46 protein-coding genes and 3 tRNA genes (2 of these 49 only partly in view) are annotated in these 57,671 nt (G+C 59.8%); 41 read left to right on the top strand and 8 right to left on the bottom strand.

Translation table 11 applies throughout. From position 1 onward, the window contains the following. From PG898_RS06560 to PG898_RS06535, 6 genes are all read right to left on the bottom strand, one after another. Positions 1-589, bottom strand: partial view of a peptidase gene (locus PG898_RS06560; protein ID WP_270823941.1) — the 5' portion only. The gene continues 113 nt to the left of window position 1, outside the view; the window shows 589 of its 702 coding nt (coding positions 1-589); it begins with the start codon at positions 587-589; its stop codon lies beyond the left edge, outside the window. A 31-nt stretch (positions 590-620) separates the two neighbouring features. Next, positions 621-1,421 (bottom strand): transglutaminase family protein, encoded by an 801-nt coding sequence (locus PG898_RS06555; RefSeq protein ID WP_270823942.1) that lies wholly within the window; start codon positions 1,419-1,421, stop codon positions 621-623. Then, positions 1,418-2,344 (bottom strand): alpha-E domain-containing protein, encoded by a 927-nt coding sequence (locus tag PG898_RS06550; RefSeq protein WP_270823943.1) that lies wholly within the window; start codon positions 2,342-2,344, stop codon positions 1,418-1,420. The genes PG898_RS06555 and PG898_RS06550 overlap by 4 nt, the downstream gene beginning before the upstream one ends. Continuing rightward, entirely contained in the window at positions 2,338-3,774 is a 1,437-nt protein-coding gene (locus PG898_RS06545) for a circularly permuted type 2 ATP-grasp protein (RefSeq protein ID WP_268432940.1), read from the bottom strand. The genes PG898_RS06550 and PG898_RS06545 overlap by 7 nt, the downstream gene beginning before the upstream one ends. 311 nt (positions 3,775-4,085) lie before the next feature. Next, positions 4,086-4,161 (bottom strand) — tRNA-Asn (locus PG898_RS06540). Positions 4,162-4,163: 2 nt separating this feature from the next. Next, positions 4,164-4,239: transfer RNA gene (locus tag PG898_RS06535), tRNA-Asn, on the bottom strand. 556 nt (positions 4,240-4,795) lie between these two features. On the opposite strand from PG898_RS06535, the gene dauA reads away from it, so the two are divergent. Together dauA and PG898_RS06525 are read left to right on the top strand one after the other, a co-directional pair. Then, on the top strand, positions 4,796-6,532 hold the full coding sequence (gene dauA / locus PG898_RS06530) for a C4-dicarboxylic acid transporter DauA (protein ID WP_270823944.1): 1,737 nt from the start codon (positions 4,796-4,798) through the stop codon (positions 6,530-6,532). Between the two features lie 181 nt (positions 6,533-6,713). Beyond that, a tRNA-Ser gene (locus tag PG898_RS06525) sits at positions 6,714-6,801 on the top strand. A 441-nt stretch (positions 6,802-7,242) separates the two neighbouring features. Here PG898_RS06525 and PG898_RS06520 read toward each other — a convergent pair. Next, a complete protein-coding gene (locus tag PG898_RS06520) occupies positions 7,243-8,457 on the bottom strand; it encodes a hypothetical protein (protein ID WP_270823945.1) in 1,215 nt (404 codons plus the stop codon). Positions 8,458-9,128: 671 nt separating this feature from the next. Here PG898_RS06520 and hcp1 point away from each other — a divergent pair. The 39 genes from hcp1 to PG898_RS06325 all read left to right on the top strand — a co-directional run bounded on the left by hcp1 (position 9,129) and on the right by PG898_RS06325 (position 56,951). Further along, positions 9,129-9,647 carry a type VI secretion system effector Hcp1 gene (hcp1, locus tag PG898_RS06515; protein WP_025326621.1) on the top strand — a complete coding sequence of 173 codons (519 nt, stop codon included), beginning with the start codon at positions 9,129-9,131 and terminating at the stop codon, positions 9,645-9,647. A 58-nt stretch (positions 9,648-9,705) separates the two neighbouring features. Continuing rightward, complete coding sequence (locus tag PG898_RS06510; RefSeq protein ID WP_218408783.1) at positions 9,706-9,924, top strand: hypothetical protein; 219 nt, start codon at positions 9,706-9,708, stop codon at positions 9,922-9,924. Between the two features lie 241 nt (positions 9,925-10,165). Next, positions 10,166-12,397 (top strand): type VI secretion system effector VgrG, encoded by a 2,232-nt coding sequence (gene vgrG, locus PG898_RS06505; protein WP_270823946.1) that lies wholly within the window; start codon positions 10,166-10,168, stop codon positions 12,395-12,397. A 1-nt stretch (position 12,398) separates the two neighbouring features. After that, a complete protein-coding gene (locus PG898_RS06500) occupies positions 12,399-13,718 on the top strand; it encodes a type VI secretion system polymorphic nuclease effector (protein ID WP_270823947.1) in 1,320 nt (439 codons plus the stop codon). Positions 13,719-13,727: 9 nt separating this feature from the next. Further along, a complete protein-coding gene (locus PG898_RS06495; protein ID WP_270823948.1) occupies positions 13,728-14,717 on the top strand; it encodes a PoNi-like cognate immunity protein in 990 nt (329 codons plus the stop codon). A gap of 82 nt (positions 14,718-14,799) precedes the next feature. Next, a complete protein-coding gene (locus tag PG898_RS06490) occupies positions 14,800-15,387 on the top strand; it encodes a DUF6630 family protein (RefSeq protein WP_270823949.1) in 588 nt (195 codons plus the stop codon). A 126-nt stretch (positions 15,388-15,513) separates the two neighbouring features. Beyond that, positions 15,514-16,899, top strand: a complete 1,386-nt coding sequence (locus PG898_RS06485) for an SEL1-like repeat protein (RefSeq protein ID WP_270823950.1) — start codon at positions 15,514-15,516, stop codon at positions 16,897-16,899. Positions 16,900-17,599: 700 nt separating this feature from the next. Beyond that, the gene (tssB, locus tag PG898_RS06480; RefSeq protein WP_218408778.1) at positions 17,600-18,103 is read left to right on the top strand and encodes a type VI secretion system contractile sheath small subunit; all 504 of its coding nucleotides are present in this window, start codon (positions 17,600-17,602) and stop codon (positions 18,101-18,103) included. Between the two features lie 35 nt (positions 18,104-18,138). Next, positions 18,139-19,617, top strand: coding sequence for a type VI secretion system contractile sheath large subunit (gene tssC / locus PG898_RS06475; protein ID WP_218408777.1), 1,479 nt, complete (start codon positions 18,139-18,141; stop codon positions 19,615-19,617). Between the two features lie 6 nt (positions 19,618-19,623). Beyond that, positions 19,624-20,055, top strand: a complete 432-nt coding sequence (gene tssE, locus PG898_RS06470; protein WP_218408776.1) for a type VI secretion system baseplate subunit TssE — start codon at positions 19,624-19,626, stop codon at positions 20,053-20,055. Between the two features lie 3 nt (positions 20,056-20,058). Further along, positions 20,059-21,825 (top strand): type VI secretion system baseplate subunit TssF, encoded by a 1,767-nt coding sequence (tssF, locus tag PG898_RS06465; protein WP_270823951.1) that lies wholly within the window; start codon positions 20,059-20,061, stop codon positions 21,823-21,825. Next, complete coding sequence (tssG, locus tag PG898_RS06460) at positions 21,789-22,787, top strand: type VI secretion system baseplate subunit TssG (RefSeq protein ID WP_270823952.1); 999 nt, start codon at positions 21,789-21,791, stop codon at positions 22,785-22,787. The genes tssF and tssG overlap by 37 nt, the downstream gene beginning before the upstream one ends. Positions 22,788-22,843: 56 nt before the next feature. Then, positions 22,844-24,094: a type VI secretion system-associated FHA domain protein TagH gene (tagH, locus tag PG898_RS06455; protein ID WP_270823953.1), complete on the top strand. Its 1,251-nt coding sequence runs from the start codon at positions 22,844-22,846 to the stop codon at positions 24,092-24,094. Continuing rightward, complete coding sequence (tssJ, locus tag PG898_RS06450) at positions 24,094-24,606, top strand: type VI secretion system lipoprotein TssJ (protein WP_045790051.1); 513 nt, start codon at positions 24,094-24,096, stop codon at positions 24,604-24,606. Before tagH ends, tssJ begins: the two co-directional genes overlap by 1 nt. 2 nt (positions 24,607-24,608) lie before the next feature. Continuing rightward, entirely contained in the window at positions 24,609-25,943 is a 1,335-nt protein-coding gene (tssK, locus tag PG898_RS06445) for a type VI secretion system baseplate subunit TssK (protein ID WP_017411064.1), read from the top strand. Positions 25,944-25,965: 22 nt separating this feature from the next. Continuing rightward, positions 25,966-26,745, top strand: coding sequence for a type IVB secretion system protein IcmH/DotU (gene icmH, locus PG898_RS06440; protein WP_010634228.1), 780 nt, complete (start codon positions 25,966-25,968; stop codon positions 26,743-26,745). 20 nt (positions 26,746-26,765) lie between these two features. Next, positions 26,766-29,408, top strand: a complete 2,643-nt coding sequence (gene tssH / locus PG898_RS06435; RefSeq protein ID WP_270823954.1) for a type VI secretion system ATPase TssH — start codon at positions 26,766-26,768, stop codon at positions 29,406-29,408. A 2-nt stretch (positions 29,409-29,410) separates the two neighbouring features. Further along, positions 29,411-30,949: a sigma-54-dependent transcriptional regulator VasH gene (gene vasH, locus PG898_RS06430; protein ID WP_270823956.1), complete on the top strand. Its 1,539-nt coding sequence runs from the start codon at positions 29,411-29,413 to the stop codon at positions 30,947-30,949. Further along, complete coding sequence (gene vasI / locus PG898_RS06425; protein WP_270823957.1) at positions 30,949-31,554, top strand: type VI secretion system-associated protein VasI; 606 nt, start codon at positions 30,949-30,951, stop codon at positions 31,552-31,554. The genes vasH and vasI overlap by 1 nt, the downstream gene beginning before the upstream one ends. An 8-nt stretch (positions 31,555-31,562) precedes the next feature. Continuing rightward, positions 31,563-33,002 (top strand): type VI secretion system protein TssA, encoded by a 1,440-nt coding sequence (gene tssA / locus PG898_RS06420; RefSeq protein WP_270823958.1) that lies wholly within the window; start codon positions 31,563-31,565, stop codon positions 33,000-33,002. A 41-nt stretch (positions 33,003-33,043) separates the two neighbouring features. After that, the gene (gene tssM, locus PG898_RS06415; protein WP_270823959.1) at positions 33,044-36,529 is read left to right on the top strand and encodes a type VI secretion system membrane subunit TssM; all 3,486 of its coding nucleotides are present in this window, start codon (positions 33,044-33,046) and stop codon (positions 36,527-36,529) included. Between the two features lie 46 nt (positions 36,530-36,575). After that, positions 36,576-38,006: a VasL domain-containing protein gene (locus PG898_RS06410; protein WP_270823960.1), complete on the top strand. Its 1,431-nt coding sequence runs from the start codon at positions 36,576-36,578 to the stop codon at positions 38,004-38,006. A gap of 257 nt (positions 38,007-38,263) precedes the next feature. Then, entirely contained in the window at positions 38,264-38,551 is a 288-nt protein-coding gene (locus PG898_RS06405; RefSeq protein WP_005300007.1) for a type VI secretion system PAAR protein, read from the top strand. Between the two features lie 10 nt (positions 38,552-38,561). Further along, a complete protein-coding gene (tssI, locus tag PG898_RS06400) occupies positions 38,562-40,607 on the top strand; it encodes a type VI secretion system Vgr family protein (RefSeq protein WP_270823961.1) in 2,046 nt (681 codons plus the stop codon). Positions 40,608-40,616: 9 nt separating this feature from the next. After that, a complete protein-coding gene (locus tag PG898_RS06395; protein ID WP_270823962.1) occupies positions 40,617-43,025 on the top strand; it encodes a hypothetical protein in 2,409 nt (802 codons plus the stop codon). Further along, the gene (locus PG898_RS06390) at positions 43,022-43,486 is read left to right on the top strand and encodes a hypothetical protein (protein WP_270823963.1); all 465 of its coding nucleotides are present in this window, start codon (positions 43,022-43,024) and stop codon (positions 43,484-43,486) included. The genes PG898_RS06395 and PG898_RS06390 overlap by 4 nt, the downstream gene beginning before the upstream one ends. Before the next feature lie 175 nt (positions 43,487-43,661). Next, positions 43,662-44,618, top strand: a complete 957-nt coding sequence (locus tag PG898_RS06385; RefSeq protein ID WP_270823964.1) for a glycoside hydrolase family 24 protein — start codon at positions 43,662-43,664, stop codon at positions 44,616-44,618. Beyond that, positions 44,608-45,030 carry a hypothetical protein gene (locus PG898_RS06380; RefSeq protein ID WP_270823965.1) on the top strand — a complete coding sequence of 141 codons (423 nt, stop codon included), beginning with the start codon at positions 44,608-44,610 and terminating at the stop codon, positions 45,028-45,030. The genes PG898_RS06385 and PG898_RS06380 overlap by 11 nt, the downstream gene beginning before the upstream one ends. Positions 45,031-45,684: 654 nt before the next feature. Further along, a complete protein-coding gene (gene hybO, locus PG898_RS06375; protein WP_270823966.1) occupies positions 45,685-46,818 on the top strand; it encodes a hydrogenase 2 small subunit in 1,134 nt (377 codons plus the stop codon). 2 nt (positions 46,819-46,820) lie between these two features. Continuing rightward, positions 46,821-47,870 (top strand): hydrogenase 2 operon protein HybA, encoded by a 1,050-nt coding sequence (gene hybA / locus PG898_RS06370; protein WP_270823967.1) that lies wholly within the window; start codon positions 46,821-46,823, stop codon positions 47,868-47,870. Beyond that, the gene (gene hybB, locus PG898_RS06365) at positions 47,863-49,050 is read left to right on the top strand and encodes a Ni/Fe-hydrogenase cytochrome b subunit (protein ID WP_270823969.1); all 1,188 of its coding nucleotides are present in this window, start codon (positions 47,863-47,865) and stop codon (positions 49,048-49,050) included. The genes hybA and hybB overlap by 8 nt, the downstream gene beginning before the upstream one ends. Beyond that, the gene (gene hybC / locus PG898_RS06360) at positions 49,047-50,750 is read left to right on the top strand and encodes a hydrogenase 2 large subunit (RefSeq protein ID WP_270823970.1); all 1,704 of its coding nucleotides are present in this window, start codon (positions 49,047-49,049) and stop codon (positions 50,748-50,750) included. The genes hybB and hybC overlap by 4 nt, the downstream gene beginning before the upstream one ends. Further along, complete coding sequence (locus PG898_RS06355) at positions 50,750-51,280, top strand: HyaD/HybD family hydrogenase maturation endopeptidase (protein WP_270823971.1); 531 nt, start codon at positions 50,750-50,752, stop codon at positions 51,278-51,280. Before hybC ends, PG898_RS06355 begins: the two co-directional genes overlap by 1 nt. Next, on the top strand, positions 51,262-51,780 hold the full coding sequence (gene hybE / locus PG898_RS06350) for a hydrogenase-2 assembly chaperone (protein WP_270823972.1): 519 nt from the start codon (positions 51,262-51,264) through the stop codon (positions 51,778-51,780). Before PG898_RS06355 ends, hybE begins: the two co-directional genes overlap by 19 nt. Positions 51,781-51,894: 114 nt before the next feature. After that, a complete protein-coding gene (locus tag PG898_RS06345) occupies positions 51,895-53,511 on the top strand; it encodes an ABC transporter substrate-binding protein (RefSeq protein WP_043133600.1) in 1,617 nt (538 codons plus the stop codon). Further along, positions 53,496-54,506: an ABC transporter permease gene (locus PG898_RS06340; protein ID WP_043133602.1), complete on the top strand. Its 1,011-nt coding sequence runs from the start codon at positions 53,496-53,498 to the stop codon at positions 54,504-54,506. Before PG898_RS06345 ends, PG898_RS06340 begins: the two co-directional genes overlap by 16 nt. Next, the gene (locus tag PG898_RS06335; protein WP_043133605.1) at positions 54,496-55,314 is read left to right on the top strand and encodes an ABC transporter permease; all 819 of its coding nucleotides are present in this window, start codon (positions 54,496-54,498) and stop codon (positions 55,312-55,314) included. The genes PG898_RS06340 and PG898_RS06335 overlap by 11 nt, the downstream gene beginning before the upstream one ends. 103 nt (positions 55,315-55,417) lie before the next feature. Further along, positions 55,418-56,209: an ATP-binding cassette domain-containing protein gene (locus PG898_RS06330; RefSeq protein ID WP_043133607.1), complete on the top strand. Its 792-nt coding sequence runs from the start codon at positions 55,418-55,420 to the stop codon at positions 56,207-56,209. A gap of 100 nt (positions 56,210-56,309) precedes the next feature. Then, positions 56,310-56,951 carry an ATP-binding cassette domain-containing protein gene (locus PG898_RS06325; protein WP_043133608.1) on the top strand — a complete coding sequence of 214 codons (642 nt, stop codon included), beginning with the start codon at positions 56,310-56,312 and terminating at the stop codon, positions 56,949-56,951. Positions 56,952-57,333: 382 nt separating this feature from the next. Here the strand turns inward: PG898_RS06325 and hypB are convergent, their stop codons facing one another. Then, on the bottom strand, positions 57,334-57,671 hold the final stretch of the coding sequence (gene hypB / locus PG898_RS06320; protein ID WP_270823973.1) for a hydrogenase nickel incorporation protein HypB. 517 nt of this gene lie beyond the right edge of the window; only the last 338 of its 855 coding nucleotides appear in the window; the start codon falls outside the window, past its right edge; it ends in the stop codon at positions 57,334-57,336.

Here is a 57,671-nt window from a genome sequence, read left to right as displayed (position 1 = left end):
CCGAGAAGCTCCCCTCGGAATAGACCAGGGCATCCAGGGGCAAGCCCACCGAAAGGTTGCTGCGCAGGGTCGAGTCGATGGAGATGAGGGCGCACTGCAGGGCGGTCTGAAGCGGCGTCTCATGGTGGATGATGCGGTCGATGATGGGCTTGCCGTACTTGCTCTCACCAATCTGGAAGTAGGGGGTGTCGACGCTTGCCTCGATGAAGTTGCCCTCCGGATAGATGTGGAACAGGCGATGGCGCTCCCCCCGGATCTGGCCCCCCAGCAGGATGTTGCAGCCGAAGTTGACATGGCCCTGCTGCTGGCCCCCATCCCGGCTGATGACGGTGCGTATGGTCTGGCCGATGAGGGCCGCGACCTCGTAGAGGCTGGGGAGGGCAAGGAGCTCCTGCCCTTCCGTCAGCAGGCTGATGACACTCTGGGTAGTGGCCAGATTGCCGGCGCTTTGCAGCACAATCACCCTGTCCTCCTGGGTGAAGAGGTGCAGCTTGCGGAAGGTGGCGATGTGGTCCACCCCCGCATTGGTGCGTGAGTCTGAGGCGAAGACGATGCCATCTTGCAGGCACATGGCGACGCAATAGGTCATGGCCGCCCTCCCGCCAGCCCTTCCCGGGCCCTCATTGCTGCTGCCCATCCAGGCGGGTGACCCGCGCCTGGCTCTGCAACTGCTCGCAGCCACCGCCGTAGCGCACCCCGCGCACCGGGCAGGCATCCAGGTAATCCATGCCGACCGCGAGCTTGAGGTGCTCGTTGGCGGAGCAGGTGAGGTTGGTGACATCGAAGGTGTGCCAGCGCTCCTCGATCCACACCTCGGCCCAGGCGTGCATCGCCACGTGGCTGCTGTCCTGGCTGTAGAGGTAACCGCTCACGTACCGCGCCGGCAGACCGGCTTGGCGGCAGCAGGTGAGGAACACATGGGTGTGGTCCTGACAGACGCCGCTGCCCGAGGCGAGAGCCTCGTCGGCACTGAAGGTGGCGTCCGTGCTGCCGGGCTGGTAGGGCATCAGCACCAAGATGCGCTCCATCAGGCTCTGCAAGTCAGCCAGGGCGGGCTCTTCTGGCAGACAGTCCTGGGCAAGATCCCGCAGGGCCGGGGTCGGACTGGTGAGGGCGGTGGGCCTCAGGTAGCTCAGGGGGGAGATGAGAGAGCACTCCTCATCTTCCTGGGCATCGTCGCAGATCTCCACCTCGCCATGGGCGCGGATCAGGATCCCCTCGTGAGGGGACTCCAGGCTCAGCACGTGCAGTATGTTGCCGTAACCGTCCGTGGTGCAGGTGGCCTCCCCGGGCAGCTCCAGCTGCCAGGAGAGGATCTGCTGGCGGGCGGTGCTGTGGGGGGTCAGGCGCAGGTACTGGGTGCTGCGGCGCACCACGTCGGCATAGTGGTAGCGGGTCTGGTGATCGATGATGAGTCTCATAATACCTCCAGGTAGGCGGCGTGGATGCTCTGGCCGATGGCGCCGATGTCGCCGAGGAAATTGCTCAGATACGCCTGCATGCCGAGGGCAAAGACATCGTCGATGGTGCCATAGGTCAGATGGGCGTTGAGTATGGTGGTGAGACGCCGGGGCGTCTGCCCGGCGTTGCCCTCGATCTGGGCCAGGATCAGCTCCATCTCGTCGAGGCAGGCGCGCAGGGAGCGCGGCACTTCGTTGCGCAGGATCAGCAGCTCGGCGATGGAGGCGTGGGAGAGCGTCTTGTAGAGGGTCTGGTGCGCCTCGTAGGCCCCCACCGAGCGCAGCAGGGCGTTCCAGCGGTAGAACTCGCGCACGCTGTCCTCGTCCTCCCGGATCACCTGATACTTCACGGTCAGGATGCGCGCCGTGTTGTCGGCCCGCTCGATGAAGGTGCCAAGGCGCAGGAACCAGAGTACGTCCCCCCGCATGATGGTGCCGTAGGTGGCGCCGCGAAACTGGTGGGAACGCTCCTTGATCCAGTCGAAGAACTCCTGGGCCTGGCCGCTGGAGAGCCCCGCCTTGCGGCGCCTGCGGATCTCTATCCAGGCGGCGTTGATGCTCTCCCACACCTCTCCCGGGATCTTGCCGCGCACCCCGTGGGCGTTGTCCCTGGCCATGCGCAGGCAGCTGAAAATGCTGCTCGGGTTCTCCTCGTCGAAGCAGAAAAATTGCAGCAGGTTCTCCATGTTCACCTGGCCGTAGCGGGCCAGGAAGGGCTCGTGGGTGCCGCTGATGGTGAGGGGGGCCAGCAGCTCGCTGTGATCGGCGTCGATGGAGGGCATCAGCGACATGGTCTGGGTGACGTCCAGCATGCGGGCCGTGTTCTCCGCCCGCTCCAGGTGGCGGGACATCCAGTAGAGTTCGCTTGCGGTGCGGCTCAGCATGGGTTGCCCTCCATGACCCAGGTGTCCTTGGTGCCGCCGCCCTGGGAGGAGTTGACCACCAGGGAGCCTTCGGTGAGGGCGACCCGGGTCAGGCCGCCCGGCACCAGGCGCAGCTCCTGTCCGGTGAGGACGAAGGGACGCAGGTCTATGTGGCGGGGGGCGATGCCCGCCTCGACGAAGGTGGGGCAGGTGGACAGAGAGAGCGTCGGCTGGGCGATGTAGTTGTCCGGCCTGGCCTTGAGCAGCTCGCGAAAACGGGCCAGCTCCTCGCGGCTGGCGCAGGGGCCGATCAGCATGCCGTAGCCGCCGGCGCCATGGACCTCCTTGACCACCAGTTCCTCCAGGTGCGCCAGCACATAGGCCAGGGCCTCGGGTTCCCGGCACTGCCAGGTGGGGACGTTGTTGAGGATGGGCTCCTCTCCCAGGTAGAAGCGGATCATCTCCGGCACATAGGGATAGATGGACTTGTCATCGGCCACCCCGGTGCCGATGGCATTGGCCAGCACCACGCCGCCAGCGCGATAGACAGAGAGCAGGCCGGGCACACCGATGAGGGAGTCCGGGTTGAAGGCCAGGGGATCCAGGTAGTCGTCGTCGATACGGCGATAGATGACATCCACCCTTTTCAGTCCAGTAGTAGTGCGCATCAGCACCTGACCATCCTTGACCACCAGATCCGCGCTCTCCACCAGCTCCACCCCCATCTGCTGGGCGAGGAAGCTGTGCTCGAAGTAGGCACTGTTGAAGCGGCCCGGGGTCATCACCACCACGCAGGGGTTGTCCACCGGGCTGCTCTCGCGCAGGGTCTGCAACAAGAGCGCCGGGTAGCGCTCCACCGGCGCTATAGGCTGGTTGTGAAACAGCTCAGGGAAGAGGCGCATCATCATCTTGCGGTTTTCCAGCATGTAGGAGACCCCGGAGGGAGTGCGCAGGTTGTCCTCCAGCACGTAGTAGTCGCCGTCGCTGTTGCGGATGATGTCGACCCCTGTGATGTGGACATAGGTATTGCGGTGCAGGTCGACCCCCTGCATGCAGGGCTGGTACTGGGCATTGGTGAGGATCTGGGCGGCCGGGATCACTCCCGCCTTCAGGATGCGCTGATCGTGATAGATGTCGTGCAGGAAGGCGTTGAGGGCGGTGACGCGCTGGCGGATCCCCTTGTCCAGATGCTGCCACTCCCGGGCGGGGATGATGCGGGGAATACTGTCAAACGGGATGAGGCGCTCGGCGCCGTCCCCATCCCCATAGACGTTGAAGGTGATGCCGACCCGGTGAAACAGCAGGTCGGCCTCCTCACGCTTGCGCTCTATGCTCTTCTCGTCGGTTTGGTGCAGCCACGCCAGGTAGGCGTGGTAGTGATCGCGAAACTGGTTGTCGGCGAGCAACATCTCGTCGTAGCAACCGGGTCCGGGCGGCTTGATGGGTAGCATAGGCAACTCCTTGTGACGTCCCTGACGTCAGGAATTGCAAGGGGTGTGCCAGTCAATTGAGTCGCTATGAAGGCCGGTGTCAGTAATTTTCTGCTGATAAATCATATGGATGATTATTCTGTCAGCATGGGGAAAAGGGCGCCGCACCAGACTGGTACCCCATAGAGGGTAGCCCTGCGCCATCTTGTGGCAGTGCCTCCAGGCGCGATGAGGAGAGACCGGCAAGGAGGGGAGGCAATGCTGCTTCGCCTTGCCCCGTGTTGGGGCAGTAGAAACGAAAAAGCCCAGTCCTGAGACTGGGCTTTAGAAGATGGCTCCCTCGACAGGACTTGAACCTGTGACATACGGATTAACAGTCCGCCGTTCTACCGACTGAACTACGAGGGAATTGGCTCCTCCTACTGGACTTGAACCAGTGACATACGGATTAACAGTCCGCCGTTCTACCGACTGAACTAAGGAGGAATTGCCTGTCTCGTCGAGACGCAGCGGATATTAATGATCCCCTGGACGGGTGTCAACCCGCCGCTCCACGGAAAAATGGCTTTTCGGCCCGTTTGCCCAAAACTTGGTCGCTGTGGACTATTTTCAGCACAATCAGCAGCTTGAGATGCCCCTGCCTGCGGTTGTGGTTGATCAGGCCGTGAGAGGGGGCACCCGGATTGCCTTGCTGGGGCGCGGCAATGGATGGTCCGACATTGATGGTGATGGGTGAGAAAATCGGTGAGGTACCGCCTGTCGATGGTGTTGCATCTGTGATGATAGGGGTATCGACGCGCTGCAGATTGGCGATGACAAGATATCTGGAGGGGTGGGGTTAAAATCGGCGATATGCGGTCTATCGATAACAATAATGCGGGGTAATGGCCATTTCTTGATCCTGCCCATCGAATTATCGGGCCGGCTCAGGTATGGTTGCTCTGGATACCATCGCCGCGTCGACAGCTCTGCCGGCCCTTGATGATGATCGGGTGCCGGTTCACCCCGGCCTTTGTCTCCCTCTTCTGGTATTACCCTAGACATGCACAATCAAGCTTCCTTACAAGGCGTGAAGCTGGCTATCGCATTGCGCCAATCCTGCATCGACGAACCCTACAGCGTGCCGCGTTTTGGCCGTGACCTCATCGCCGGCATCACGGTCGGCATCATCGCGATTCCGCTGGCCATGGCGCTGGCCATCGCCAGCGGGGTGCCGCCCCAGCATGGCCTCTACACCGCCATCATCGCCGGCATCGTCATCGCCGTGACGGGGGGCTCGCGCTTCTCGATTTCTGGCCCCACTGCCGCCTTCGTGGTGATCCTCTATCCGGTGGCCCAGCAATTCGGGGTGGGGGGCCTCTTGATGGCAACCCTTATCTCCGGCTTCTTCCTGGTGGCCATGGGGATGGCACGCCTCGGCCGTCTCATCGAATACATTCCGCCCTCGGTAACGCTTGGCTTTACGGGCGGGATCGCCATCGTGATCGCCACCTTGCAGATCAAGGACTTCTTCGGCCTGCACGTTCCCGAGATGCCGGAAACCTATGTCGGCAAGGTGCAGGCGCTGGCCCATGCCCTGCCAAGCTGGCAGTGGGGTGATACCCTTGTGGGGGTGGCCACCCTGGCGGTACTGCTGCTCTGGCCCAGATTGCGGCTGCCGGTGCCGGGTCACCTGCCGGCCGTGCTGGTGGGTGTCGGCTTGGCTTTCGGTCTGCACCAGTTTGGGGTGGATGTAGCCACCATAGGCAGCAAGTTTAGCTATACCCTGGCCGATGGCACCCAGGGCATGGGGATCCCCCCCATAGCCCCGACCCTGGTGATGCCCTGGGCCCTGCCGGGACCGGATGGTGCGCCGGTGGAGTGGAATCTCGCCGCCATAGAGCGGCTGCTGCCTGCTGCCTTCTCCATGGCCATGTTGGGAGCCATCGAATCCCTGCTCTGCGCCGTGGTGCTGGACGGTATGACGGGGCGCAAGCACAGCTCCAACGGCGAGCTGGTGGGGCAGGGGCTAGGCAACATACTCGCCCCCTTCTTCGGTGGCATCACGGCGACGGCCGCCATCGCGCGCTCCGCCGCCAACGTGCGTGCCGGTGCTACCTCGCCCATCTCCGGCATAGTCCATGCGCTGGTGGTGCTGGCCGCCATCCTGGTGCTGGCCCCCTGGCTCTCCTGGCTGCCGCTCTCGGCCATGGCCGCCTTGCTGCTGCTGGTGGCCTGGAACATGAGCGAGGCCCACAAGGTAGTGGATCTGGTGCGCCGGGCGCCCCGCTCGGACGTGCTGGTGCTGCTGGTCTGCCTGTCGCTCACCGTCATCTTCGACATGGTCATCGCCATCACCTTCGGGGTGATCCTGGCGTCCTTGCTGTTCATGCGCGAGATCGCCAAGATGACCAAGCTGCACAATCTGGCGGAGCACGGGCGCTATGCCAGCGATGTGCCGGCACAGACCCTGCTCTACAAGATCAATGGTCCCCTGTTCTTTGCGGCGGCGGAGCGGGTCTTCGACGAACTGCTGGCCCAGGTGGGTGAGCACAAGGCGCTGATCCTCCAGATGGAGGCCGTCTCCATCCTGGACGCCGGCGGGCTCTCTGCCTTCCAGCAATTTACCAGGCGCATGGCCAAGTCGGGCGTCCAGCTGAAGGTGGCCGAACTGCAGTTCCAGCCCCTCAAGACCCTGGCGCGGGCCAAGGTGCGTCCTGTCCCGGGTGAGCTGGAGTTCTACGGCTCGCTGGAGGAGGCTATCAGAGGGGAAAATTTGCACGAAGCGGTTGAAAATTGACGTAAAGGGATAGGAAACGGCATCTTTTTGGTCACTTGGTTCGCAAATTGAGCAATCGATGGCAAAAGATGAAAAATGAGATTGACCGGTCCTCTCCTATCCCTTACATTACGCCCCGTTCCGGCGCAGCAGCGCAACGAACCCGTGTTGGCTGAACACGTTAAGCGTCAGACCAAAATTTGGTGAGGTGTCCGAGTGGCTGAAGGAGCACGCCTGGAAAGTGTGTATACGGCAACGTATCGAGGGTTCGAATCCCTCCCTCACCGCCAAATTAGAAAAACCGACCTCAGGGTCGGTTTTTTGCTTTATCCGGTGACGGACGGCTCGGTTCGAGCCCTGGTTCGACAGGCGGGCAGGATAACCTGCCTGGACAGCCGCAGGGCGAGCGCCAGGAATGGCGCGAGTCAATCCCGACCCTCCGCCAACTTGAAAGCCCGACCTGATGGTCGGGCTTTTTGCTTTTGGGAACCTAATCTCCCCAAGTGCGGCGAAGAGTGGTCGATCCTTGCCGGAGGAGCACGAGGTTACTTGGCGGCTCCTACGCCGTAAGCCCCACAGGCGTGTCATCTCCCCGATCCTCTTTCTCCCTTTCGGAGGACTGTACCCGGTTTATCAACCGGGGTAGCTGTTTGTCCCCAGCCCCACCGGCGTGCTGGCGGGACTTTTCTATTGCCCTATCCCTGCCTTGCGCCGAGCCTCTCCCTGCCCTATCAGAAGATCACCCCGACCAGTCTGTCGAGTAATGCTTCGAAGGAGAACAGGGTGAGGAGCAGGGGCAGGAAGGGCACCACAGTCGCGAATACCAGTTGCAGGAACATGTCCCGGCTAAATGGCATGGGCCTGATCTCCTTGATGACGGCATAGGCATTGCCGAAATCGGCGAGGGACTGGATATCCGAGGCACCGAGCAGGGATTCCCCGTCCCGGTCTGCCGTGCGCAGCCAGCGGTGTTCGAAGTTGCGGCTGTATTCGGCGGCGAGGGCACCGTATTCCCGCAGTCCCATACGCTTGGCCGCCAGAATATGGGGGGTGAAGACCGTCAGGGGCGCCAGTACGAGCAGCAATCCAAAGCCGGCTAGCAGGATGATCTCCGGCTTGTAGGCGGTCAGCACGGCGGCGTCATAGAAGATCCGGTTGGCGATAAAACCGGCCAGCTGGGCACCCAGTGCGGTCAGCAGCGGTGAGTAGGCGTAGGCCGAGCCCCCGAGAAAGCCGAGGCCGCAGTTGCGATCGGGATGGGTCGGCATGAGAGCGAGGGGGATCCGGGAAACCTGCCAGAGGAAGCGTGCCCAGATCAGAAGCCGGTAGAGCCAGCGCAGGAGCAGGAACTGGATAATGGGATTACTCACCCAGAAGAACCAGAAGCCGGGCAAGGTAAGGGTCGCATGACCCTCATTGAAGGTGGCGTACCAGGTTGAAGATTCCAGGGTGAAGGTGCTGGTCCGGATAAAATACCCCATCGAGAAGACGCACAGGATGAGCCCGACCTCTGCGGGGATCGAGTTTCGCCAGCTCATGGCACTGCGGATGGCATCATGAAAACGTGGCAAGGAGAGCGGCGAGATCAACCCTCGCTCGACAAACTGGCTGACGATACCCCGGATGCGTTGATGGACGATCAGTTCGGCGAACACCAGCAAAGAGACGCAGATGAGAAAGCGGACATGAGTTTCTATGTCCAACAGAAAGGGCACGGCCACCCCTTTAAGCAGGCTCCCTTCCCAACCGCACAGCAGCAACAGGGGCAACCAGCAGATCCCGCAGAGAATAAGGATCCTGCGCCTGATATGCACCTCTATATCGCCAAGGTGAGCCCGGCTCCACAGCTGATAGAGCGGCCCTCCCAGGATCAGGGAGAAGTTGCCTGGATCGGACAGAGGAGGCGTGAGGGGATCGGGCGAAGTGACAGGCCTGTGATGCGACATGATGGGACCACCTTGGTGTGCGATGAAAGCGCCATCCAGCCGGTACTGGCTCGCCTTGCCACCGAGGTGGAGGGCGAGGGCGCTGCGGGCCGGGATCGGAGCTTGGTGTCATGAGTGCCCCATGACGAGTCCTCTGAACTCAGCCTCTGTGGTGGCTGAAAACCCCATATGTAAAAGGATTGGCAGAGGAAAGTCATTGTCGCGATGGCGGGTTCCATCTCAGTACCCTTGAGCAAGCCCCATGGCTATAGGTATAGCGTTTGCCATGGACTGGTGACGTGATCAACCTACGACAATTTCACTCTTGAGGGCTCTCCAGCGTTCTCGATGATGGCCAGCACAATCCCTTGCCTCAGGGCTGTGTCATGCCAGAGAAAGCAGGGGCTGTTGTTGGCGAGATAGTGCTGAAAAGAGCCGTGCATTCATCGTTTATGGCGGTATTACATGCTAGTGTGGGCAACTTTTTGCCTTAGAGGTGGTGTTAAATGCTGCCATTGCAATAAATGCCAGCAATAGACTCTTTATGCGCAAGGTGTTGCGGTGTGGTGATGCTTAACTGGGCATAAAATAGGTTCAAGTTGTTGTTTTATAGCTAAATAATGAATTGGCATGGTCACTGCTAATGGTTTCGGTCGAGTGTCATTACCGTTCAACCCATCAGGAGCAAACTCATGCCAACTCCATGTTATATCAGCATCGAAGGTAAAACCCAGGGCAACATCACCGCCGGTGCCTTCACCTCCGACTCCGTCGGCAACATCTTCGTGCAGGGCCACGAAGACGAGATGCTGGTCCAAGAGTTCCAGCACGTCGTTACCGTGCCGACCGATCCGCAATCCGGCCAGCCTGCCGGTCAGCGTGTCCACAAGCCGTTCAAGTTCACCGTGGCCCTGAACAAGGCTGTGCCGCTGATGTACAACTCCCTGGCCTCCGGCGAGATGCTGCCGAAAGTGACCTTGAAGTGGTACCGCACCTCGGTGGAGGGCAAGCAGGAGCACTTCTTCTCTACCGTGCTGACCGATGCCACCATCGTCGACATCGACTGCCAGATGCCTCACTGCCAGGATCCGGCCAACGCCGATTTCACTCAGCTGATCCAGGTCTCCCTGGCCTATCGCAAGATTGACTGGGAACACACCGTAGCCGGTACCTCGGGTGCCGACGACTGGCGTGCCCCGATCGAGGCTTGATGCCGTGAGGGAGCGCTCGATCGGGGGCTCCCTTTTCTGAATCAGACAGGGAGGCTGCATGCCAAAAGAATCCTTCTATCCCGATACCAACGAACCGCACATTCACCTGCACAGAGGGGGGGCTACCTTCACCGACATTGGCCACAACCATAGAACTCTGGTTCGGGGATCCCTGGTGTACCGCGGAACCCAGCAGGAGGTGATCGCCGATCTGCAAAGTCGTGGTGATGCCCGCAGTCTCCAGATGGCGCAATACATCCAGGCCCATCTGGCGTGATCTCGAAGGCCGGGATACCGGCCTGCTTGTGATGTCCACTCAATAACACCCGTCCGTTTTTCTCCTGCTTGTTTGCCCTGGTGAGCGAGCACAAGAAAGATCACGACTGACGATCCGACCGCGCGCCTCATGGGCGTGCGGTAGCCATGGCGGCGAGAAAGTAGCGGCCATTGTGGATCTCTTATCCACCTCAGGTTGCCCGGCAGGCTTGCGGGGCTGGGCTGATAGCAGAGGCGTGCCGATGGCAGACAGCACAGGATTACAATTTACCGTCAAGGTGGGGACGCTGCCCGAGAGCACCTTGGTGGTGGCCGAGTTTGCGCTGGACGAGGGGTTGAACCGACTATTCAACCTGCGCCTGGAGCTGGCGAGCAGCCAGCCTGACATCGACTTTGGCGCCGTGCTGGACCAGCCGTGCGAGCTGCTGGTGTGGTACAACGGCGAGCTGCAGCGCCGGGTGTGCGGTGTGGTAAGTGAGTTTGCCCAAGGTGACAGCGGCTTTCGCCGCACCCGCTACACCCTGGAGGTGAAACCGGCGCTGTGGCGGCTATCCCTTCGCCAGAACTCCCGTATCTTCCAGGCGCAAAAGCCCGATGAAATCCTCTCAATCCTCTTGCAAGAGCACGGCATCACCGATTATGCCTTTGCCCTGAAAAACGAGCACGCCCAGCGGGAATACTGCGTCCAGTACCGGGAGACCGACCTCGATTTCGTGAACCGGCTCGCCGCCGAAGAGGGGATGTTCTATTTCCACGAGTTTGAAGCGGGCAAGCACCGCATCGTGTTTGCCGACGATGCGGCGGCCCTGACCGCCGGCCCCGAGCTCTTCTTCAACCTCGGCAACCGTTCCCTCGAGCAAGGCCCCTATGTGCGGCAGTTCCACTACCACGAGGCGGTGCGGCCAAGCGATGTCGAACTCAAAGACTACAGCTTCAAGACGCCGGCCTATGGTCTCTCCCACAAGAAGGTGGGGGCAGAGCTTGCGCACCAGCGCGACACCTACCAGCACTTCGACTACCCGGGCCGCTACAAGCAGGACGGCAGCGGCAAGGCCTTTGCCCAGCACCGACTCGATGCCCTGCGCAACGACGCTGTCACCGGCAGTGGCAAGTCCAACTGCGTGGCCCTGCTGCCGGGCCAGACCTTCGCCCTCACCGAGCACCCGAACGGCAGTCTCAATGCCGACTGGCAAGTGGTGCGCATCAGCCACACCGGCGAACAGCCGCAGGCGCTGGAAGAGGAGGGGGGCAGCGGCCCCACCGTCTATCACAACGAATTCGGGGTGGTGAAAGCGAGCACCACCTGGCGTGCGCGCATCGGCAGCTCCGAGGCCCCTCACAAACCGATGGTGGATGGCCCGCAAATCGCCATGGTGGTCGGCCCCGACGGGGAGGAGATTTACTGCGATGAGCACGGCCGGGTGAAGCTGCAATTCCCGTGGGACCGCTACGGCTCGAGCAACGACCAGAGTTCCTGCTGGGTGCGGGTGAGCCAGGGGTGGGCGGGCGGCCAATACGGCATGATGGCCATCCCACGCATCGGTCACGAGGTCATCGTGAGCTTTCTGGAAGGGGACCCAGACCAGCCCATCGTGACTGGTCGCACCTATCACGCCACCAACCGACCGCCCTACGAGTTGCCGGCCAACAAGACCCGCACCGTGCTGCGTACCGAGACCCACCAGGGTGAGGGGTTCAATGAGCTGCGCTTTGAAGACCAGGCTGGCAAGGAAGAGATCTACATCCACGGTCAGAAAGACCTGAACCTGCTGATAGAGAACGATGCCGCCTGGCACATCAAGCACGACCTGCACACCGATATCGACAATGAGCGGGTTACTCGCATCAGAAAGGTGCCGGGAAAGGAGGGGGCCCCACCGAGCCTGGGCAATGACCACCTGACGGTGGAGGGCGAAAAACGCGACCAGATCAAGGGCGATTATTCGCTGACCGTGGATGCGTCTATGCACCAGAAACTCGGTCAGAGCTGGCTCACCCAGGCGGGGCAGGAAGTGCACGTCAAGGCCGGTGCCAAGGTGGTGCTGGAAGCGGGTTCTGAGATTACCGTCAAGGTCGGCGGTTGCTTCATCAAGGTTGATGGCGGCGGTGTCACCCTGGTCGGCCCTACCATCAAGATGAACTCGGGTGGTAATGCAGGCTCTGGATCCGGTTGGGCCGGCAAGATACCCAAGAATATGGAGGGCTTGCTGGACAGTCCTCACACACGCTGGATGAAGTTTTATCACCTCGACTCCGAGCTGATGCCGCTGGCGGGCACCCCCTACAAGGCCGTATTGAGCGATGGTTCTGTGCGGGAAGGCTCTCTGGATGGTGAAGGCATGGCGCTGCTCGAGGATGTGCCTGCTGGCACCGCCTCAGTGACCTATGACCTGCAGGACACTTTTGCCGATCTGCCCCGTGAATCCATCTCGGCCCTCACCGGCCATCTCGACAGTCTGAGCGACGAGGGCTGATATGTTCGGTAACGATCTGTTTGAACAGCTCTATGACCACCTGGAGCAGGCGGTGTCTGGTGGCGCGGCCTATGTCAAACAAAGTGCAGAAGCGGTAAAAAAGGGGGTTGCTTCCAGCCTGCAGTGGATTTGGGAGGCCCTGCAGGGTGACTTCAACCCCAATCAAAGTGCAGGACAAATCGCTGCCAATGCGGTACTGGGCCTCATTCCCGTGGTCGATCAGGTGCTGGATTGCCGCGATCTGATTGCCAATGCCCGGGATATTTCCCGTGATCCCAAGCAGCCAGAGAAATGGGTTTTCCTCAGCTTTACCCTGATAGGTCTGATCCCGTCGCTGGGTTCTGCGCTCAAGGGGGTGTTGAAAATCATCTTCCTGTTTGTCCGCAAGGCGGGCGGTGATGCCACCAAGGCGATCAGACCTGCCATGGCCCCCGTGTTGACGTTTCTCAGTGACCCCAAGGTCAAGAAAGTGCTGGGTATCACGCGCCTCGACAAGGTGCTGAAAGAATTTGCTGGCCAGATCCGTGGGTTGAGAGGACAGATTGCGGTCAGCGTGCTGCTGGGTTATCTGAACGATGCCGTCAAGTCGCTGACCAGTTTGATCGGCAAGATAAAGGGGTTGGCTCCTGCTTCAGTCAGGATCTGGCTTGAGCAATCCCAGCGTCTGGTGTTGCAGATGCAGTCACAGGCGGGTCAGATGCTGCCTGTCGCCATGGGGCCCGTGCTCAAATCCCTCGATGAGATAGCCGCGGGATTGGAGAAAGAGGCGGTCAAGCATGCCCCCGGTTACAAGGCCGTGCCCGGTGGTACCGTTATCCACCCGCTGCCGGACGATGTGGTCAAAGTGAACCTCAAGATCCTGAGCCGCTCGAAGAAAGGGATTTATGGTGAGATCATCAGCGACAACTGGATGGCAAATCACAAGTTCGAGAACCTGTTGCCAGAACATCGCCGGGTACGTAGCCTGAATGACAAGCCCAGAGGGCGGGGCATCGATGGTATCTACAAGAACACCAATCCTCCGCCTCCCTACGTGGTGACCGAGACCAAGTTTCGGACGGCAGGGGGGGAGTATATTGAGGAGGATGGCACCAAGAGCACCCAGTTGTTGTCGATGACCAAGGGGTCGGGCAAGCAGATGAGCAATTTGTGGATAGAAAGGCGATTACCGGATGAAATAGCAGATAAAAAGCTATTGGCGGATATCAGAAAACAAAAATATGAATCTTGGTTGATGATCGTCGATGAGTCTGGTGAGGTGATTCAGATCACCAAGTTGAATAAGAATGCCGATGCTATCGGTACTATCCCGGTCAAGTAGGAGTAGAGAATGAGTTCGTTTATTGAGCAGCGTCGAGATCCACTATTATCTGAGGATTTCTTCTTGGTTCAGCTAGAAGACTACAAAGAATCGCTCTATTTTGACCAGGAGTGGTGGAGTTGGATAAATGATCCTCACCATGAACGTTGGAGTGACCCAGCAGGATTGCCTACTCGCTCTGGTGCCAGTGCTGGCATGTTTATGGATAATCTTGAACATCTGATCTTACTTTATTCTGGCGGGGTTTCTCATGAAGAGGTTATTGCTCAGCTAGGCATCGTCACTAAAGAGTTTTTACGCCATAAAAAAGAGTTTACAGATGAACAGTTTTATTACTGGGAGCAAGATGCCTATCAATATCTGCTCTGGATGTTCTCATTAAGCGTCCTCTATGGCCAGGATGAGATGTTGCCCGAGTTGGTGCGTTATATCAGTAAGAATCCGGAAGGGGACGACGACCCGCTGTGGAGCATACTGTTGGCCCGCTTGGGTTATCCTGGCTTCCCTCGAGGTCCAGAATCCTATATTCCCGAGGTGTATCGCCCCCTATTCGATGCCATCAAGGGAGATGGTGTGAATCCCACCAAGGTTGAGCGTCAGGCGAGCATCAAACAATATCTCAAAGGATGGTACAAGGGGTGTAAAGAGTGCTATTGGCACGACAGGCACAAGGCAAAGCATGCCATCTACTTTGGCTATTGGGCTTTTGAAGCGGCGCTGGTCACCCTGCTCTATGAGCTGGACGACAGTAGCTATCGAGACATGCGTTATTACCCCAAGGATCTGGTCGATTATGCCAGAGCCAATGGTATTGCAGAGAAATGGCAGGCATTGCGAGTAGCCCAACATCCTATTGCCATGCCGGGTTCAGTGGTGGAGCAGGATGGCAACTGGCGCTGCAACCTGAGCAATGAGCAGTGGCAGCTTCGCAAAGGGCAGCGCTTACCTTCCCAAACCCATGTAAACAAGGATGACATGTTGTTCTGGGTACAGGAGTAGTCCGCAGTGTATCGATCATGCATTGCCTGCGTGATCGATACATCGCGAACCGAGCATCGTTTTGATGCTGCGGCGGTATTGCTTGGCACCCTTGGCTCTGAATGAAAAAAATCGAGAAAGAAAAGTGAAGGCGATAAAAAAACTATTCCTGCTCCTCTCCGTCATTATCTTGTCGCCCCTGTTGATTCCCATGGTCTATGTCGAAAGACGAAGAAAGAAATGGCTTCTATCAACTTTACTATCCCCTCTGCCTGAAGAGATCAGAGCCGGCAGATTGAACGCGTTGATGAATACCCATGCCGATGAGCTACAGGGCGGCATTGTGTCAGCACTTGTTGAATTCAACGCTAATGAGCATTGGGTGTGTCTCAATATTGACTGGCGAGACGTCGAGGAAGTTGAGTTGCAGGGCAACGCATTGGCGGATATTCACGGCATCAAGGAACATTTTATTTGCTCCGAACCGGGTGAGGATGCATCGGTTTGGCACATGTTGGTGCTTTATGACTTATGGCTGCAAGCGCGAGGATATGAAGTCGTGCTTTGGGATATAGATGCAGATCAATATACAGGGTTTATTTGTCGAACGGATGTTCTCTATAAACTGTTAAACGAGGGGCGCAAGCTGGGTTTGGCTCTGGTCAAGCTGGATCATGTGAACGAGCAATAAGATTATTGGACGCCATGGGAATGTCCAGAATAAGGTCTATTTAAAGAAATAGAAAGTCTATCTGGTTGTAAGAAAGCATTATGTATACAGCCACCCTTCCATCTTCATTATTTGCAGATACAAACGATGACATACCGCACATTATGCTTGGTACTGGCGAGCCATTGGCTTGCCGCTTGTACCACCACGACGTCACAGACCGAATCCGAACTTTTTCAAGCCGCCCAGCAGGGCCAGGGCAAGGCGCAATATGAGCTGGCCAATCGTTTGGCGGCCAAGCCGGATTATCCCGAGGCGATGCGCTGGATGAAACAGGCGGTCGAGCAGACGGGTCCCCTGGCGGCAGATGCTGATATTCGGGGCAAAGGTGCGCTGCAAGTAGGGAACTGGTATCAGGCTGGTTTGGGAGAGCCGAAGAATCCCAAACAAGCCAGTGGCTGGTGGCTGCGCTCGGCCAAGCTGGGGAATCCGGATGCCAGTTATCGGCTGGGGATGGAGTGTCGGCAGCAGCACAAGGGCAAGCTGGTAAGTGAGTGTCTCGACTGGTTCGAGCAGGCGGCCAAGCGTGATCATGCTGGCGCTCAGTTTATCTTGGGGGAGTGGTATGCCAGCCAGCCCGGCGCCGATGCAGATGCGGTTCAATGGCTGGAAAAGGCCGCCGAGCAGGGGAATCGTGACGCCCAATATCAGCTCGGCCTGCGCTATGAGCAGGGGAGAGGGGTGAGCAAGCGCCCCGACCTTGCCCTGCGTTGGTACGAAAAAGCAGCCGCCCAACAGCAGCCGGATGCCTTGTTGGCTCTGGCCCGTCAAGCAAATACGACAGAGGCGTTTCCCCTTTATCAGCGTGCCGCCAACGCGGGCTCGCCATCAGCTCAGTTATGGTTGGGACAAACCTACCTGGCGGATAAACAGGTACCACAAGATCTTGCGCTGGGCCGGTACTGGCTGGAGCTGGCCGCAGGCCAGGGCTTCCATGAGGCCGAATATCAGTTGAGCCTGCAGCAGACGGACACGGTTGCACGTGAACATTGGCTGACCCTGGCCGCTGCTGGTGGTGTGAGTCAGGCTCAACTTGAGCTGGCAGCCTTGCAGCAGGAGAGGGGAGAGCTGAAGGCGGCTCGCGATAGCCTTTCCCTGGCCGCTGGACAGGGCAATGTGGATGCCCGCTATGCCTATGGTGAGATGTTGCGACTGGGGCTCGGCGGAGAGGCAGACTACAGCCAGGCATTGAAACAGTACCGATTGGCGGCAAACGCCAATCACCGTCAAGCACAATATCGTATGGGGACCATGCGCGAGCAGGGCTGGGGGGCGCCTCGCAATAGATTGCATGCCTATGCATGGTATTTGCTGGCGGCCACGGATGGCAATACTGATGCGACGGCTGCCAGTCATGAGCTGGAAAAAGGCATGACAGAACAAGAAAAGGGCGCTGGACAGAAACTGGCGCAGCACTGGTTTGTGAAACTGGAAAAAAACAGTCGGCTGGTGCAGCCACACAACGACATTTAGCGTCATGAATGTGGCTGTGGTACCACATATTCAAAGTGAATGAGCGGCATCTTTCCCCTATTCTTCCGGTTCTCTTGTCATTAATCAGTCATGAAGCCGTCATGAAATCCCATTATGGCGGTTTTCTTATATATCAACAGACATTTTCTGTTACAGAATCTGCCTTGAAATAGGTTGTTGATAGACCTTTCTCATGGTGTGAAGTTCACTCGTCAACATGGGTTAATATCGGATTTATCCTACGTAAATAATTGTTTTTTTCTGATGCGCCCTTGTTTTTTTACAACGTGACGCAAAGCGGGGTTTAACTGTAAGTAATTGTTTTTATTGGTTTTTATTGGTTTTTATTGGTTTTTATTGGTTTTTTATTATTTGTATTTGTTTTTATGATTCATCTTAAATAATTTTTTGTTGACTCTGTTATATTTGCAAATATACCATTCGTCGCAAATGGCTCTCTAGCCAACATGATCTCTAACAAAGAGTAGAGACGTTATCTGGTTGTATTAAGTAACAAGATGCATACTGTATTTTCGATTGCCAAGCTTCGCCTTGCCATATATCGAGAATACATCGTCGGTTGATGTTTTTTGTCAGGATCCCTGCCGATCCCGTCAACTGTCATTTTTTACAGTTGCTGACATAGGCATTGGCTATAAGCTTTGGGGTCTTCATGGATCCTTAACTTGGTATTTAGAGCATGGGAAAAGGAATTGATGGCGCTACTGTTGCGCCCAAAGAGCGTATCAATATCAAATATGTGCCGGCAACCGGTGGTCAACAGGCGGAAATAGAGCTTCCGTTGACCATGATGGTGGTTGGCAATATGAAAGGACGTATGGAAGAGACCCCCATTGAGGAGCGTCAAACCGTCTCCATCGACAAGAATAATTTTTCCTCTGTCATGAAAGAATCTGCACTGGAACTGACGTTTTCCGTTCCCAACCGCTTGGAAGAAAACAGCCAGGACGAGTTGCCTGTGTCGATCAAGATCCAGTCTCTGGAAGACTTCACCCCCGACAGCGTGGCCCAGCAAGTGCCCGAGCTGCGCAAACTGTTGGAACTGCGTGAGGCCCTGGTTGCCCTGAAAGGACCGCTTGGCAATATCCCGTCCTTCCGCAATCGTTTGCAGGATCTGCTGTCCAGTGACGAGGCTCGCGAGCAACTGCTCAAGGAGCTGGATCTGATTAAGCCTGCGCAGTGACCGCAGATTAATTGACTGACTGATAAGGAAAAAATATGTCTCTGGTCGAAGAACAGGTTCAAGCGGGGGCGAGTGCGGCCTCCTCGTCCCTGCTGGACGAAATCATGGCGCAGGCTCGTATCACTCCGGTGGACGAGGGCTACAGCGTCGCCAAGCAGGGCGTTGCTGCCCTGATCGCCAACATTCTGGACAGCGGTGCCACCAGCGATCCGGTCAACAAGGCGCTGGTGGACAGCATGATTGTCGAGCTCGACAAGAAGCTCAGCAAGCAGATGGACGTCATCCTGCACGCCAAGGAACTGCAGGAGATGGAGTCTTCGTGGCGCTCCCTCAAACTGTTGGTGGATCGCACCGATTTTCGCGAGAACATCAAGATCCAAGTGCTCCATGCCACCAAGGAAGAGCTGCTGGAGGATTTCGAGTTTTCACCCGAAATCACTCAGTCCGGCCTCTACAAACATGTCTATTCCAGCGGTTATGGTCAGTTTGGTGGCCAACCGGTGGGGGCTGTGATCGGCGACTATGCCTTCACCCACAGCGCACCTGACATCAAGCTGATGCAGTATGTCAGTGCGGTGGGGGCCATGGCCCACGCGCCTTTCATCTCCTCAGTCGCACCGGCCTTCTTCGGCGTAGACAGTTTTACCGACCTGCCGTCCATCAAGGATCTCAAATCGGTGTTCGAAGGCCCGTCCTACACCAAGTGGCGCTTGCTGCGTGAATCGGAAGATGCCCGCTATCTGGGGCTGACCGCACCGCGTTTCCTGGCCCGTCTGCCCTACGATCCGACCGAAAATCCCATCAAGGGTTTCAACTATCAAGAAGACATCAGCTCGGATCATGACCACTACCTGTGGGGCAATACCGCCTATCTGATGGGTACCTCCCTGACCGACAGCTTCGCCAAGTATCGCTGGTGCCCGAACATCATCGGCCCGCAAAGCGGCGGTGCCATCCACGATCTGCCGGTGCATGTCTATGAAGCCATGGGTCAGTTGCAGGCGAAGATCCCGACCGAGGTGCTGATCACCGACCGTCGCGAGTACGAGCTCTCGGAAGAGGGTTTCATCACTCTGACCATGCGCAAGGACAGCGACAACGCCGCCTTCTTCTCCGCCAACTCGGTACAAAAACCCAAGGTGTTCCCGAACACCAAGGAAGGCCGGGAGGCCGAGACCAACTACAAGCTGGGTACCCAGCTGCCCTACATGTTCATCATCAACCGCCTGGCGCACTACATCAAAGTGCTGCAGCGCGAGCAGATCGGCTCTTGGAAAGAGCGTCAGGATCTGGAGCGTGAGCTGAACAGCTGGATCCGGCAGTTTGTCGCAGACCAGGAAAACCCGCCGGCAGAGGTCCGCAGCCGCCGTCCGCTGCGTGCCGCCCAGATCAAGGTGCTGGATGTGGAGGGGGAGCCGGGCTGGTATCAGGTCGCCATGGCCGTGCGTCCGCACTTCAAGTACATGGGGGCGAGCTTCGAGCTCTCTCTGGTAGGTCGTCTGGACAAGGAATAAGGCCCGATGCCGCATCTCTCTTCCTGGGATAGAGGAAATGCGGCCAGCCTGTTTGATCGTATCAGGGGGGAGGGGCTTGGCTCCTCTCCCCGCTCGGAGTCTGAAGAACTGATCGCATCTGTCAAACGGCAGCTCGAGCAGGTTCTCAACACCCGTCCCGGCAATTGCCGCAGTGCACCCGATCTGGGAGTCATTGATCTCAATGACGCCACTCAGGGCAGTGCGGATATCAAGGGACGGATCCGTGAAGCGATCCGGCAATGCATCCGTCGTTATGAACCACGGATCGTGCATGTGGATGTTCGTTCACCCGACCATCAGGCGAGTCCGCTTGAGATGTCGTTTCAGGTGACGGCCCACGTGCGGCTGGAGCATATCGAGCAAGTTACCTCGTTCAACGTCCATATGGACAGTCACCGTCACTACCGCATGGTCTGATCAATGTCGCTGGAACATTACTTCAGGGATGAACTGGCTTTTTTGCGCCTGCAAGGGCGCGAATTTGCCGATGCGCATCCCGAGCTCACCCGCTTTCTGTCGGAGCAGAATACCGACCCGGACGTGGAACGCCTGCTGGAAGGCTTTGCGTTTCTCACGGGCAACCTGCGCGCCAAGATCGAGGATGAGTTCCCCGAGCTGACCCACGGTCTGCTCAACATGCTCTGGCCCAACTACCTGCGTCCCGTGCCCAGCATGACCATCATGCAGTTTTCGGTCATTCCGGGCGCCATCGCCCAGCCGGCGCTGGTCAGGCAAGGTTGCCAGCTTGATAGCCTGCCCATGGACGAGGTGACCTGTCATTTCCAGACCTGTCACGATACCTGGGTCTATCCGGCCGATATCCGTCATATCGCTGCCCAGAGCGGCAACGATCTCTCCACCATCTCGCTGGACATCGCCCTGCATGCCCCCTTGCCGCTTAGCGAACTGCAGCTGGACAAGCTGCGCTTCTTCCTCGGTGGCGACAGCTACACCGCCTATGAGCTCTACTTCTGGCTCTCCAACCAGCTCTCCCATATCGAACTGGAGATAGACGGCAAGCGCTTTCGCCAGGAGGCCAAGGCCCTCAAATCGGTCGGCTTCGAACGCGATGACGCACTCTTGCCCTATCCGAACAACGTCTATTCCGGCTACCGGATCCTGCAGGAGTATTTCTGCTTCCCGGAAAGCTTCCTCTTCTTCGAACTCTCCGGTGGCGAGTGGCCCAAACAGCCGTTGCCGGTGAGCCAATTCAAGGTGCACTTCTGCTTCGACCGGCCGCTGCCGGCGGAGCTCAAGATCCGTCCCGACTCCTTCATGCTCAACTGCGTGCCGGCCATCAACCTGTTCCAGCACGACAGCGAGCCGGTCAACCTCAATGGTCGTCAGGCGGAGTATCCCCTCAAGGCGAGCTATCGCCATGCCGACAGCTTCGAGATCTTCTCGGTGGATCAGGTGGAAGGCTGGGTCGAGGGAAACCTCGGCCGCTCCCGCGGTACGCCGCGCGTCTATCAGCCGTTCGAGAGCTTTCAGCACCAGATCGAGCGGGCAAAACAGCGGCTAGCGCTCTACTACCGGGTGCGGGTCAAGGAGGCTGTGAGCGGGGATGGTTTCGAACACAGCCTCTCGTTCGTGCGCGGAGATGAAACCACTACGGTCGAACTGGATGAATCCATCTCGGTGACGCTCACCTGCACCAACCGCTCCCGTGCCGCCCGTCTCAAGGTGGGCAGCGTCTGCGTACCGACCGGCAGCTCGCCCTCGTTTGCCACCTTCCGCAACCTGATCCGGCCGACCCGGCCGCTGCGCCCGGCACTGGACGGCAGTCTGCACTGGACGCTGATATCCAACCTGTCGCTCAACTATGTCTCCCTGCTGCGGCGCGATGCCCTGGTGCAGGTGCTGCGCACCTACGATTTTCCGGCGCTGCACGACAAACAGGCGGAGCAGGCCTCGCGCAAGCGGCTGGCGGGGATCGAGGAGATAGAGACCAAGCCGGTGGATCGGCTGGTGCGCGGCATGCCGGTGCGGGGGCTCAAGTCGGTGCTCTCCATCCGCCAGTCCGCCTTTGGCAGCGAAGGGGAGCTCTATCTGTTCAGTACCGTGCTGGCCCACTTCTTCTCGCTCTATGCCAGTGTCAACGCCTTCCACCTGCTTGAGGTGGTCAATCTCGACAACAAGGAGCGCTACCAATGGCCAGTCCAGATCGGTCAGCACTCCCTGATGTGAGCGCCGCCCGGGAGGCGCCCCGCTTCAACTTCTTCCAGCTGGTTGAGCTGCTCAACCGGCTCGATGGCGCGGATCAGGAGCGGGGGCTCGACTACCTGCCCGGTGACGAGAACATCCGCTTCAAGGCGACCGCCTCTCTGGGATTTCCCACCAGCGACGTGCTGCAGATTGGTCGGGACGGGCAGGGGCGCCACGAGCTGGAGGTGGCCTTCCTCGGCCTGCATGGCAGCCAGTCGCCGATGCCCGGTTACTACCTCGATTCGCTGGCGTGGGAGTACGCCCAGGGGGAGCAGAAGCTCGGCCTGTTTCTGGATTTCTTCCATCACCGCCTGCTGACCCTGCTGCACCGGATCTGGCGCAAGTATCGCTACCACGTCCGGTTTCAGGACAACGGCGAGGATGGTTTCTCCCGCCTGATGTTTGCCCTGGTAGGGCTTGGCAACGAGGCAGTCTGTCAGAGCCTGCCGGTCAACCGGGCCAAGATGCTCTCCTATGCGGGCATGCTGGCCAGCCCCAGCCGCTCCCCCGAGGTAGTGGCCGGTCTGGTGGCTCACTGTTTCGATCTGGCTGACGTGGAGGTGAGCGCCTGGCAGTGGCGCAAGGTGCCTGTTCATCAGGATCAGCAAAATCGCCTCGGCGGCGCCTGCGCCACTCTGGGGAGTGATTTTGTCATCGGCGACAAGGTGAACGACTGTGCCGGCAAGTTCTTGTTGAAGATCAACAACCTGAGCTTTGGCCAGTTTCTCGGGTTTCTGCCGAACGGGGAGCACTTTCACGCCCTGGTGACCTTTGTCTCCTTCATCCTGCGCGATCAGCTGGCCTGGGATCTGCGCCTGGGGTTCGGCCAGGAGCAGGCGAGGGGACTGAGGCTCGGTGAGGAGCAGAGTGCCCGCCTGGGGTGGAGTACCTTTCTCGGCCAGCCGCCGAGTGATCCGTTCGTGACCATCTGCGTGCAGGAATAAGTGCAGACATCAGCAGCGCAGAAAATTTAACTACAGGAATCAGTGCAGGAGTAACTGTGGACGATTTTAACCAGCAACTTTCCCTGGTGGTGCTCAACAGCGAACAGCTCGACGGCAGCCAGCAGGTGCAGTACCGCTTCGACGAGATGGGGGGGACCCTGGGGGCCTCCGAACAGGATGACTGGCAACTGCGCGACAGGCTGGGGGCTGTCATGCCCGCCCACGCCCGCATCGAGCTCAACGACGGTCGCTTCTGCCTGTGCGATCTGAGTGGCCAGACCTATATCAACGGTGCCACTTCACCCATCGGGCGGGCCCGCAAGGTGCATCTGGAGCAGGGGGACGAGCTCGTGGTCGGCCCGTTCCGGCTGCGCGCCTATCTGGGGGCCATCACCCCCGAGCAGAGCCTGCAACAGGTGCTGGGCAATCGGCCCACCGAGCAGCTCGACGAGTGGCTGACCAGCGATGAGCCCGTCGTACCGGCTGACGATCTGCGCACCCTGGCAGCCGATCCCTTGCTGGCATTGCAGCAGGAGCGCAGGGCGCCCAATCCGTTGATGGATGGCCCGCTGGCGGACGGTCGCCTGCAGGCTTCACTGCGTTCACAACCGGATGTGGACGTTCCCCCTCTTGCCCCTTTTTCTGCTGTCGAGAACACCATGAACCAAGAATTTCTGGATATGCCCGCCATCGAGAACCACCCCGATTATCAGCTGTCGCTGGACGGCGTTGACCACGTGGCCCTGACCCCGTTGATGCGCGGCTTGGGTCAGCCCTTGCAACTGCAGGATACCCAGCAGGCTCACGACATGCTCGAAGAGATGGGCAAGACGGTGCGGGCCATGGTGGAGGGGTTGCTGCAACTGCAAAACGAGCAGGCCGCGCTGGCGGACAAGCACCTGCGTCCCATCGAGGACAATCCGCTGCGCCTGGGCCTTGATTATGACGAGACCCTGGCGGTGCTGTTTGCCGAGCAGAAGAGCCCGGTCCACCTGAGCGCGCCGGCGGCAGTGGCCGAGAGCCTGCACAACGTGCGCATCCACCACGTGGCGAACCAGCAGGCCATCGGCGCGGCGCTCGACAGCATCTTGCAGGCGTTTTCGCCGCAGGCACTGCTGGGGCGTTTCGAGCAATACCGCCGCAGCGGTGCACCGGGCACGGCCGACGAAGGTTGGGCCTGGGACATGTACCAGCACTACTACCGCGAGCTCACTTCTGCTCGTCAGCAGGGGTTCGACAAGCTGTTCCACCAGGTGTATGCCCAGGCCTATGACCAGGCCGTGCGTCAGCAACAGGGACTGATTTGATGATACGTGCGCTGATGCTGGGCGCCGCGCTGCTGGCCCTGGCAGGTTGTACCACCATGGGCAAGATGGCCGACGTGGCCATGAACCCGGATATCCAGGTGGGCAGCAATGACAGTCAACCGACGACCCTGGGGCTGAGCCTGCTGGCGGAGCCTGACGTCAACCCCAACGAGAGCGGGGAGGCGGCGCCCATCGAGTTTCAGGTGGTGCTGCTGGCGGAAGATTCCAAGCTGCTCGCCACCGACTACGACCAGGTGACTGCGGACGTGGAGAAGGCCCTTGGCAAGAACTACCTGGACCATCAGGACTACACCCTGCTGCCGGGCCAGTTCAAATACCTGCCCCCCATCAAGCTCGACGAGAAGACCCGCTACATCGGGGTGATCGCACGCTACGCCGACCCCGACAGCGCCGAGTGGCGCAAGGTCATCAAGATCAAGAGCAAGGGAACGGCTTATCAAATCCTGGTGCACCTGCGCCTGGATGAAGTGGAACTGCAAAAAGAAGAATAACCATGTCGAGTCGAAATCGGGTTATCTGGCGTGAGGGGCTGTTCATCAAACCCCAGCACTTCCAGCAACAACAAAGACATTCGGATTACGCGCTGCACGCTCGCCTGAGCGCGCTGTCCGATTATTTCTATGGCTTGCAGTCGCTCGCCATCAACGAGGATTACCTGGGTTTTGGTCGCATCGCCCTGGTGGGGGCCACCGGCATCCTGCCGGACGGGACCGTGTTCAACATCCCGAACGACGATGTGCTGCCGACCCCGCTGGAAGTCACCGACGCCTCGGTGGCCAACCAGAAGGTCTATCTGGCGCTGCCGCTCTCGGTGAGCGGGGTCAACGAGGTCAATCAGGGCGGCCAGGTGGCCACCCGGTTGCAGGCCCACCGCCACGACGTGCGCGACTTGCACAGCGAAGGGGGGGACGTGGTCTCCCTCGAAGTGGGGCGGGTCAGCCTGCGGCTGATGCTGGAGCGGGAAGACCGTAGTGCCTACGCTTCGCTCGCCATCGCCCGCATTCTGGACAAGCGGCCGGACGGCGGCCTGGTGCTGGATCCCAACTTCATGCCCTGCAGCATCAGCGTCTCCGCCATCCCGACCCTCAAGCGCTTCCTCGGCGAGTCGGCCGGTCTTGTGGCCGAGCGGGCCCGCAGCCTCTCCCAGCGCATCGCCGCGCCGGGTCAGCAGGGGGTGGCCGACGTGGCCGAGTTCATGATGCTGCAGCTGCTCAACCGGGCCCAGCCCCAGCTCTCCCATCTGGCGCGCCTTGGCACCCTGCACCCCGAGCGGTTACATGAATCGCTGGTGCAGCTCTGTGGCGAGCTGATGACCTTTACCGACGAGTCCCGCCTGCCGCCCGAGTTCCCCGCCTATCGCCACGACGATCAGCAGGTGAGCTTCGAGCCGGTGATGCTGGCCCTGCGCCAGGCGCTCAGCACCGTGCTGTCGCCGCGCGCCGTCTCCATCCAGCTGCGCAAGCACCAGTACGGCATCATGGTCGCCATGGTCAACGAGAGCGAGCTGATGACCAGCGCCGACTTCGTGCTGGCGGTGCGTGCCCGCATGCCGCAAGAGCAGCTGCGCAAGCAGTTGCTGCAGCAGACCAAGGTGGCCTCCAGCGACAAGATCCGCGAACTCATCAGCCTGCAGCTGCCCGGCATTCCGCTGCTGCCGTTGCCGGTGGCGCCGCGCCAGCTGCCCTATCACGCCGGTTACAGCTACTTCCAGCTCGACCGGCAGAGCCCGGCCTGGCAGATGCTGGCGGTGGGCAACACCCTTGCCTTCCACATCGCCGGCGACTTCCCTGAGCTCGACATGCAGCTCTGGGCCATTCGCAGCCAGTGATCGCACCAAGGAATAAGCAGAGATGACCACGGACATTATCAAGAACGAGCAACTCAGCGATCTGCTGTTCGATCATGCCGAGCAGCTGGACATGGATTCGGATTACTGGTTCCGCCTGCGCGGCCAGAGCATCAACCCGATGATCGATGCGGTGACCCCCTTGCTGGGGCTGGTACAGCGGGTACGCCTGCTGTCGCGCTACGACCGGGTGCCCGAGCTCTACCAGCGGGTGGTGACCGAGATCCAGGCCATCGAGCAGGAGCTGATGGCCCAGGGCTACGAGAACGGGGTGGTGCTGTCGTTTCGCTACATCCTCTGCACCTTCATCGACGAGGCCGTGATGGGCCGCGACTGGGGCAGTCAGAGCGAATGGTCCGAGCACTCCCTGCTGACCCGCTTTCACAACGAGACCTGGGGCGGCGAGAAGGTGTTCGTGCTGCTGGCCCGCCTGCAGGAAGACCCGGTGCGTTATCGCGACATTCTGGAGTTCATCTACCTCTGTCTGTGCCTCGGTTTCGAGGGGCGTTACAAGGTGATGAGCAAGGGACAAGGCGAGTTCGAGCGCATCGTGCGCCAGCTGCACAAGCAGTTGGCCCCCGAGGCCGGCGGCGAGGCGCCCAGCGTGTTTCACCTCGATCTGGGTCAGCAGGCCTCCCGCTATCAGCTGCGCAAGCAGGTATCCCTGCGCAGCCTGTTCATGGGTGGCGCGCTGATCCTGGCGCTGATCTTTGGCCTCTATCACCACCAACTCAATAACCAGACCCAGGACGTGCTGCGTCAACTGGGCGAATTATTAAAATAAATACTTAAGGAGAGCACGCCTTGATTCGTATAGAGCTACCGGTACTGGTGGAAAGACTCAACCCCATCTGCCGTCACATGCTGGAGGAGGCTGCGGCCCTCTGCGTCAATCACCAGGGGGCCGAGATCCGCATCGAGCACCTGCTGCTCAAGATGCTGGAGACCCCGCTGAGCGACGTGCGCCAGATCCTGAAGGTGGCCGAGGTGGAGGTGGAAGAGCTCAAGACCCTGCTGCAACCGTCTGCTGCCGACAGCAGCTATGGTCAGGGTTACCCCTCCTTCTCGCCCATGCTGGTGGAGTGGCTGCAAGACAGCTGGCTGCTCGCCTCCGCCGAGCTGCAACATGCCCAGCTGCGCAGCGGCGTCATGCTGCTGGTGCTGCTGATGACCCCGCAGCGCTACCTGCCGGGCTCGGTGACTCGCCTGCTCGCCAAGGTCAATCGCGAGCTGCTGCGCCAGCAGTTCGACGAGTGGGTCAAGGAGTCTGCCGAGACGCAAGTGACCACCGCCCCCGGCGGCAAGACGGCACAGGCAGCCCTGCCGGCCGATGCCAGCCTGCTGGCCCGGTTCACCGTCAACGTGACCGAACAGGCCCGCCAGGGTAGCCTGGATCCCGTGCTCTGCCGGGATCACGAAATCGACCTGATGATCGACATCCTCTCCCGTCGTCGCAAGAACAACCCCATCGTCGTGGGTGAAGCCGGTGTCGGCAAGAGCGCCCTCATCGAGGGGCTGGCCCTGCGCATGGTGGCGGGTCAGGTGCCCGAAAAGCTGCGCGGGGTCGAGCTGATGACCCTGGATCTCGGTGCCATGCAGGCCGGCGCCTCGGTCAAGGGAGAGTTCGAGAAACGCTTCAAGGGGGTGATGCAGGAGGTCAAGGATTCTGTGCAGCCGGTCATCCTGTTCATCGACGAGGCGCACACCCTGATCGGTGCCGGCAACCAGGCTGGCGGGCTGGATGTTTCCAACCTCATCAAGCCGGCGCTGGCCCGGGGCGAGCTGCGTACCATCGCCGCCACCACCTGGGGCGAATACAAGAAATACGTGGAAAAAGACGCGGCCCTGTCGCGCCGCTTCCAGCTGGTGAAAGTGGGTGAGCCCGATGCCGACGAGGCCACCGTGATCCTGCGCGGCCTGCGCAGCATCTACGAGAAGGCCCACGGGGTGCTGATCGATGAGGAGGCGCTGCAGGCAGCCGCCCAGCTCTCCGCCCGTTACATCTCCGGCCGTCAGCTGCCGGACAAGGCTATTGACGTGCTCGATACCGCCTGTGCCCGGGTAGCCATCAACCTCACCACCCCACCGCGCGCGGTCAGCCACCTGCAAAATGCGCTGCGCCAGCGTGAGCTGGAGATCCGTCAGCTGGAGCGCCAGAGCCTGATTGGTCTCGGTGACAACGCAGAGCGCCTGGCCGAATTGCAGGCAGCTCAGCAGGCTTGCCGTGAAGAACTGGCCGAGCAGGAGGCCCGGTGGCAGCAACAACAGGGGCTGGTACACCAGATTGTCGAGCTGCGCGCGGCGCTGCTGGCCGATCAGCAGGATGAGATGCTGGCCAGAGAGGCGCTGGATCTGGCCGATGCGCCGCTCGATCCGCAAGCCGCTGCTGAGCAGCTGGCCGCTCTCGAGCGCGAGCTGGCCGAGCTGCAGCAAGGAGAAGTGCTGGTCTCCGCTCACGTCGACAAGACCCAGATCGCCGCCGTCATCGCCGAGTGGACCGGGGTGCCCCTCAATCGCATCTCCCAGGGGGAGCTGGATGTGGTGACCCGTCTGCCGGAGTACCTCGGCGAGCTCATCAAGGGGCAGGATGTGGCGGTGGCCCACCTGCACAAGCACCTGCTGACCGCCCGCGCCGATCTGCGTCGTCCCGGCCGGCCGCTCGGTGCCTTCCTGCTGGTGGGGCCGAGCGGGGTCGGCAAGACCGAAACCGTGCTGCAGATTGCCGAGCTGATGTTCGGTGGCCGCCAGTATCTGACCACCATCAACATGTCCGAGTATCAGGAGAAGCACACCGTCTCGCGCCTGATCGGCTCGCCGCCCGGCTACGTCGGTTTCGGTGAGGGGGGCGTGCTGACCGAGGCGATTCGGCAGAAGCCTTACTCCGTGGTGCTGCTGGACGAGGTGGAGAAGGCCCACCCGGACGTGCTCAATCTTTTCTATCAGGCGTTCGACAAGGGCGAGCTGGCGGACGGGGAAGGGCGCATCATCGACTGCAAGAACGTGGTCTTCTTCCTCACCTCCAACCTCGGTTTCCAGACCATCGTCGATCATGCCGAGCAGCCCGACGTGCTGCTGGATGCCCTCTATCCGGAGCTCGCCGCCTTCTTCAAACCGGCGCTGCTGGCGCGCATGGAGGTGATCCCCTATCTGCCGCTGGGTCACGACACGCTAGTGCAGATCGTGGGCGGCAAGCTCAACCGGCTGGTCAAGCTGCTCAAGGAGCGCTTTGGCGCCGAGGTGGTGCTGGACGACGAGGTGGCAGAAGAGATCCTGCTGCGGGCCAATCGCAGCGAGAACGGTGCCCGCATGCTCGAGTCCGTCATCGACGGTGCCCTGCTGCCGCCGGTCTCCCTGCAACTGTTGCAGCGCCTCTCGGCCGGTGAACCCATCAAGCGCGTCCACTTTTCCGTGGCCGATCACCAGTTTGTGGCCGAGGTGGGGGCTTGAGTATGGAGCAATCCCTCGCATTTGCCCTGGCCCTCACCGCCCAGCGCGATGAGCCGCACCTGTGCCACTGGTGGAGATCGACCGTCCATGCCAGTTTCCAGCCCAGGGGGCTGCTGCTCGGCATGCTGGATGTGAGCGGCCGCCAGCTGGAGTGCCAAGGCTGGGTCAGGGGGAAGGAAGTGGCGCTGGGGCTGGCGGTGGACGATTTTTCCCATCCGCTCGCCTATGTGCTGCACAAGGCCCAGTCCCGCACCTGGGACTCCCTCTACGGCGGTGCCCGCATCGAGCACGCCGGTTTTCGCGCACTGCTGGCCAACCTTGGCCAGCAGTGCGGGTTGCACGCCTATCCGTTGCTGGACGGCAACGGCAAGCCGTTTGCCGTGCTGGCCCTGATGGATGAAGGGGAGGTGCTGCGGGCCTGGGCCGACGGCCCCGAGCTGGCCCAGCTCTCCCAGGTCTTTTGCAACCAGCTCACCCTCATTCGCGATCTCGGTCGCAGTCGGCGGGATCAGGGGGTACTGCGCGACTCCCTGCGCCAGATGAAGGGGGAGGGGGAGCGGCTGCGTCAGCACGAGAAGCTGCTCGGCGATCAGCTGGTCGGCCAGTCGGCGGTGATCCGCGGGCTGCGCGAGCAGATCAACCAGGCCGGCCAGCACAAGCTGACCGTGCTGATCCAGGGGGAGACCGGTAGCGGCAAGGAGGTGGTGGCACGGCTGGTGCACCAGTGCTCCGATCGCGCCAACAAGCCCTTTGTCGCCATCAACTGCGCCGCCATCCCTGAGAACCTCATCGAGAGCGAGCTGTTTGGTTACCAGAAGGGAGCCTTCTCTGGCGCCCTTGCCAACAAGACCGGGCTGGTGGCCCAGGCCAACGGCGGCACTCTGTTTCTGGACGAGGTGGGAGACATGCCCGCCGCCATGCAGGCCAAGCTGCTGCGGGTGCTGGAGACGCGAAGCTACCGTCCCCTTGGTGCCGAGCAGGAATATCACTCCGATTTTCGCCTCATCGCCGCCACCCATCAGCCGCTCACCCGCCATGTGGAGGAGGGGCAGTTTCGGGCCGACCTCTACCACCGCCTCTGTCAGTGCCTGCTGTTGATCGCCCCCTTGCGCGAGCACATGGATGACGTGCCGCTGCTGTGCCAGCACTTCATGGCCCAGTTTGCCGCCCAGGATGGCAAGACGCTCGCGGGCTTGCAGCGCAAGTTCTTGAAACAGCTGCAGACCTATGACTTCCCCGGTAACGTACGCGAGCTGCGCAACCTGCTGGAGGTAGCCTGCGCCCATACCCGTCACGGGGAGGAGGTGGGGCTGGAGGCGCTGCCGCCGGAGCTGCGCGAGCGGGTTTGCGTCGAGCTGCCCGGCTCCATGGACGACTACAACCACATCCGCGATCTGCGCCGGGCCATGCAGCAGTATGAGGCTTCCGTCATCGAGGCGCGGCTGCGCCACTTCCAGGGCAATCGGATGCTGGTGGCCGAGAGCCTCAACATTCCCAAGCGAACCCTGGATCACAAGTGCCAGAAACTGGAGGTGAACTGATGAGCATCCTCGGCTTGTTACCGCTGCTGCTGGCCACCAGTGCGGCCGAGGTCCCGCTGGACATGGCGCGCTGGCAGGCCTGCCGGCAGGAGCCCTCGCCGCTGGTACGGCTCGCCTGCTACGACGCCATCGGCAATGGCGCAGCCAGTGCCGCCGAAGGGGCAGCCCCCAAGTCGGCGGCCTGGCAGGCCATCTGGGCCCAGGAGCAGGCCCGCACGCCAGCGAGCGCGCCTTTCTTGCTGCAGAGTGACGCCGGCAGTGGCAGTGAAACCCTCACTCGCCCGGCACTGCGCGGGGCGACCCTGGCCATCGGCTGTGTCGACAGCATCACCCACATCCGGCTGCGGCTGGACAGCCCCTGGAGCGGCGAGAAAGTGCAGGTCGAGCTGGATGGCCAGCCGAGTGCCGGCTCCCAGAGTTGGTTTATCCGGGATCAGGGGCTGTTGCTGGAATATGGCCGCGGCTTGCCCGCCATCGAGGAGCTCAAGCGCTGGCAGGGCCATCGTGAGCTGCAGGTGCGGGCCGACAACGGTACCCTCTTGCGGGTCGACCTGAGCGGCCTGAAAGAGGCGCTGGCACCGCTGCGTCAGCAGTGCCGCTGGTAGGAGGGGCGATGAGCTATCAACACCCCTGGTGTGCACGCCTGCTCACCAGCCTGCCGGATGAACAGATCAGAGGCGCCGTGCTGGCTGACGAGCCGCGCTGGGACTACGTGGAGACCGAGCTGGTCAAGCTGGGATCCCTCGCTCACAGCCAGGTCGATCTCAATGCGGTGGCCGAGGCCTGCCTCGGCTTGTTGGAGAGCCGCACCAAGGACATGCGGGTGCTGGCCCAGCTGCTGCGCTGTTTGCAGCACCCTGCCAAGGCGACCCCGCTGGGGGCGGCGATCAGTCTGCTGGAGGCCTGGATCCAGGCTTACTGGCTGCTGGCCTGGCCTGGCAATGCCAGCCAGAAACAGCGGCTGATGGTGCAAATCGTCAAGCGCTTCGAAGGGGCCCTGCCGCGCATTTGCGAGAGCGCCTCGGCAGCCGAGCTGGCCCAGTTGCTGGCCCAAGCCGAGCAGCTGGAGCGAGTCTGGCTGGCGCAGTGTCCCGACAAAGGAGAGCTGCTCGACCCGCTGGTGATGGGACTGAAGCGGGCCCAGCGCCAGCAGGTGGCACAGGCCGAGGCGAATGCCGCCGGGCAGCCCCAGAGCAGTGGCGCGGCGGCAGCGGGCTCCCCGGCCTCGGTGGCGTCGACCGCCAGCGGTGCCGGCGCCATGGTGCTCAGCGGCGGTGGCGGCAGTGCCGGCGTCGACAGTTCCAACGATCGCGCCTGGCGTCAGACCCAGCTCAAGGTGGCGGAGCTCCTGATCGAGCGTCAGCCCGAGGCGGCGGTGGGCTATCGGCTGCGCCGTCACGCCGTCTGGGCCGGGATCACGACGGTCCCCATGAGCGGGGCGGGCAATAAAACCCCGCTGGCGCCCATGTCGGCGGACATGGTGGACGAGTACCGCGCTGCCATGAACGCCCCTGATCAGGGGCTCTGGCAGCGCATCGAGCAGAGTCTGACCCTGGCGCCCTACTGGTTCGAGGGGCACAGGCTCTCGGCCGAGGTGGCCCAGAAGCTCGGCTTCGGGGCGGTGGCGCAGGCAATCGCCGAGGAGCTCGGGACTTTTCTGCAGCGCCTGCCGGCCCTGCGGGAGCTCGCCTTCAGCGACGGCTCGCCGTTTCTCTCCCCCGAGTGCAGCCGCTGGCTGCAACCGGCCAAGGGCGGCAGTGCGGGCAGTGACGAGGCGGGGCTGGCCGAGGAGGTTGCCCAGCGCCACGGTGAGCAGGGGGTTGCGGCGGCGCTCGCCCTGCTCGATGAGCGGATTGCGCAGTTGAAAGAGCCAAGAGATCGCTTCCACGCCTTGCTGGTGCAGGCGGAGCTGTTGGCGCAGGAAGGCATGGAGGCGCTTGCGCGCCAGCACTATCAACACTTGTGGCAAGAGGCCAGTCGCCTCGGGTTGTCGCACTGGGAGCCCGGGCTGGTCAACCGCCTGGAGAGCCTGGCGGCGCCGTTGTCGAAATGAATGCCGAAATGAGTCATTGAGTCGGAGTTGGATCACATTTTATGTTCAAAACCATATTTACCTGGTCAAGGCAGCAACTGCCGAAACTGAAACCCTCCTGGCCCCTGCTCGGTGCTGTGCTCTGGGTACTCGCTCTCATCCTGGTGTGGTGGCTGGGCCCTCGTCTCGAGGTGCGTGGCGCCAAGCCGTTCGAGCCGCTGTGGGGGCGGGTGGTGTTCACCCTGCTCTGGCTTTGGTTGCTGCTGGGAGTGGTCTCCTGGCGGGTGTGGCGCAAGATGCAGCAGCTCAAGGCCGAGCGTCAGCACGAGGTGGTGCTGGAGCAGGACCCGGTCAAGGGGCTCATCGACAGGCAGGCGCTGTTCCTCGATCGCTGGCTGCAGGCGTTGAATACCCATCTGGGCAAGGGGGCGCTCTACGCCATGCCCTGGTATCTGGTGCTGGGGCTGCCCGGCAGCGGCAAGAGCAGCCTCATTCACCGCGCCAACCCGGCCAACAAACTCAACCCGAGACTCGACACCGAGCTGCGCGACGTGGCGCAGGATCAGCTGGTGGATTGCTGGCTGGGGGAACAGGCGGTGATGCTGGATCCCGCCGGTGTACTGCTTTCCCAGAGCGAAGCCGAACTGGATCCCCAGGCGCGCAAGCATGAGCGGCTCTGGCTGCACCTGCTTGGCTGGCTCAATGAACACCGTCGTCGCCAGCCCCTCAATGGACTGGTGCTGACCGTAGATCTGGCCTGGCTCTCCCACGCCAGCGTGGCTGAGCGCAAGGCTTATGCCCAGCTGATGCGCTCACGCCTGCAGGACGTGTCGGCCACCATGAATACCCGGTTGCCGCTCTATGTCACCTTCACCAAGCTCGATCTGTTACGCGGCTTTGACGTGATCTACCAGCAGCTCGACAAGGAGGCCCGCGAGGCCGTGCTGGGGGTGACCTTCAAGCCGGGCGCCGACTGGCAGCAGGATCTGGCCCTGTTCTGGGATCAGTGGGTGGACAACCTCAACCAGAATCTGCCCGAGCTGATGCTGAGCCGGCTCGATGCCACCCAGCGCAACGCGCTGTTCTCGTTTGTGCGCCAGCTGGCTGGCCTCAAGGATTACGTGACCAGCCTGCTGGCCGAGACCCTGGCCATCGAGGAGAGCAAGCCGCTGCTGGTGCGCGGGGTCTATGTCAGCTCCGTCTATCAGCAGGGGGTGCCGTTCGATGCGTTTGCCCAGGCGGCCTCCCGCCGCTACAACTTGCCAGAGCCCATCCACTCGGCCCTGCGCGGGGAGTCCAACACCTATTTCGTGCGCCAGCTCTTCTCCTCCATCATCTTCCCGGAGGCCCATCTGGCCGGCGAGAACCGGCTGCACACCCTCTATCGCCGGCGCCGCATGGCCATCGGTCTCAGCTGCCTGTCGCTCTTCTCGGCCGCCCTCATCGGTGGCTGGCACTACTTCTACCGGGTCAACGAGGAGGCGGGCCGCAACGTATTGACCAAGGCTCAGGCCTTCATGGAGACCAACGAGGTGGCGGATGCCCACGCCTTTGGCGTGAGCCAGCTGCCGCGCCTGAACCTCATTCGCGAGGCGACCCTCTCCTTTGGCAACTACCGTGAGCGGATGCCGCTGGTGGCCGATCTCGGCCTCTACCAGGGCGACGAGATCGGCCCTTATGTGGAGGGCTCCTACCTGCAGTTGCTGAGCCTGCGCTTCCTGCCGGCCCAGATGCAGGGATTGCTGGCGGATCTCAACCAGGCACCTGCCGGCAGCGAGGAGAAGCTCGCCATCCTGCGGGTGATGCGGATGTTGGACGATGCGTCCGGTCGCAACAAGGAGCTGGTGGCGCAGTACATGGCGAGCCGCTGGCAGAAGGCCTTCCCGGGGCAGGGTGCGGTACAGGAGCAGCTGATGGGGCACCTGGACTATGCCCTCGATCACACCAACTGGTATGGCGCCAGAGCCGAGCGGGATCAGGCCGCCATCACCGCCTTTGTGCCGTTCAAGGAGCCGGTCTACGGTGCCCAGCGCGAGCTCGGCAAGCTGCCCATGTATCAGCGGGTCTACCAGAACCTGGTGGTGAAGGCGGGCGATGTGCTGCCGCCGGATCTCAACGTGCGCGACGAGGTGGGCCCCACCTTCGACACCGTGTTTGCCCTGCGCAGCGACAACGCAGGCCAGGTGCCGCGGTTGCTCACCTGGCCCGGTTTCAACGACTTCTTCCTGAAACAAGACAAGGCGCTCATCGATCTCACAGCTATGGATGCCTGGGTGCTGGGCCAGCGCAAGCTGAGTCAGTTGAGCGAGGCGGATCGCAAGGAGATCACCCGTCAGGTCAACGACCGTTACGTCACCGATTACGTCAACCAGTGGCAAAAACTGCTGACCAATCTGGACGTGCAGACCCTGGAGAGCCCGGAGCAGGCGCTGGACGTGCTCGCTGCCATCACCGGCAACGATCAGCCGTTCCAGCGGGTACTGGCCTCGCTGGATGACAACACCCGCATTCGCAAGATCTCCGATGTGGAAGGGGACCCGGCCCAGGCCATCAGCGCCCGCATCGGTCGTCCCTTTATGGCCACCAACGCGGCACTGAGCGGCCGCGGCGAGCAGGGGCCGCTCATCTCCGAAGTCAACCAGAAGCTGGTGGAACTGCAGCACTACCTCGAGCTCATCGTCAACGCCACCGAACCGGGCCAGTCCGCCTTGAAAGCGGTGCAGCTGCGCATGACCAACAAGTACGCCGATCCGGTGTTTGCCCTGCAGCAATATGCCCGCAGCCTGCCGGCCCCGCTCGATCGCTGGGTGGGTCAGCTCTCCGAGCAGAGCTCGCGGCTGGTGATCGACCTTGCCATGTCTTCCCTCAATCAGGAGTGGCAGGACAAGGTGCTGGCCCCCTTCAACAGCCAGCTGGCCGGCCGTTATCCGTTTGATCCGAGCTCGAACAAGGACGTGCCCCTCTCCGAGATGGAGCGCTTCTTCGCGCCTAACGGGACCCTGGACAGCTTCTATCAGGTCAACCTCAAACCCATGGTGGAGAGCGGCCTGATGGAAGGGGAGTTCAGCTCGCCCATCCAGGCCGAGCTGGTCAAGCAGCTGGACCGTGCGGCTCGCATCCGTCAGATCTTCTTCAGCCAGCAGGGCAACCTGGAGGTGCAGTTCGCCCTCGAGCCCATCGAGCTCACCGCCAACAAGCGGCGCAGCGTGCTGAACCTGGACGGCCAGCTGCTGGAATATGCCCACGGCCGCCGTACCAAGATCCCGCTGGTGTGGCCCAACACCATGCGCGACGGGGCCGAGAGCAAGATCACCCTGGTGCCGGCCGCCCGCGAGCGCTCACCGCGCAGCGAAGGCTTCGTCGGCCCCTGGGCCATGTTCCGCCTGATGGACAAGGGGGAGCTGACCCAAGTCAATGACGCCACCTTCGATGTGCGCTTCCCGGTGGATCAGGGGGCCATGACCTATCGCGTCTACACCGACAGCGCGCAAAACCCCTTCACCGGCGGCCTGTTCAGCCAGTTCAGACTGCCCGAATCCCTCTATTGATCGCGTCGGGGGCACGCTGTGCCCCCTTCCTGCGTTGGAAGTCCATATGTCACAGAATCAACAAGGTCAGCAGGCCCTGAAAGTGGGGCGCGACCCCAGGATGTTGCCGGAGTACGAGGCGCTGCGGGCCGAAATCAACAAGCTCAGCCACGCTTCGCGCCCCGAGGTGGACTGGCAGCGGATCCATCAGCTCGCCAGCCTTATCTTCGAAAAACACGGGGTGGATCTGCAGACCGCCATCTACTTCACCCTAGCCCGTTCGCGCCTGCAGGGGCTGAGCGGTTTTACCGAAGGGTGCGAGTTTCTCGCCAACCTCATCGTTACCCAGTGGGAGAGTTTCTGGCCGCCGGTCCATCAGGAGCGGGCCCGCATCGAGATGCTCGACTGGTTCATCGCCCGCATCAGCGATGTCATTCGCCAGTACCAGATCAGCCACGAAGACAAGCGGCTGATCTATCGCTGCGAGCGGGCGCTGCAGCTCATCAGCGAGAAACTGCACAATGCGGGCCTCAGCCGCATTCCCCGGGTCGAGAATCTGGTGCACTTCATCGAGGGGTATACCCATCTGTTCGATGAAACCGAGATCGTCATCGTCTCCGACGAGCCGGGCCTCAAAGAGGATCTGCAGATCCCGCCCATGGTGTTCTTCAAGTCCGACATGGAGAGTGATCACGGCGGCACGGTTTCGGCATCGACCCCGCACCTGCCCCAGGGCAGCATTCTGGTGGGGCGCGAGAAGGGGCAGGTCAAGCCCACCGTGCTCAAGATAGAGCAGCACCGCCGGCAGCGTCCGGCCTGGTTCTGGTTTGGCTGCGGCCTGCTCAGCTGCGCCCTGCCGGTGATGGGGTGGCTCGGTTGGCAGCAACATCAGCAGGAGAAAACCGTGGCGGCCCAGCGTCTGGTGCAGCCGGCCGCCGAGCTGCCCCGAGCCCTCAGCTATGACGACATTCGTCAGGCACGCATCGTGCTGGGGGAGCAGACCCTGCAGAACATGGAGAGCGATCTGGTGGCCCGCTACCAGAACCAGTTGACCCGGCTCGAGCAGACGTCGCCGCTCTACTGGTATCGCTACGGCGAGGGGCTGCGCAACTCGCTGCAGATGCTCTATCCCGACTCGCTGGCGGTCAAGGCGCTGGACAAACAGTGGCAGACGCAGCTTGGCAGTCAGCAGGGGGATGTCATCAGCGTGCCCACCTATCTGGATGCCCGCGCCGGGGTGGATGCCCTGCTCGATCAGCTGCTGGAGCTGGAGCGCCAGCGCAAGACGGTGACCATCTCCTACCTCAAATCCCAGCTCTACGAAGTGCAGAAGAACCTGATGCAAAACATCCCGTTCAGTCTGCGCCTGGATGAACTGGAGGCGAGAAAAGCCTCTCAGGAGCCCATTACGGCAGCCGAGCTCAAGAGCCTGGAAAATGATCTGAAAGCGCTCAACATCCGCCTCTATCAGCTGCAACAGGGTGCTTCTGGTAGCTGAAAATGCTGGTCTGAGCAAAGAGTTGCGCAAGGTGTGGTGAGTTTGACTGGCAAGGCAAGGTTTGCCGGAAAACTTGCCCTGTCTTGCGCAATGGATTGCAGCAGATTTGTCAGCTGCAGCGGAATTGAATCGTAATTAGCTGATTTTTAATGTGATTGTGGGCGAACTTGCCATGGCATGGAGGCTGCTGGGTCGCCGTTCCAACTGTCTCTGCACCAGGCTGCGCTTGCACCATGGTTGCCCCACGGAGAATCCAGATGTGTCCTTCTATTGCATTGCTCGGTGATATCGGTACCGACCACGAGGGTTTCCACCCATCCCCTGTGATTGCCGCCAGCCCGGATGTGTTCCTCGATGGCAAGCCGGTGGCCCGCCAGGGCGATCCGCTGGCCCCTCATGACAAACCCAACAATCCGCCCCATCCGCGCAGCATCTCGGGCGGCGTTGGTTCTGTGCTGGTCAACGGCAAGCCCATCGCCGTGACCGGTACCGCCGTCGGCTGTGGCGGCGTGGTGATTGGCTCAGGCAGCGGACAGGCAGGTTAAGGAGCGCATCATGGCAGACAGCACAGGATTACAATTTACTGTCAAGGTGGGGGCCCTGCCCGAGAGCACCTTCGTGGTGGCCGAATTTGCACTGGATGAAGGGCTCAACCGGCCGTTCAACCTGCGCCTGGAGCTGGCAAGCGCCCAGCCCGATATCGACTTTGGCGCCGTGCTGGACCAGCCCTGCGAGCTCTTGGTGTGGTACAACGGTGAGCTGCAGCGGCGGGTCTGTGGGGTGGTGAGTGACTTCGCGCAGGGTGACAGCGGTTTTCGCCGCACCCGCTATCAGCTGCTGGCGCAGCCGGCCCTGTGGCGACTCTCTTTACGCCAGAACTCCCGCATCTTTCAGGCGCAAAAGCTCGATGAAATCCTCTCTATCCTGCTGCAAGAGCACGGCATCACCGACTATGCGTTTGCCCTGAAAAACGAGCACGTCCAGCGGGAATACTGCGTTCAGTACCGGGAAACCGACCTCGACTTCGTGAACCGCCTCGCCGCCGAAGAGGGGATGTTCTACTTCCACGAGTTTGAAGCGGGCAAGCACCGTATCGTGTTTGCTGACGACGCGGCCGCCCTGACCGCCGGCCCCGAGCTCTTCTTCAACCTCGGCAACCGCTCCCTTGAGCAAGGCCCCTATGTGCGGCAGTTCCACTACCGGGAGGCGGTGCGCCCCTCGGATGTGGAGCTCAAAGACTACAGCTTCAAGACCCCGGCTTATGGCCTCTCCCACAAAAAGCAGGGCGCAGAGCTCGAGCATCAACGGGATACCTACCAGCACTTCGATTTTCCGGGCCGCTACAAGCAGGATGGCAGCGGCAAGGCCTTTGCCCAGCACAGGCTCGATGCGCTGCGCAACGACGCCGTGGCGGGCAGTGGCAAGTCCAACTGCGCCGCCTTGCAGCCGGGGCAGACCTTCTCGCTGACCGAGCACCCCAACGGCAGCCTCAACACCGACTGGCAAATCGTGCGCATCCAGCACACCGGTTTGCAGCCGCAGGCGCTGGAGGAGGAGGGGGGCAGCGGTCCCACCGTCTACCACAACGAATTTGGGGTGGTGAAAGCGAGCACCACCTGGCGGGCACGTATCGGCAGCCCGGAGGCCCCCCACAGGCCCATGGTGGATGGCCCGCAAATCGCCATGGTGGTGGGCCCCGAGGGGGAGGAGATTTACTGTGACGAACACGGCCGGGTGAAGCTGCAATTCCCGTGGGATAGATATGGCAGCTCCAACGACCAGAGCTCCTGCTGGGTGCGGGTCTCGCAAGTCTGGGCCGGTGGTCAGTACGGCATGATGGCCATCCCGCGCATCGGCCACGAGGTCATCGTGAGCTTTCTGGAGGGGGACCCCGACCAGCCCATCGTGACCGGCCGCACCTATCATGCCACCAACCGGCCGCCGTACGAGTTGCCGGCCAACAAGACCCGCACCGTGCTGCGCACCGAAACCCATCAGGGTGAGGGTTTCAACGAGCTGCGCTTTGAAGACCAGGCTGGCAAGGAAGAGATTTATATCCACGGTCAGAAAAACCTGAACGTGCTTATCGAGAATGATGCCGCCTGGCACATCAAGCACGACCAGCACACCGATATCGACAATGAGCGGGTGACCCGCATCAAGGCCAACGACCATCTGACGGTGGAGGGTGAGAAGCGCGACCAGATAAAAGCCGACTACTCACTGACGGTGGATGCCAGTCTGCACCAAAAGCTGGGGCAGTCCCTGCTGGTGGAAGCCGGGCAGGAAGTGCATATCAAGGTGGGCGACAAGCTGGTGCTGGAGGCGGGCTCTGAAATCACCCTCAAGGGAGGCGGCAGTTTTGTGAAAGTGGACCCGAGCGGCATCAAGCTGGTGGGCCCCGCCATCAAGCTCAACGCCGGCGGCAGCGCAGGGGCAGGATCCGGCTGGGGTGGCAAGGCCCCCGTGGTGCCCAAGGGGGTAGAAGTGGTCAAGGCTCCCGAACTGGTTGAACTCATCAAAGCCATTCCCACCGAGAAGGCGATGGAGGCGCTGCTCAAGGAGCAGAAGCCTGGCGCGTTCTACCTCTTTTCTGAATAAGGAAACAGCATGAAGTTTGCATTTCCCATCCTCACCGCCACAGGGGAAGAGTTCAAGGACGTCAAGGCACTGACGGCGCTGATCAATGGCGAGCAATCGGGTCACTATCTTCTTGGTAACCACAACAAATGGCATGGTGGCATTCATATCAGCGACAAGAGTGCCCCCTGGTGCAAGGATAAGTACCCTGTAAGAGCCATGGCCGATGGCAAGGTGGTGGCATTCCGGATGATGAAGGATTACCTGACTTCTGAATTTCAGGGGGAGTCGTTGCGTTATTCCAACTGCTTCTGCCTAGTACAACATGAATATTGCGAGATAAACACCGAAACGAAGGCAAAAAACGAGTTCACCTTCTATTCGCTCTATATGCATCTGCTGCCCTGGAACCAGTATCAGACCGCCGAGAAGCTGGTACTGAAAAAGGGCTGGAATGCGCGTAATTCCGTTCCTCACGCCAATCCCGATGTCGATCAGCAGCGTGCCGATGCTGCCTTGCCCCGTTTCGCGCTGCCCAAGGATACCGAGCTGGAGATAGATAGCAGTACGCCACCCCAAAAGGGAAAGGTGGGAGACAAGGTGTATGACTTCATTAAAGTGACGATCAAGAGCCAGCTATCCAATGCTCAGATAAAAGAGGCCGAGAAGGTAGGCGTTGTTGTCAGTGAAGGAAGTTCGGTCTGGATCGCCAATAGCCCGGACGCTGTCGGGGTGATTAAACTCAACCTGCCGACCTGGCTATTCGATCAAATAGAGGCGGAACTACTGACCAATATGGTTGGTCGTGCGGATCCTGTTTTTAATGGGCCTACAGGTCGTCTGATGGCCGGGGACAGAAGCGTATCTCTGCCTGCGGGCACAAAAGTGCAGTATGATGCGCACCAACTCGAATTCCATTGGGTGGGTGACAAGACACGCAAGATGGCCAGATGCAACTATGTGATGCCGAGTGCTGATGGTGCTGCGGGTAGCTGTGGCATGGCCTGGGTGTGTGTCGAAGATGACTTTATCAAGGTGAATGCACGTGCGCCGTCACATCTTGGTGAGCTCTATGTACTGCCTTCGCCAGTCGCCATTGCTGCGGGGGAAACCATTGGATATCTAGGCCTGGTGGAAACGCCGGGCTCCCTGATTGGAGGCAAAAAGAGCAAGCATCAGGTGCATCTTGAAGTCTTCACCCAGGATCCCAGACTGGATGATGTATTGGCCAACAAGGCGGGGACTAAAGGCGGTGCTATTTATGCCAAGGTGCCGGCCGATCTCGTCTTGCATGAGAAGAAAACGCAGGATGGTAAAGATTTCTGGGTCGCGACGGGTGACAAGAGTCTGGAAGAGCTGGTTGAATCACTCAAGCTGGAAAAAGACGCTGCTAAGCAGGAGTGGGTCAGCGTCTCGTCAGGACAATATGTCAAGAAAGAGCAAGTGGAGCTTTTGTGCCAACATGACTGGCTGAAGATAGGTTTTAAAAAGGTCGATGGTTCATGCTCTGACGGCTATCTGGATCCCGATGCACCGTCTGCATTTTTTACCAATCTGGTAAAAAGTCTTGATACGGATGGCGATGGTGAGCTTAGCAGTGAAGAGATTCAAGTTGCCCTGCAAAATAGCGGTAATGCCGATCAACTTCATAAGCTAATCGTCAAGCATCCCAGCGAGTGGTATGAAAAATCTTCGGCCAGCAGTTACATATGGCTTGATAAATTGATGGCCAAGGTTGGTCTGCCCGACTTTGACAAGTTGGTGGATCACGAAAAGCAGCGGATCGATAAGCTGGAGTGGATGCAGAGTGCTGCCAAGTTAAAGCTTGGGAAGGCGATTTGGCATTTCTACCCATTACATTTTAAATTTAAAGAATCGCGTACGACAGTGGGTATCAATTGGGCAAGAAGTGTCTTTGGTGATTATCTAGCCAGTGTTGAATCAGGCGGGGATTACTCTGCATACAATAATATAGTCCATGGTAAAGCATCGTCATTCTATGGAACTAGTCTAACATCTATGTCCATAAGTGAGGTTATGGTTTCTCAATCTCAACCTGGTCGAAAGATGTTTGCTGTAGGACGGTATCAACTAATACCTAGTACTCTTATTAGTGCAGTAAATTATCTAAAAATAGATAAAAACTTACTCTTTAATGAGGAGGTTCAAGACTATATTTTCAATAACTATCTGATAGCAATAAAAAGGCCTGAAATTATTGAGTTCCTTGAAAAAGACGGCAGTGTCGAGGACGCTATATACTCATGGGCTAAAGAGTTTGCTTCAGCAGGCGTGAGGAAAGGTCGGGCAATAAGTAAGAATAGGGTGGCTTTAGGTGGAGAATCGTATTATGCTGGCGACGGTTTAAACAAAGCACATATAACACCTGATAAGATGGTGGATGTTCTGGTGAAAGCTAAAAAGGATGCTTTAAAATGAAGTTTTTAACTGGGGCTGTTTTTTTTGTTATTAGTTTTTCTTGTTTTTCTAACTCATTAAGTTTCAATGACTTCCCGAGTAAGTCTGTTAGTAGTGCTTACGTTAATAAATTAATTGCAGGCAGTAGTGATTACAGTGAACTTTATATAAAAGATGCTAATCGTTCCCTATTAGAAGGGAAAGTTAACTTTAATGGGCATTATGTTGTCTTTGTCACTTCGTGTGGAGGTGGATGTATCTATGGAGGAATAGTAGATAAAACCTCTGGGAAGTTAATAGATTTCCCTGATGCATTTTCACCTGGCGATGATGATGATCAATTTGAATTGAAATATAAAAAAGAGAGTAGTCTTATCTGTTTTGATGGTATTAGTCTTGATAGTGGAGAATCTGGTCAGAAATGCTATGCCGTATATGGAGACAGGCTTGAGAGAGTTGCGGGCCTATTGAGGGAGGAATAGAGAGTCATTAACTCAACTATCTCGTTCTTATAGTTATTATCTGACACCGATGTCAAGTCGGTGTTTTTTAATTGGTGGTTATAGATGATAGTTAAACGAGCTTTAGTAGCATTATTTATCTTTATATGTCTTAATCTTCGTATTAATTAATTGTTGGCTGTGCACTGTAGTGCTATTGAGTCAACATGACTGGCTGAAGATCGGTTTTAAAAAGATCGATGGCTCTGGCTCAGATGGCTATCTGGACCCCGATGCACCGCCTGCATTCTTTACGAATCTGGTAAAAAGCTTTGATACCGATGACAATGGCGAGCTTAGTAGTGAAGAGATACAGGCTGCCCTGCAAAATAGCAGCAATGCAGCGCAACTTCACAAGCTTATCGTCAAACATCCCAGCGAGTGGTATGAAAAGTCTTCCGCCAGCAGTTACCAGTGGCTGGATAAATTGATGACCAAGATTGGTCTACCTGATTTTGACAAGTTGGTGGATCACGAAAAGCAACGCATTGATAAGCTGGAGTGGATGCAGAGTGCTACCAAGTTAAAGCTTGGGAGGGAGATATGGCATCTATACCCATTGTTTTATTTTCGTACAAATACAGTGCCAATGTTAAGCGATGCTCGAGTTAGGGCTTTTATGAGAATGCTACGAGTAGGTGAAGGTACTATCGGCGATAAAGGATATGAAACTTTATTTAGTGGTAAGTCTTTTATAAAGGATTACAGTCGAGATTTTTCTGATCACCCTAGAATAAAAATAAAATCCGGGAAGTTGGTTTCCAGTGCGGCGGGAGCATATCAAGTAATGGGTTATACATGGGATGATCCGTCAATGGTTAAGGCTCGAGATGAGTATCATATAAATGATTTTTCCCCATTGTCACAAGATATTTTTTGTCTTTTCTTATTTAAGAAAAAAAGAGAGGGGACTTTAGATAAAATAAGGCAAGGTGATATTGAGGGCGCTTTAGATAAGTTAAGTTATGAGTGGGCAAGTCTTCCACCTGGTCGATATGGGCAGCCGTCAAAAACTATGAGTGAAGCATTATCAATATTCGAGAGCTATCTAGATGAAGAGCTTAATGGTAAAACTGACTTGAAAATTCCAGTAGGTGTCACGAATGACTTTTAAAGTAAAAAAAATTATTTTTCTGTGCTTATTCTCACTGAATGTAAATGCTGGTGAGAGATGGGCAATCGATTGTGTATCGGGAAAGGGTAGCATTATCATTGAACACGATAAAGCCGATGTAATAGTCAACACTAATCAAATTGTAGTGTCTACTAGAGTGGTTAAAACTGATGATAAACTCTCTTTCTTTCTTGAAGAACCGGCCGACTTAGGGCGTGGTGGAATGATGCTTAACTGGGATGATTTCTCTAATAGTAAACCCATTGCAGATGCTCAAAAGAATGGTGATAAAATCAAATTATCATGGAAAGGTTTTTTCGAAAGCAGTACTTTGAAATATGTTTGGGTATCAGACTCTGAATTTACCGCGCCGAAAAATGAAAAATATGTGATTATGAAAAAATGTGAATGAAAATTTGGGTTTATATTGATCTAAGAATCATGATTTTTACTTAACACCGGCCTCAAGCCGGTGTTTTATTTTGTCGTCATCAAAGCATAGATTGAATCGCCGCTCTTCTAAATCACGGGCTTGATGGCAGGTCACTATGGGGTCGCGTAGCCAAGTCTAGCATAGGCATTGTACGAAAAGGTGGGCGCCTCTGATCTTAGTTCAACTACTTTATGCGGCCACTTGAGCCTGGTTATTCAATAGCTCTCGCTTGATTAATTTATTGCTCGCCTGGCAAGAGATGGAGGGCGGAATGATGGCGCTATATGCGCTGCAACGCCCATTTGCAAAGATGAATTGCAGGCTTAACAGGGTCAGAAAACAAATTCTGTGACAACGCTTTCATTTTCTTGAATGTATGACTGAAATGGAGCGGTAATTTATATGATTTTAATTGTACCAGGCCTTGAAATGCCTCTTTGTGAGTATTTTTGGTTATGGCGGTGAAATAATAAGTGCATGTTATATATAGCTTTTTATTTTTTGCGTCATTGGCTTCCGAATACATTAAAGTGTGGTGACTTGATAAAGATCAACATGCAGAGCGAGGGGGAGGCATAGCATTCCCGCCATTAAGCATTTGTCAAACAATGCTCACTGACGGGAATAAGAAGAATGGTCGAGGATACTTTTTTATCGGCTCATGGAATTAATCGCCGTGACTTTATGAAATTGTGTGCCGGGATGGCCGCAACCCTGGGATTAAGTCAGCATGCCGTCGCCAAGATGGCCACCGCGCTTACCAGCCCCGAGCGGCCGCCGGTGATCTGGATTGGGGCGCAGGAGTGTACTGGCTGTACCGAGTCGCTGCTGCGGGCCACTCACCCCACCATCGAGAACCTGATCCTCAATACCATTTCGCTGGAGTACCACGAGGTGCTCTCGGCGGCTTTTGGTCATCAGGCGGAAGAGAACAAGCACAACGCCATCAAGCGTTATAAAGGCAAGTATGTGCTGGTGGTGGATGGCTCCATTCCGCTGAAAGATGGTGGCGTCTACTGCATGGTGGCCGGTGAGCCCATCGTCGACCATATTCGCCGCGCCGCCGCCGATGCGGCTGCGGTCATCGCCATCGGTTCCTGCTCCGCCTGGGGCGGTGTGCCCGCCAGCGGCGGCAACCCGACCGGTGCCGTCAGTCTCGAAGAGGCGCTGGGCAATATCGGCACCCCCATCATCAATATCCCGGGTTGCCCGCCCAATCCCCACAACTTCCTCACCACGGTTGCCTACTACATTACCTACGGCAAGCTGCCGGCGCTGGATAGCAAGAAGCGTCCGCTGTTTGCCTACGAGCGACTGATCCATGAGAACTGCGAGCGTCGTCCGCATTTCGATGCAGGCCGTTTTGCCAAGGAGTTTGGCGACGAGGGCCACCGTCAGGGCTGGTGTCTCTACCATCTGGGCTGCAAGGGGCCGGAGACCTATGGCAACTGCTCGACCCTGGAGTTCTGCGATGTGGGCGGCGGCATCTGGCCGGTCGGCATCGGCCATCCCTGCTATGGCTGCAACGAGCAGGGGGTCGGTTTCAGCAAGGGGATCTTCCAGCTTGCCAAGGTAGAGAACCCGACTCCGCGGGTGGATAAACCCGATGTGAAGATCCAGGAGGGGGGCTATACCTCGCCCACCGCGACGGGCCTTATCGGTGGCGCCCTCGGGGTGCTGGTGGGGGTGAGTCTGATGACGGTGCGTGAACTCGGTCGCCAGCAGAAGCGCCACGAAGCCGGGCAGCCCCCATCACGGGAGGAGTAACCGTGAACAGACGCAATTTCCTCAAATTCGCCTCTGCCAGTGCACTAACGGCAGGGGCTGCCGTGCCCGGCAGCGCCATGGCGGCGGCCAAGAACAAGCCGCCCATTCCCGGGTCGCTCGGCATGTTGTATGACTCCACCCTCTGCGTCGGCTGTCAGGCCTGCGTGGCGGAGTGTCAGCGTTTGAATGGCAACCCGGCCAATCCGGAGGGCGCACAGACCTGGTCCACCAACGACAAGCTGACGCCCTACACCAACAACATCATTCAGGTGTGGAAGAGCGGCACTGGCGAGCACAAGGATCAGCTGGTGGATGGCTACGCCTACATCAAGAAGCAGTGCATGCACTGCGTCGATCCCAACTGTGTCTCGGTCTGCCCAGTGCAGGCGCTGACCAAAGATCCCAAGACCGGCATCGTTCACTACGATCCGGACGTCTGCACCGGCTGCCGCTACTGCATGGTGGGCTGCCCGTTCGATGTGCCCAAATATGACTACGACAATCCGCTGGGGGCGATCCACAAGTGCGAGCTCTGCAACCAGAAGGGGCTTGAGCGGATCGATCAGGGCAAATTGCCCGGCTGTGTCGAGGTGTGCCCCACCGGCGCCGTGATTTTCGGCACCCGCGAGGAGCTGATGGCCGAGGCCAAGCGTCGCCTGCTGGCGACCCCTGGGAGTGAATATGCCTATCCGCGCCAGACCTTCAGTGCCAACGATCCCTACCTGCACGAGGTGCCCAACTACCAGCCTTACGTCTATGGCGAGAAGGAGGGGGGCGGCACCCAGGTGCTGGTGCTGGCCGGGGTGCCCTATACCAAGCTCGACATGCCCGACTTGCCGGAGCTCTCCTCCGGTGCCCGCTCCGAGCATATCCAGCACACCCTCTACAAGGGGATGGTGCTGCCCATGGTGGTGCTGACCGGACTCTCGGTGCTCATTCGTCGCAACAGCAAGAAGAGCGGTCACGATCACCATCACGATGATGGTCATGATCAGAGCAGCGCTCAGATTAAAGATCAGAGTTCAGCAAAGGGGGGCAAGGATCATGAGTAATCACAAGGCGCATCCGCTCGGCGGCAAGCTGGTCAGCTGGCCGGTGCTGGTGCTGGCCCCCTTTGCCGTGCTGTGCGGCATGTTGATCTTGAAACGCCTCTTCTTCGGGCTGGGTTCGGTCACCGACTTGAACGGGGGTTACCCCTGGGGGTTGTGGATCTCCTTTGACCTGCTGATCGGCACCGGTTTCGCCTGTGGCGGCTGGGCGCTGGCCTGGGCGGTCTATGTGTTCAACCGGGGCGAGTATCACCCGCTGGTGCGACCGGCCCTGTTGGCGAGCCTGTTCGGCTACTCGCTCGGTGGTCTTTCCATCACCATCGACGTGGGGCGTTACTGGAACCTGCCGTACTTCTATCTGCCCGGTCACTTCAACACCTCCTCGGTGCTGTTCGAGACGGCGGTCTGCATGACCATCTATATCGGGGTGATGGCGCTGGAGTTTGCGCCCGTGCTGCTGGAGAAGTTCGGCTGGAAGGCGTCACTCATTCGCCTCAACAAGATCATGTTCTTCGTGTTGGCGCTGGGGGCCCTGCTGCCCACCATGCACCAATCCTCGATGGGCTCGTTGATGATCGTCGCGGGGGAGAAGATCCATCCGCTCTGGCAAAGCTACGAGCTGCTGCCGGTCTTTTCGCTTCTGACCGCATTCATCATGGGCTTCTCCATAGTGGTGTTTGAGGGCTCTCTGGTGCAGGCGGGACTGGCGGGACGTGGCCCCAACGAGAAGTCGCTGTTCTACAAGCTGACCCAGGTGATCGACATCTTCCTGATCCTGTTTGTGGCGCTGCGTTTTGCCGAGATCGTCATCAATGACAAGTCGGAATACCTCTCCCAGTGGAACCGCTTCTCCATCATGTTCTGGAGCGAGATCGCACTGATGATCTTCCCGCTGCTGGTATTCCACTGGGACAAGAGCCGCCGCGATTCGCGCATGTTGTTCCTGGGGGCCCTCAGCATGCTGCTGGGCGCAGCCCTCTGGCGACTGGACTACTCCCTGCTCGCCTTCAACCCCGGCAATGGCTACCACTACTTCCCCTCCGCGGCGGAAGTGCTGATCTCCTTGGGCTTCGTCGCCATCGAGGTGTGTGCCTATTTGCTGCTGATCCGGCTGCTGCCGGTACTGCCATCACTTGAACGTGTTCACCAAGATTATCAGGCCCGAGGGAAAGCCAACGTATGAGCCAACGTATCACCATAGACCCCATCACCCGCATCGAGGGTCACCTGCGTATCGACTGTGAAATCGAAGGCGGCGTCGTCACCAAGGCCTGGTCGTCCGGCACCATGTGGCGCGGGATGGAGGAGATCGTCAAGGGCAACGACCCACGCGATGCCTGGATGATAGTGCAGCGCATCTGTGGGGTGTGCACCTCCATTCACGCCATCGCCTCGGTGCGGGCGGTGGAGAACGCCATCGGCGCCAAGGTGCCGGTCAACGCCCAGTACATCCGCAACCTCATCATCGCGGCCCACAACATCCACGATCACATCGTCCACTTCTACCAGCTCTCCGCGCTGGACTGGGTGGACATCACCGCGGCCCTTGAGGCCAATCCGCAAAAAGCGGCGGACATGCTCAAGGGGGTATCGACCTGGTCCCTCAACAGCGCTGAAGAGCTCGCCAAGGTACAGGAGAAGATCCGCGCGCTGGTGGCGAGCGGCCAGCTCGGCATCTTTGCCAACGGCTATTGGGGCCACAAGGCGATGAAGCTGAGCCCGGAGGTGAACCTCATTGCCGTGGCCCACTATCTGCAAGCACTGGAGTGCCAGCGCGATGCCAACCGCATCGTCGCCATCCTCGGCGGCAAGACTCCCCACATCCAGAACCTGGCGGTGGGCGGGGTGGCCAACCCCATCAACCTGGATGCGCCGAGCGTGCTCAACCTGGAGCGGCTGCTCTACGTGAAGAGCTTTATCGACCGGCTCGGCGAGTTTATCGAGCAGGTCTACAAGGTGGATGCCGCCATCATAGCCGCGCACTACCCCGAGTGGCTGAACCTAGGGCAGGGGGCCAAGCACTACCTGAGCGTGCCGGAGCTGCCCACCGACGGTGACGGCGGCAGCTTCCTGATGCCCGGTGGCTACATCGAGAACGGCGATCTGGCCGGCTATCGCCCCATCGAGAGCCATCAGGATGCCTGGCTGATGGATGGCATTGCCGAGAGCAACAAGCACGCCTGGTACAAGGATGACGCCCCCCTCAAGCCATGGGAGGGCAAGACCGAGCCCAACTACACCGGCTGGCAGGATGATGGCAAGTACTCCTGGGTCAAATCCCCCACCTTCTACGGCAAGGTGGTGGAGGTGGGGCCGCTCGCAGACCTCCTGGTCAAGCTCGCCGCCAAGCACCCGGAGTCGGTGGCGCATTTCGATCAGCTTAACGGTCTCTACAAGACGCTCACCGGCTCTGCCATCAAGACTGAACAGCTGCACTCCACCCTGGGCCGCATCATCGGCCGGGCGGTGCGCTGTTGCGTGCTCAAAGACACTCTGTCTCACCAGTGGCAGGCGCTGGTGGACAACATCGGCAAGGGGGATGTCAGCGCCTACATCAAGGCTGAGATCCCGGCGGACAAGGAGTTTCGCGGGGTGGGCTTTGAAGAGGCGCCGCGCGGCATGCTCTCCCACTGGATCGTCATCAAGGGCGGCAAGATCGAGAACTATCAGGCGGTTGTGCCATCGACCTGGAACTCGGGCCCGCGCAACTTCAATGACGAGCCCGGCCCCTACGAGCAGGCGCTGGTGGGCACCCCGGTGGCGGATCCCGCCAAACCGCTGGAGGTGGTACGCACCATCCACTCGTTCGACCCTTGCATGTCCTGCGCGGTCCACGTGGTGGATACCCAAAATGGCGAAACGACTCAGGTGAAGGTGCTGTGATGAACACCCTGATCCTGGGCGTGGGCAACCTGCTGTTGAGCGATGAGGCCGTCGGCGTGCGCATCGTCGAGGCGCTGGGGCGCAACTACCGTTTCGCCCCCGGCATCGAGCTGCTCGATGGTGGCACCGCCGGCATGGAGCTGCTCGAAGCGATGGCCAGTCGCGACCACATCATTCTGGCGGATGCGGTGCGCAGCGGTAATCCGCCGGGCACCGTGGTGACCCTGAAGGATGAGGAGGTCCCGACCCTGTTCGGCCGCAAGATCTCCCCGCACCAGCTGGGGCTGGCGGATGTGCTCTCGGCGCTGCATATGACGGGGGAGTCGCCCAAGCGGCTCACCCTGATTGGGGTCGAACCCGAATCCCTCGAACCGCGCATCGGCCTCACCCCTGTGGTGGCGGCCGCCATGGGGGAGGCAACGGATCGGATTTTGACCCTGCTGGCCAGTGTCGGTGCCCCTGCCATCCCGCTCTCTGAGCAGGAAAAAGCTGAACAAGCGCGGGAGGGCCTATGGCGCAGTCCCATTTAAGCGAGCTTGATGCCGTGCAAGAACGCGTGCAGGAGTTCATCGGTTTCGCTACCAATCCCGCGCCCATGCTGATAGCTCAGTACGAGCGGATCGCCCGCGAAGAGATGCAGGCGTTGCCCTTCTATCACGCCACCATGCCCATCGAGGCCGAGTGCGTGCTGTTTGAAGATCAGTGGCTCGGCTGCGTGCTGACCCCCTGGATGCTGAGCGTGGTGGTACTGCCGGGGCCGGATCAGCTCTGGCCGGTGCGCTGCAGTAGCGAACGCCTCGCCCTGCAGCTCCCCTGCGGCAACATGACCTTTATGGTGGGTGAACTGCCCGAAAGTGGTCAGCTGCTGGCCTGCTCCCTGATGTCGCCGCTCGATCCCCATCTCGGGGCCGAGCAGGGGCGCTCACTGGTGAGCAGCACTCTCAAGATGCTGCTCTCCTTGCCGGTGCAGCAGGGGGAGGGACGTGTCGATCTCGGCCGGCGACGGCTGTTTGGTGCGCGCGGGCGTTAGCCTGCCTGCGTTGGTAAAAAAGATGGGGCCCTTATCGGCCCCTCATTCGCTTCTATCGGTGCCACCTTTTCTCGCGCTCTCGCACCCGGTGGCAACAGATGAAAAAGGAATGCTATGACCTTCCGAACGTATGATGCACGCGCCGCCGGGGCTTTGCTGGCCCTGCTATTGGGCGCCAGCCCCTTGGCGCAGGCCGCCCTCGCCACTGAGACCACCCCAGTTACCCAGCCGGTTCCTGCCGAACTCAAGCTCGCCATCGGCGCCGAGCCTACCGAAGGGTTTGACCCTCTGCTTGGTTGGAGTCACGGCAGCTACCTGCTGCTGCACAGCCCGCTGCTCAAGCAGAATGCAGACCTCAGTTGGCAGAATGTGCTCACCCAATCTGTGACCCCGAACCAGGATGGCAAGGGGTGGCTTATCACCCTCAAGCCCGACCTGAAATTCTCCAACGGCGCGCCGCTCACCGCCGAAGATGTGGCCTTTACCTACAAGAGCGCGGCCAGGGGCGGCGGCAAGATCGACATGGGCAACTTTGTCTCTGCCAAGGTGGTCTCGCCCACCGAGGTCGCCATAGTCTTAAGCGCCCCCCAGAGCACCTTCGTCAACGTGCTGGGATCCTTGGGCATAGTGTCAAAGCGGGATTACGATCCCAAGCGTTATGCCCGCGAGCCTGTCGGCGCCGGCCCCTACCGGCTGGTAAGCTTCCTGCCAGGCCAGCAGCTGGTGGTGGAGGCGAACCCCCATTACGCCGGTGGCAACAATGACTTCAAACGGCTGGTGTTTGTCTTTATCGATGAGGAGAGCGCCTATGCCGCCGCCCAGAGCAGCCAGCTCGATCTGGTGCGCATCCCCCCGTCGCTGGCGCCCACAGTGCCTGCCTCGCTCAAGCTCTGGGTTCGGCCGAGCGTGGAGAACCGCGGTATCGTCTTCCCCATTCCTGCAGCAGGTAAAAAAGACGCCAAAGGTTATGCCATCGGCAACGACGTGACCGCCGATGTGGCGGTGCGCCGCGCCATCAACTACGCCATCGACCGCAAGCTGCTGGCCGATCAGCTGCTGGAGGGGCACGCCATCCCTGCCTACAGCGCGGTGGAAGGCTTGCCCTGGCTAAACAAAGCCACCGCCTTCAAGGATGGCGATGCCGCCCATGCCAACGCCTTGCTCGACGAGGCCGGCTGGAAGATGGGCAGTGACGGCATTCGCCACAAGGGCTCCCTGCGCGCGGCCTTCACCCTCTGGTACACCAGTGGCGACAGCACCCGCCGGGATCTGGCGGAAGCTGTGCGAGCCATGCTCAAACCCATAGGTCTGGAGGTGAGCCTCAAGTCCGGCAGCTGGGAGCAGGTGGAGCGCGAGATGCACGCCAATCCGGTGCTGATGGGGTGGGGGAGCCTGGATCCCATGGAGCTCTATCACCACTACCAGAGCGGCGCCGGCGGCGTTGAGTTCTACAACCCCGGCTACTACAGCAACCCCGTGGTGGATGGCCACCTCAAGCAGGCGCTGGATGCCCCGAACTGGCAGGCGGCCGTGCCCTTCTGGCAGCAGGTGGAGTGGGATGGCAAGACAGGCGCCGGGGTGCAGGGGGATGCCGCCTGGGCCTGGCTGCTCAATGTGCAGCACACTTATCTCGCCAACCGCTGCATCGACCTTGGCAAGGGGGCGCCGGAGATCCACGGTAGCTGGTCTTTGCTCAACAACCTCTCCGACTGGCGGTGGACGTGCCGCTAAGTTCGCCCTTGAGCACGTCAGGTTATATCTTGCTAAAAGCCCTGCTGCGTCTGGCAGGGCTGTTATGTCTGGTCTCGGTCGCCACCTTTGTGCTGCTGAGCTACTCCCCCATTGACCCCATCAAGGCCTATATCGGCAACGACCTGCTCCATGTGCCGCCGGAGCAGTACGCCCGCATTGCCGCCCGCTGGGGGCTGGATCAGCCGCTGTGGCTGCGCTACTGGCACTGGTTCAGCCAGGTGCTGCAGGGGGATCTCGGCTACTCCATGCTCTATAACGCGCCTGTGGGTGAGGTCATTGGCCAGCGCTTTGCTGCCTCCTTCCTGCTGCTGGCGGGCGCCTGGCTGCTCTCCGGCTTGTTCGGCATTTTGCTGGGCCTCTGCGCCGGTCGCTATCTCAACCGCTGGCCCGATCGCCTTATTTGCCGCTTCGCCTACCTGCTCGCTTCCTTGCCGACCTTCTGGGTCGGCTTGTTGCTGTTGGCCCTGTTTGCGGTGCACTGGCCGATACTGCCGGTCTGCTGCGCCTGGACGCCGGGGCTCTCTGCCGATGAGGCGGACTGGCTGATGCGGTTGCGTCATCTGCTGCTGCCGGTGACCACCCTGGCGCTGCTCGGGGTTGGCAATATTGCTCTGCATACCCGGGGGCGGGTGGCCGAGGTGCTGGAGAGCGACTTTATCCGCTACGCCCGCGCTCAGGGGGATGGCGGCTGGCCCATGCTGCGTTTTCATGTGCTGCGCCACGCCCTGACTCCGGCGCTCTGCCTGCAGTTTGCCTCGCTGGGTGAGCTGATTGGCGGATCCCTCTTGGCAGAGAAGGTTTTCTCCTACCCGGGGCTCGGGCAGGCCACCGTGGATGCGGGGCTGAGGGGGGATATTCCCCTTCTGATGGGCATAGTGCTCTTCTGCACCCTGCTGGTCTTTATTGGCAACACTGTGGCCAGTTTGCTGCTGGCCCGCATCAATCGGGGCTGGGAGGGTGAGCATGCTGTTTAATCCGCTTCCCTCAATATTGCGCCTTGGTGTGGCCCTGATCGGACTGGCGCTGCTGGCCGCCTACGGCTGGAGCTTGTCGGCTCAGGATGTGCCGATGGATCTGCTGGCGCGCCAGCAGCCTCCCTCGCTGGCCCACTGGTTCGGCACCGATCAGATGGGGCGGGATCTCTGGTTGCGGGCCTTTCAGGGTACCCTCACCAGTCTGGAGCTGGGCATCAGCACGGCGCTGTGCAGTGGTCTGCTGGCCATGGTGGCGGCCAGTGTTTCGCTCATCCACCCCAGATGCGATCTGGCGGTGCGGCTGCTGATCGATGCCATGCTGGCGTTGCCCCATATGCTGCTGCTGATCCTGATCTGCTTTACCGTGGGGGGTGGCATGCGCGGGGTGATCCTGGCGGTGGCGCTCACCCACTGGCCCAAGCTGGCGCTCATTCTCTGCGCCGAGGCGCGGCGGATCGCCTGCAGCGACTATGTGGTGCTGGCCCGCTGTCAGGGGATGGGAGCACTGCGTCGCTGGCGCACCCACCTACTGCCGGGGTTGTTGCCCCAGTGGTTTATCGGCACCCTGCTGATGTTTCCCCATGCGGTGCTGCACAGCGCGGCCTTGAGTTTTCTCGGCTTTGGCCTAGCGACCCACGAGGCCTCCCTTGGCCTGCTGCTGGCCGATGCCTTGCGTTATCTGGCTGGTGGCGGCTGGTGGCTGGCCCTCTTCCCGGGGCTGATGTTGCTGGTGCTGGTGTTGCTGTTTGATCAGGCTACCCGTGCCCTGCAACAACTCTGGTTTGGGTTTGGGGGAGAACCATGCTGAGTTTTGAAAGCGCCATCTGGCGTCAGCACAGTCTGGCTGGCGCTGCTGTTCGCTCAGATGACTCGCGGGCCCTGCAACAGCTGCTGTGGCACAGGAGTGAAGCATGCTGAGTTTTGACCATGTGACCATAGAGGCGGCCCACTACTCCTGGCTGGGGCGGCGCAGCTGGCAGCCATTGCTGACCGATATCAGCCTGCAACTGGCGCCGGGGGAGATAGTGGCGCTGGTGGGGGGGAGCGGCGAGGGCAAGAGCCTGCTGCTGCAAAGCGCCCTGACCCTGCTGCCGGATAACCTGCGGATGCGCGGCTCCATCTCCCTCGATGGCGTGCCCCTGTGCGACGCCAGCCGTGCCCGCCTGCGCGGCCACACCCTCTGCTATGTGCCGCAGGGGGTGAGCGCCCTCAATCCGCTGCTGACGGTGGAGCGCCAGCTGGGCCGGGCGGCTCGTCTCTGCGGCCAGAACGGTTCCCGCGAACGGCTCGGCCAGCAGTTGCAGCGCTACCAGCTGCCCGCTGCCACCCTGGACCGCTATCCGCGCCAGCTCTCCGGTGGTATGGCCAAGCGCATTCTGGCCTGCACCGCGGCCCTTGGCTGCGCCCGCTACATTCTGGCGGACGAGATCACCGCCTGGCTCGATGAAGGACTGGCCTGTCTGCTGCTCGGCCAGTTGCGTGAATTGGCCAATCAGGGCAGCGGTATCCTCTGGGTCACCCACGATCTGGCGCTGGCGGCCCGTTTTGCCGATCGCATCGTGGCGCTGCATCAGGGGCAGGTGAGCGATACCTTGAGCAGCCACCATCTGCGCCAAGGGCTGGGGAGCGAGATGCTCCGCGCCCACTGGCAGGCTCTGCCGGAGTTCAACGCGCTCTTTCCTGCTACGTCGGAGGTCTCCTGATGATTGCTTCTCTGAGACAGGCTGTGTGTGGCGCGGCAGATATCCAGTGGCAGGCGCTGCCGGAATTCAACGCACTCTTCTCTGTGCCGGAGGTCTCCTGATGTTTGAAGTACGGGATCTCACCATCGCCCAAGGGGAACGCCCCCTCTGGCAGGGGTTGTCGCTGACGGTGAAAGCGGGCGAACGGCTCGGCATCTCTGCCCCAAGCGGTTATGGCAAGACCACGCTGGGGCGGGTATTGGCGGGTTGGCAGCCTGTTCGGGGAAGCGGAGAGATACGGCTGGATGGGCAGCCGGTGCCTGAACAGGTAAAAGGCTATAACACCATCCAGCTGGTGCCCCAGCACCCCGAACTCACCTTCAATCCCTATCGCACCACCGGGCAGGCGCTCTGGGATGTATGGCGTCCCGATGAGGCCATGTTGGCCCGCTTTATGGTCAAGCCTGAATGGCTTGGTCGCAAACCCGGTCAGCTCTCCGGTGGCGAGCTGGCCCGCATCGCGCTGCTGCGCGCCCTCGATCCCCGCACCCGGTTGCTTATTGCCGATGAGGTGACTGCCCAGCTGGATCCGCAAATCCAGCGCCAGCTTTGGCAGGAGCTGATGCACGAGTGCGAGCAGCGAGGTCTCGCCATGGTGATCTTCAGTCACCAGCAGGCACTGCTGCGCCAGATCTGCCATCGGGTGCTGCGCTTTGGTGAGGCGCCTCTTGCGCTGGATGTATTGGCTGAAAGCGCGGCCTGATAGTTATTTTCCCCTCATCCCCAACCCTTCTCCCGCAAGGGGAGAAGGGGGCAGACGGTGCCATCTCGCCGGGCTAGTGGTTTGTGAGACAGGGCGGGTTGTTATGCTGGCTGACCCTCTCAGGGGGCGAATATTTCGAGCATATTGCCAGCATCCACGCATAGGTTTCCCTTTCCCTGTTGAGACAGAAGAGAAGAATGCGATATCCACCAACCGGTTCCCTCTCCCTGGGGGGAGGGCCAGGGTGAGGGGACGCGAGTATGAAACGCTGGCCATTCTGTAAAGAGAGAACCGTTGGCAAAGTGCGCAGATAAAAGAGAGGGAGGCATCAGCCTCCCTCTCTTTTATCTGCCGTTAGCAACGACGTTTAACCGGTTCAGGTTCAGGCGCTGGCCAGCCAGCTCAGCCAGGCATCCATCCCTTCGCCTGTGGTGGCGCTGACCTGGATCACCTGGATATAGGGGTTGACCCGTTTGGCGTTCTCGATGCAGCGGGCCACGTCAAAACTGACGTAGGGCAGCAGATCGATCTTGTTGATCACCATCAGTTGGGCGGCGGCAAACATGTCCGGATATTTGAGGGGCTTCTCTTCTCCTTCGGTGACGGAGAGGATCGCCACCTTGTACTTCTCGCCGAGATCGAAGCTGGCGGGACAGACCAGATTGCCCACGTTCTCGATAAAGAGGATGCCCCCTTCATTGGCAGGTAGCTGGTGGCAGG

Source organism: Aeromonas sp. QDB31 (assembly GCF_027707605.1).
GTDB classification, from domain to species: domain Bacteria; phylum Pseudomonadota; class Gammaproteobacteria; order Enterobacterales; family Aeromonadaceae; genus Aeromonas; species Aeromonas media.
The sequence above is the reverse complement of the archived record's forward strand: the minus strand, read 5'-3'. Positions and strand labels throughout refer to the sequence as shown.

What these genes read in the sequence shown, in the direction of transcription:
- PG898_RS06550 (WP_270823943.1), bottom strand. Translation starts at nt 2,344, where the DNA reads ATGCTGAGCCGCACCGCAAGCGAACTCTACTGGATGTCCCGCCACCTG.
- PG898_RS06335 (WP_043133605.1), top strand. Translation starts at nt 54,496, where the DNA reads ATGCTGTTTAATCCGCTTCCCTCAATATTGCGCCTTGGTGTGGCCCTG.
- PG898_RS06485 (WP_270823950.1), top strand. Translation starts at nt 15,514, where the DNA reads ATGACATACCGCACATTATGCTTGGTACTGGCGAGCCATTGGCTTGCC.
- tssC (WP_218408777.1), top strand. Translation starts at nt 18,139, where the DNA reads ATGTCTCTGGTCGAAGAACAGGTTCAAGCGGGGGCGAGTGCGGCCTCC.
- PG898_RS06390 (WP_270823963.1), top strand. Translation starts at nt 43,022, where the DNA reads ATGAAGTTTTTAACTGGGGCTGTTTTTTTTGTTATTAGTTTTTCTTGT.
- tssA (WP_270823958.1), top strand. Translation starts at nt 31,563, where the DNA reads ATGAGCTATCAACACCCCTGGTGTGCACGCCTGCTCACCAGCCTGCCG.
- PG898_RS06405 (WP_005300007.1), top strand. Translation starts at nt 38,264, where the DNA reads ATGTGTCCTTCTATTGCATTGCTCGGTGATATCGGTACCGACCACGAG.
- hybC (WP_270823970.1), top strand. Translation starts at nt 49,047, where the DNA reads ATGAGCCAACGTATCACCATAGACCCCATCACCCGCATCGAGGGTCAC.
- vgrG (WP_270823946.1), top strand. Translation starts at nt 10,166, where the DNA reads ATGGCAGACAGCACAGGATTACAATTTACCGTCAAGGTGGGGACGCTG.
- PG898_RS06495 (WP_270823948.1), top strand. Translation starts at nt 13,728, where the DNA reads ATGAGTTCGTTTATTGAGCAGCGTCGAGATCCACTATTATCTGAGGAT.
- PG898_RS06500 (WP_270823947.1), top strand. Translation starts at nt 12,399, where the DNA reads ATGTTCGGTAACGATCTGTTTGAACAGCTCTATGACCACCTGGAGCAG.
- tssE (WP_218408776.1), top strand. Translation starts at nt 19,624, where the DNA reads ATGCCGCATCTCTCTTCCTGGGATAGAGGAAATGCGGCCAGCCTGTTT.
- PG898_RS06345 (WP_043133600.1), top strand. Translation starts at nt 51,895, where the DNA reads ATGACCTTCCGAACGTATGATGCACGCGCCGCCGGGGCTTTGCTGGCC.
- dauA (WP_270823944.1), top strand. Translation starts at nt 4,796, where the DNA reads ATGCACAATCAAGCTTCCTTACAAGGCGTGAAGCTGGCTATCGCATTG.
- tssI (WP_270823961.1), top strand. Translation starts at nt 38,562, where the DNA reads ATGGCAGACAGCACAGGATTACAATTTACTGTCAAGGTGGGGGCCCTG.
- tssJ (WP_045790051.1), top strand. Translation starts at nt 24,094, where the DNA reads ATGATACGTGCGCTGATGCTGGGCGCCGCGCTGCTGGCCCTGGCAGGT.
- hybE (WP_270823972.1), top strand. Translation starts at nt 51,262, where the DNA reads ATGGCGCAGTCCCATTTAAGCGAGCTTGATGCCGTGCAAGAACGCGTG.
- tssG (WP_270823952.1), top strand. Translation starts at nt 21,789, where the DNA reads ATGGCCAGTCCAGATCGGTCAGCACTCCCTGATGTGAGCGCCGCCCGG.
- PG898_RS06410 (WP_270823960.1), top strand. Translation starts at nt 36,576, where the DNA reads ATGTCACAGAATCAACAAGGTCAGCAGGCCCTGAAAGTGGGGCGCGAC.
- hcp1 (WP_025326621.1), top strand. Translation starts at nt 9,129, where the DNA reads ATGCCAACTCCATGTTATATCAGCATCGAAGGTAAAACCCAGGGCAAC.
- PG898_RS06355 (WP_270823971.1), top strand. Translation starts at nt 50,750, where the DNA reads ATGAACACCCTGATCCTGGGCGTGGGCAACCTGCTGTTGAGCGATGAG.
- vasH (WP_270823956.1), top strand. Translation starts at nt 29,411, where the DNA reads ATGGAGCAATCCCTCGCATTTGCCCTGGCCCTCACCGCCCAGCGCGAT.
- tssM (WP_270823959.1), top strand. Translation starts at nt 33,044, where the DNA reads ATGTTCAAAACCATATTTACCTGGTCAAGGCAGCAACTGCCGAAACTG.
- PG898_RS06325 (WP_043133608.1), top strand. Translation starts at nt 56,310, where the DNA reads ATGTTTGAAGTACGGGATCTCACCATCGCCCAAGGGGAACGCCCCCTC.
- PG898_RS06380 (WP_270823965.1), top strand. Translation starts at nt 44,608, where the DNA reads ATGACTTTTAAAGTAAAAAAAATTATTTTTCTGTGCTTATTCTCACTG.
- icmH (WP_010634228.1), top strand. Translation starts at nt 25,966, where the DNA reads ATGACCACGGACATTATCAAGAACGAGCAACTCAGCGATCTGCTGTTC.
- PG898_RS06510 (WP_218408783.1), top strand. Translation starts at nt 9,706, where the DNA reads ATGCCAAAAGAATCCTTCTATCCCGATACCAACGAACCGCACATTCAC.
- PG898_RS06545 (WP_268432940.1), bottom strand. Translation starts at nt 3,774, where the DNA reads ATGCTACCCATCAAGCCGCCCGGACCCGGTTGCTACGACGAGATGTTG.
- vasI (WP_270823957.1), top strand. Translation starts at nt 30,949, where the DNA reads ATGAGCATCCTCGGCTTGTTACCGCTGCTGCTGGCCACCAGTGCGGCC.
- tssF (WP_270823951.1), top strand. Translation starts at nt 20,059, where the DNA reads ATGTCGCTGGAACATTACTTCAGGGATGAACTGGCTTTTTTGCGCCTG.
- PG898_RS06395 (WP_270823962.1), top strand. Translation starts at nt 40,617, where the DNA reads ATGAAGTTTGCATTTCCCATCCTCACCGCCACAGGGGAAGAGTTCAAG.
- PG898_RS06555 (WP_270823942.1), bottom strand. Translation starts at nt 1,421, where the DNA reads ATGAGACTCATCATCGATCACCAGACCCGCTACCACTATGCCGACGTG.
- tssB (WP_218408778.1), top strand. Translation starts at nt 17,600, where the DNA reads ATGGGAAAAGGAATTGATGGCGCTACTGTTGCGCCCAAAGAGCGTATC.
- hybO (WP_270823966.1), top strand. Translation starts at nt 45,685, where the DNA reads ATGGTCGAGGATACTTTTTTATCGGCTCATGGAATTAATCGCCGTGAC.
- hybB (WP_270823969.1), top strand. Translation starts at nt 47,863, where the DNA reads ATGAGTAATCACAAGGCGCATCCGCTCGGCGGCAAGCTGGTCAGCTGG.
- tssK (WP_017411064.1), top strand. Translation starts at nt 24,609, where the DNA reads ATGTCGAGTCGAAATCGGGTTATCTGGCGTGAGGGGCTGTTCATCAAA.
- PG898_RS06520 (WP_270823945.1), bottom strand. Translation starts at nt 8,457, where the DNA reads ATGTCGCATCACAGGCCTGTCACTTCGCCCGATCCCCTCACGCCTCCT.
- PG898_RS06330 (WP_043133607.1), top strand. Translation starts at nt 55,418, where the DNA reads ATGCTGAGTTTTGACCATGTGACCATAGAGGCGGCCCACTACTCCTGG.